Below are 51,848 nucleotides of genomic sequence, written 5' to 3'. Positions count from 1 at the left end.
TGTATTAATTTTGATAGTGTGATACTTGTCACTAAATATTGTTTGCTGTCTAATTTTTTATTACTACAATTAATATCTAATGGATTTAAGAATTAAAATTCTTTATTTATTTTCGTGCAAATAATTGCTATTTATAATTAGTGCGGACGTTATAGATATAGGAGAATTTTTATCTTGGTCTAATGGGGTAAAATTACATGCTCAATAGAATTGTTATTGTCGGTGGTGGCACTGGCGGTACTATTTTAGCTAATTTATTAGCAGCTAAATTGCATCGAGATATTCTTGATAATAAAGTTGAGTTAATACTTATTTCTGACTCTCCGGTTCACTACTATAAACCCGCTTTTATGTATGTCGCTTTTAATTTGTTTTATAAGCAAGAGTTGGAACGTTCACAACAAAGTTTATTGCGGCCAGAAGTCAATTTCATTGTCGATAAAGCGGAGGATTTCGATTTATCTAAAAGAGAAATATCATGTCGCAGTGGGAAAAAATATAATTATGATTTTTTAGTGTTTGCAACAGGGTGTATCCCTCGCCCGAATAGAATTGAAGGCCTGGCTGAAGCGGGCGATCATTTTTATCAATATGCGGCTTCCCGTCAATTGGCTGATAAATTAGCTAAAATAGAGAAAGGCCGTATTCTTATCACGGTCTCATTCCCGCAAACACCTAATGTACCCCATCAATGTGGCATTGCTCCGATAGAAACTACACTGATGTTGGATGACTATCTCCGCCGTCGTGGGGTGCGTAATGCCATTGAAATTGCTTATACCTATCCCACAGTTTCTCAGCTTTTGCGTAATTGCCTTTTTTTACAAAGGCCTACGGGAGAAGTTCTACCCAATATTTTTGCAGCTAAAGATATCAAACATCAGCGCGGTTTTACGCTGCAAAAAGTCGACCCCGATAAAAAGATTGCCTATTCCGCCGAGGGAGACGAGCAACCCTTTGATATATTGATGAGTACTCCGCCGATTACGGCTGTGGATGTTGTGCGTAACACCGGATTGAGTGAATGGGATAACGGGGAGGGTTGGTTACCGACTGACCATCAAACTCTGCAAGTCTATGGGCAGCCGGGGGTCTATGTTATTGGTGATACCGTTGACTTGCCGATTAGCAAAGCAGGCGGTTCCTGTCATAATCAAGCGCCTGTTATTGCTGACAATATTGTCTCTGAACTGCGCATCGGCTATCCCACCAGTTACTATGATGGAAAAGTACAAGCACTGGCCCAAATGGGGCTGAATGCGGGTATGCCACTGTGGTACGACTACCGTAATGATGTGATGCCAACACCACCGACCAAGATGGGGGGAATGCTGCGTAATGGTTTTAACCGTGGCTTATATTGGGCCACTGTCCGTGGTCTTATTTAATAAGGGAAAATATGAGCGAACATCAATCAGATGAAAATCATGTTGATAAAGCAATAGCGCCTGAGGTCGATTTCACGGAATTGCTCAATAAGTTACAGCCCTTATTAGCGGGAGGACGGTTCAATAATGTAGTAGATATGTTGTCATTATTCTCTGATGTGATTGATATTGCAGATAATGCTTTAGTTGAGAAACTTTCTGGCATATTCGAAGGTATTGTTTCTGTCGGTTGGGAAAGTGGCAATGCATTAAGAATGGCAAATACTGAGCTGAGACTTAATCAAGAAACTGTTAATTATCGTTCGTTGTACTCTTTATTTCGTGATCGTGACACGCTAGTCGGGATTACCTTATTATTACGGACGTTACAGATAATCGGTCAAAGAATTAATGCCACAAAAATACCGCCGCCATAAAGTCATAAAACTGTTTTTATGAGGACATATTAATATCGATGCAATCAGAAAGTCTTTTTCTACCCGAGCTATACATTATGGTGATAATCCGCCAGAGAATTTAGGCGCATTACCGCCACCGGTTTATATAAGCGCTACATTTCCAAGCGCTGAATATGGCGGGGCTTGTTTTGCCGGAACAGAAAAAGGTTATTTTTACTCAAGAATCAGTAACCCAACATTATATTTATTGGAGCGCCGTATTGCCATACTGGAAGGCGGCATGGCGGCGTGGGTCGCTTTTTTGAACGCGCTTCAGCTCATTTATCGTGCAGCCAACTTGGGCGACGGTGAAATATTAGCGCAGCATCCAGTCAGCATGATGCACTCCTCTTATACCCCCGAAGAGCGGCGTCAACATTTAATTAGCGATGGGTTAACCTGCTATTTTACAGATTAACCTATTGTTATCACTTGCTTATTTTGCCGAGAATAATCTGAATATCGCTTATAAGTCCCGCCTGAATCACATCTCTTGCACTGCTGCCGTGCAGATAACTTATCAGCCGTTATCCTTAATGATTACTTGAATGATTCAGCAACAATGCATAAAGGAAGATAACCAATGAAATTGAAATACTTACTGTTACCGGCGATGCTTTTCTCCAGCAGTTTATTGGCGGCAGATGTTACCGTCACATTGAATGAAGCTCTGCCAACTGGCAATGGAAAGGCGCTGGGTACTGTTACTGTGACCGAAACGCCTTATGGTTTACTGTTTACGCCAAATCTGACCGGGCTGGTTGCGGGTATTCATGGTTTCCATCTCCATGAGAATCCAAGTTGTGCTCCGGGGCAGAAAGACGGTAAAGCTGTTCCCGCATTGGCTGCGGGCGGCCATTTCGATCCGCAAAAAACCGGGACGCACCTTGGGCCTTATAGTGATAAAGGGCACTTGGGTGACTTGCCGGGGTTGGTGGTCAATGCCGATGGCACTGCGACTTACCAAGTATTGGCTCCACGTCTGAAATCGTTATCAGAGGTGAAACAGCATGCGCTAATGATTCATGCTGGTGGTGATAACTATGCCGACCATCCCATGCCTTTGGGGGGTGGTGGTGCGCGAATGGCTTGTGGTGTCATCGAGTAACGGCCTGATACAAACAAACTGGTAGCCTCGGTGTTGCCAGTTTGGTCGCAGCCAGGGAATCTGCGATAATCACGTATTGGTTTGAATGACGATAGAGATGCTAATGCAGTACCCGATTAATGAAATGTTCCAAACCTTGCAGGGCGAGGGTTACTTCACCGGCGTACCGGCGATTTTCGTGCGTTTGCAGGGTTGCCCAGTTGGTTGTAGCTGGTGCGACACCAAACATACCTGGGAAAAAGCGGCCGATCGGGAAGTCGATATGCAGCGCATCATGGTAAAAACGGCGGAAAGTGATGTTTGGGGAACGGCCAGTGAACAGCAGCTACTGGATATCTTCCGTCAACAAGGGTATACCGCTCGTCATGTGGTGATAACCGGCGGTGAACCGGCTATTTACGATTTGCTCCCTTTAACATCACAGTTGGAGCAAGCCGGTTACAGTTGTCAAATTGAAACCAGCGGTACTCATGAAGTGCAGTGTTCCGCCACCACGTGGGTGACGGTTTCGCCAAAAGTGAATATGCGTGGTGGCCTAAAAGTATTGCCACAGGCATTACAGCGCGCAGATGAAATTAAGCATCCGGTGGGGCGTTTACGGGATATCGAAGCACTAGAAGCACTGCTGGTAACATTGACGGATGACAAAAAGCGGATTATTGCTTTGCAGCCGATTAGTCAGAAAGAAGAAGCCACCAAGCTCTGTATTGAAACTTGTATCGCCAAGAATTGGCGGCTGTCGATGCAGACACATAAGTATTTAAATATCGCTTAATCCCCTTCGGCCTTGTCGCTGCAGCTGTGTTGCGGCGTTCATTTACCCGAATCACTGACTTATGTAAGCTCATCGGGGTTCATTTACTTGCGGCCTTGCTGTAACGCCAATGACTTTGGGGATCAATTTTATTCACCGCGATTTATTACCCGCGATAAACACAACCCGCCGAACAGGTCTCTTTTACCATGACGGCGCTGAGTTCTGGTAATTGCGGTTTAAGCTGTTGCCAAATCCAACAGGCCAGCACTTCACTGGTCGGATTCTCCAGACCGGGAATGTCATTCAGATAGTGATGATCCAAACGTTCCCAAATTGGCTTGAATGCAGCCTTGAGATCAGCAAAGTCCATCACCCAGCCGGAGTGAGCATCAACTTCACCTGTGACCTCAATACGGACCATAAATGAATGGCCGTGCAAACGACCGCATTTGTGGTCCTCTGGGACATGAGGCAACAAATGGGCGGCTTCAAACTGAAAATCTTTAAATAGGGTGGTGCTCATCATTCTGACCTTATTGACTCAAAAACCGCCGCATAGTACCCGAAAGCATGGATACTGGCTATGAATGCACGTAACTGTGTGCCCTATTGGCTTAGATGAACTTTGCTTGTCTTCACGTATTCCACTGATTTTTATACAGATATAATTAATTTGTGATGAGATGTCAGTGGGTGAAAATTTCCTAATAAGTTGAACACTTTAACTCATATCTATTACCTGAAAAACCACTTAGTCGTTTTGGTTATTTATTATTTCCATTGCTTCTTTAATTGTTATTATCGGGATGGTTAATCTTACAAACTATCAAGACTTTTGAGCGCAAACTGTTCGCACTAATAGCTGTCCGTGCCTACCGTGGCTAAGCATAAAGGAATTAGTACTGCAATGACGACTCAGGTTCCTCCTACTTCTTTACTCCCGTTATCGCCGGAGCAGTTGGCCCGCTTGCAAGCCGCGGTTGGTGAGTTTTCTCCCACCCAAATGGCCTGGTTATCTGGCTACTTCTGGGGCATGGTTAACCAACAACCTGGCGCGGTTATTGCTCCTGTTGTGGCCGCTCCAGCAACGGCGATTACCCTGATTTCTGCTTCCCAAACCGGCAATGCGCGGCGTTTGGCTGAACAGCTACGTGACGATCTTTTGGCCGCCAAGCTTAATGTCAATCTGGTTAATGCCGGTGATTATAAGTTTAAACAAATCGCGCAGGAACGTTTGCTGGTGATTGTTGCTTCCACCCAAGGTGAAGGCGAACCAGCCGAAGAGGCCGTGGCGCTGCATAAGTTCTTATTCTCTAAAAAAGCGCCTAAATTGCCAGAAACCGCCTTTGCGGTGTTTGGCTTAGGCGATACTTCCTATGAGCATTTTTGCCAGGCGGGTAAAGATTTCGACAACAAATTGGCTGAGTTGGGGGCGCAGCGGTTAGTTGAGAGAGTGGATGCTGATGTGGAATATCAAGAATCAGCACAACAGTGGCGACAGCAGGTTGTTGCGGCCTTGCAAGCCAGAGTGCCAGCCCAATCAACAGCGGCGGCGGCGGCCACAAAAAGTGGTGTGGTCGATGAAATTACCTCTAGCCCTTATAGCAAAACCGCGCCACTTACCGCGCAGTTATCGGTACAGCAAAAAGTGACGGGGCGTCATTCTGAAAAAGATGTGCGCCACATTGAAATTGATTTAGGGGACTCCGGGCTGCGCTATCAGCCGGGTGATGCTCTGGGGGTCTGGTTTGATAATGACCCTGCATTGGTCGACGAGTTGCTGGCGCTATTGTGGCTTAAAGGTGATGAGCCGGTCAGTATTGATGGGCAGAATATATTGGTGTCGCAAGCGCTGCGTAGCCATCTTGAACTGACGCAAAATACCACGGTGATTGTCGATAAATACGCCGCACTGTCCCGTGATGAGAAATTGATTGCTTTGCTGGCGGATAAACCGGCGCTGCAACACTATGCGAAGAACACTCCGATTGTGGATATGGTGCGTCAGGCCCCCTCTGATCTCAATGCCGATCAATTGGTTGCACTGTTGCGGCCACTAACTCCTCGCCTCTATTCCATTGCTTCCTCACAAGCTGAAACTGAGAATGAAGTGCATATTACCGTCGGTGTGGTGCGCTATGAGATTGATGGTCGTCCACGTACTGGCGGTGCTTCGGGGTATCTGGCGGATAGATTGGCGATGGATGACGATATTCGCATCTTTATCGAACATAACGATAACTTCCGTTTACCGGCTAACCCAGAAACGCCAGTGATAATGATTGGGCCGGGAACCGGCATCGCGCCGTTCCGCGCCTTTATGCAGCAGCGCGAAGCCGATGGAGCCACAGGCAAGAATTGGCTACTTTTCGGTAACCCACATTTCACTGAAGATTTTCTCTATCAGGTTGAATGGCAGCGCTATGTCAAAGACGGCTTACTGACCCGCATTGATCTGGCTTGGTCGCGCGATCAAGCCCATAAAATATATGTACAAGACAAACTGCGCGAACAAGGTGCAGAACTGTGGGACTGGATCCAACAAGGTGCCCACATTTACGTCTGTGGCGATGCCAACCGCATGGCGAAAGACGTTGAGCAAGTTTTACTGGACGTGGTGGCTCTGCACGGCGCGATGGATGCTGAGCAGGCTGATGAATATTTAAGTGAGCTGCGCCTGGCGCGCCGTTATCAGCGGGATGTGTACTGATGAATGAAAAACACCCAGGGCCATTAGTTATTGCTGGAAAACAGGTCGTGACTGGAAAGCTTTCTGACGGCGAGCGCATGAAGTCACAGAGCAATTTCCTTCGCGGGACTATTGCAGAGGACTTGAATGACGGGCTGACCGGCGGCTTCAACGGCGATAACTTCCTGCTGATCCGCTTCCACGGAATGTATCAGCAAGATGACCGCGATATCCGCGCCGAACGGACGGAACAGAAGCTTGAACCTCGTCATGCCATGATGCTGCGCTGCCGTTTGCCCGGAGGGATTATTACCCCGCAACAGTGGCTAGGAATTGATAAATTTGCTGCGGATAACACTTTATACGGCAGCATCCGTATCACTAACCGCCAGACATTCCAGTTTCATGGCATTCTGAAAGGAAATGTGAAACCAGCCCACCAGTTGCTCAATCAATTGGGCTTGGATGCATTGGCGACGGCAAACGATGTTAACCGTAACGTACTCTGCACCTCGAACCCGGTGGAGTCAGTGCTCCATCAGGAAGCCTACGAATGGGCGAAGAAGATTTCTGAACATTTGTTACCACGTACCCGTGCTTACGCTGAAATTTGGCTGGATGCAGAAAAAGTCGCGACCACGGATGAAGAACCGATCCTCGGTGCGACTTATTTGCCACGTAAGTTTAAAACTACAGTCGTCATTCCGCCGCAAAATGATGTCGATCTCCATGCTAATGACCTCAACTTTGTTGCGGTGGCGGAGAAAGGTAAATTGGTCGGTTTTAACGTGTTGGTTGGCGGTGGGCTATCCATTGCTCACGGTGATAAGAATACTTACCCACGTAAAGCCAGTGAATTCGGCTATATCCCGTTGCAACATACTTTGGCTATTGCAGAAGCGGTGGTGACCACCCAACGTGACTGGGGCAACCGCACTGATCGTAAGAATGCTAAAACCAAATATACGCTAGAGCGCGTCGGTGTTGATGTGTTTAAGGCCGAAGTTGAAAAGCGCGCGGGTGTGAGTTTCTCTGCCATCAAACCTTACCAATTTACTGGCCGCGGTGATCGTATTGGCTGGGTAAAGGGCATCGACAAAAAATGGCATTTGACCTTATTTATCGAAAATGGCCGTTTGCTGGATTACCCCGGCCGCAGTCTGAAAACCGGCGTGGCGGAAATTGCTAAAATCCATCAGGGCGATTTCCGTTTAACTGCCAATCAGAACCTCATTGTGGCGGGGGTACCGGAAAAAGACAAAGCGCGCATTGAAGCATTGGCCCGTGAACACGGCTTGATGGATGACAATGTCAGCCCGCAGCGTGAAAATTCGATGGCCTGTGTTTCGTTCCCAACTTGCCCATTGGCAATGGCGGAAGCTGAACGTTTCTTGCCGGAATTTGTCACCCGTATTGAAGGTATTTTGCAGCAACATGGTTTGCCTGATGAACATATTGTGATGCGCGTCACCGGCTGCCCGAATGGTTGCGGCCGTGCTTTGCTGGCTGAAGTTGGGCTGGTGGGGAAAGCTATGGGCCGCTATAACCTGCATCTGGGCGGCAACCGCGAAGGCACGCGGATACCGCGCATGTATCGTGAAAACATTACCGAAGATGAAATCCTGGCGATTACCGACCAGTTAGTCGGGCGTTGGGCTAAGGAACGCCATACTGATGAGGGTTTCGGCGATTTTGTTATTCGTGTCGGTGTTATTGCTCCGGTGATAGATTCAGCCCACGACTTTTATGATGTTCAGGAGGCGGTGTGAGTCAATTCAATCTCAATGAACTTAATGCGCTGCCGAAAGCGGAACAAGCCGCGGCATTGGCGCTGGTTAATGGGCAACTGGAGCATTTAACCGCGCAAGAGCGCGTCAGTTGGGCATTAGAAAATCTGCCCGGTGAGTTTGTGCTCTCTTCCAGTTTTGGTATTCAGGCGGCAGTTTGTTTGCATTTGGTGACGCGGCAGCTCCCTGATATCCCGGTGATCCTCACGGATACCGGCTATCTGTTCCCGGAAACTTATCAGTTTATTGATTCTCTCACTGAAAAACTTCAGCTTAATTTGCAAGTGTTTCGTGCCCCTCAAAACCCCGCCTGGCAAGAAGCTCGCTATGGCAAATTGTGGGAACAGGGTGTTGAGGGGATTGAGCGCTATAACGACCTGAATAAAGTTGAGCCGATGAACCGCGCACTGGAAACTTTAGGCGCTCAAACTTGGTTTGCGGGCCTGCGCCGTGAGCAATCGGGCAGCCGGGCAAAGTTACCGGTTCTGGCGATTGCACGCGGTGTTTTCAAATTGCTCCCTATTATTGATTGGGATAACCGCCAAGTTTATCAGTATTTGACCCAAAATGGTCTGAGTTACCATCCATTGTGGGAGCAGGGTTATTTATCTGTCGGCGATACCCATACAACCCGTAAATGGGAGCCGGGTATGAGTGAAGAAGAAACGCGCTTCTTTGGCCTAAAACGTGAATGCGGTCTGCATGAAAGCTGAATGTGACAGAGAGATAAAAGGGCGCTCATAGCGCCCTTATTTTTTGCGGCAAAAAATTATTTTTTAGCGCCAGCTAACGTTTGTATCAGCGGCAACAATATCTGCACCGTGTTATGTGTGCGTTTAGTGATGCGGCCGGGCAAGAACTTATCCAGATAATTTAAGTTATCCAGTTGGCTTTGATGGCGGGTGGTTCCTTGAGGGAAATGCTTGCTGATAGCCCGTTGCTGGCAGCCATCTTGATTTCCTAACGTGTAGTTACTGGCCTCAATGGATAACACCGCTATTCCGGCGGCATCAAAAGCATTTTTCTCTGCCTTACAGGGGGAGGTTACCAGGCCTTTTACTGTGGAGGCCGTAATACCATAGCGGCGAGCCAGTGTTAGCGCTTGATCCTTTGCAGTAATGGCAGCGGGCTGATTATTGGCATTAAAATAGAGACGATCGCCGGTGATCAGATTATCCAAATTGATCACCAACAGTGTATTAGTTTTCTCTGTTGGGCTCATTCGTTGCAGATAATTTTCTGTTCCTTGCGCACCAATTTCTTCAGCACTGAGCGCGACAAAACGTAAATCATAGCGCAGCGGCGTTTTTTTGAGGCGCTCCGCCAGTTCCAGCATTACCCCTACACCCGCCGCATTATCATCAACACCTTGCAGTGTTAAACCACCCAGATTTTTATCTAAATCTTCGTCGCTTTGTGGGGTGTAAGTATCAAAGTGCGCCATGATGATTATCTGTTTTTGATCATCCGCTTTGTTGGCCGCATCCTCTTTATCTGTTGATATATTTCGGGCAGCAATCACTGAAGTGGCACTGATATTTCGCCAGTTTTGTTTACCATTTTTACTGGTATAGAGATAACGGGTATTAAACCCCCGCAAATTACTCTGATAGCCCATCTGCTGAAAACGGTGATTAATATATTCAGCAGCCAGCAATTCCGCTGGGCTGCCCGCCATACGGCCCGGAAAGTAGGTGCTGATGTGGCGAACTTGTTGTTCAGCTATTTGACCGATGGCTGGCGATGTCGCTGCCTGAAGTGGCAGGACGGCAGTTAAACTCAGTGTAAATGTTAAACTCAGCGTAAAGAGTGCCCACTTTAGGCGACGGCGGGAAAACATACTGAAATATCCTTGTTAAAGTCAGAGCCACACCTACTGGCATGGACAACGCGGTATAGTATGAAACTCTCCGGGGAAATAGACAATTTGTATACTTCCTAAAGTGCGGATATTTATGTCACCAGATAAGAAAATTAGTCACAGTGATGATCAACCAGCATAGCTGGGAACCCTGTCATCACGCCTATATATCATTATGGAACTTGTAATTACTTTTAGTCATTTCATAAGGCCATAACCCCCCCCTATAGTCACCCTACGCTTATTATGTAATTGAAGGATGCTGTGGACTATCTACCTCTTTTTGCCGACTTGAAACGCCGCCCTGTATTGGTTGTTGGCGGCGGTGAAGTTGCTGCGCGAAAAATTGACTTACTCCACCGCGCGGGCGCACAGGTGCGGGTAGTGGCACAGACTCTCTCATCTGAACTTGAACAACAATCTCAGGATGGCCGCATTCACTGGCTGGCATTAGATTTCTTGCCCGAGCAGCTGGATGAGGTATTTCTGGTGATTGCGGCCACAGACGATACTGCGCTGAATGCAGCGGTTTTCGCGGCGGCAGACAAGCGGCATCTGCTGGCGAATGTGGTGGATGACCAACCTCGTTGCTCGTTTATCTTCCCGTCGATTGTCGACCGCTCTCCGCTGGTGGTGGCGATTTCCTCCGCCGGTCAGGCACCGGTTTTGGCGCGTATCTTGCGCGAGAAATTGGAAGCCTTATTGCCCAGCAGTTTAGGTGAGATGGCGGCTATCGCCGGGCGCTGGCGTGGCCGGGTTAAGCTACAAATCGCTTCAATGGGTGAGCGCCGCCGTTTTTGGGAAAATGCTTTCAGTGGCCGCTTTGCCAGTTTTGTCAGTCGTGGTCAGTTAGCCCAAGCTGAAGAGGAACTGCAATTGTCATTGGAAGGGCAGAGCATCTCTCAGGGGGAAGTTGCCTTGGTGGGGGCTGGCCCCGGTGATCCTGGTTTATTGACCTTGCGCGGTCTGCAAGTGATTCAACAGGCTGATGTGGTGCTGTTTGACCATTTGGTCAGCCCGGAAGTGCTGGATTTAGTGCGCCGTGATGCTGAACGGATTTGTGTTGGCAAACGCGCGGGGGCGCATTCGGTCACTCAGGAAGAAACCAATCAATTACTGGTCACATTGGCACAACGCGGGAAACGGGTGGTGCGGCTAAAAGGCGGCGATCCTTTTATCTTTGGTCGTGGCGGTGAAGAGCTACAAGTTGTGGCGCGTGCGGGCATACCCTTTCAGGTGGTGCCAGGGGTGACGGCGGCGAGCGGGGCGACAGCTTATGCTGGAATTCCTCTGACTCACCGTGACCATGCACAAAGTGTGACATTTATTACCGGGCATTGCCGCGCCGATGGCGATGATTTGGATTGGCAGGCGCTGGCCCGTGGTCATCAGACTTTGGCCATCTACATGGGCACGGTGAAAGCGGCTGAAATCAGTCGGCAATTAATCACCCATGGCCGAGCCAGCACTACGCCAGTGGCAGTGATTGGCCGGGGCACCCGTGCTGATCAGCAAGTTCTGACCGGCACACTGGCAGAGCTTGAATTACTCGCGCATCAGGCCCCGACACCAGCCCTGCTGGTCATCGGGGAAGTGGTGGATTTACACCACCAAATTGCCTGGTTTGGGCAACAACCGCAGACTGAACAGGCCATCAGCCCGTCAGTCGTGAATTTGGCATAAAGGATCTGTTATGGACGAAAAACGACTCACTCATTTGCGGCAATTGGAGGCGGAGAGTATCCATATCATCCGTGAAGTGGCCGCTGAATTCGGTAACCCGGTGATGCTCTATTCCATCGGCAAAGACTCTTCTGTGATGCTGCATTTGGCGCGTAAAGCATTTTTCCCCGGTCATTTACCTTTCCCGTTATTGCATGTGGATACCGGTTGGAAATTCCGTGAAATGTACGAATTCCGTGACCGCACCGCCAAGGCATTTGGCTGTGAATTATTGGTGCATCGTAACCCGGAAGGGGTGGCAATGGGCATTAACCCCTTTATCCACGGTAGCGCCAAACACACTGATATCATGAAAACCGAGGGGCTGAAGCAAGCGCTGAACAAATACGGTTTTGATGCCGCTTTCGGTGGCGCGCGGCGGGATGAAGAGAAATCCCGCGCCAAAGAGCGTATTTATTCGTTCCGTGACCGCTTCCATCGTTGGGATCCAAAAAACCAGCGCCCGGAGCTGTGGCACAACTATAACGGCCAGATTAACAAAGGCGAAAGTATCCGCGTCTTCCCGCTGTCCAACTGGACTGAGCTGGATATTTGGCAATATATCTTCCTGGAAAAAATCGACATTGTGCCGTTGTATCTGGCGAAGCCCCGCCCTGTGGTGGAGCGCGACGGGATGCTGCTGATGGTGGATGACGACCGCATTGACCTACAGCCGGGCGAAGTGATTACTCAGAAAATGGTGCGTTTCCGAACCTTGGGCTGTTGGCCACTGACCGGCGCGGTAGAGTCTGAGGCGGAAACCTTGCCCGCCATTATCGAAGAGATGCTTATCTCGACCACCAGTGAACGTCAGGGTCGAATGATCGACCGCGATCAATCCGGCTCCATGGAGCTTAAAAAGCGTCAGGGATATTTCTGAGGAGCGCCCGATGAGCACAAAATTTCAAGATCAATCTGTATTTCAAGACCAATTGAAAACAGAAAATCAGTCGATTTTAGAAAGTAACTCGATGATTTTAAACAATACTTCTATCGCCCAGCAAATTGCTAATGAAGGCGGGGTAGAAGCTTATCTGCATGCCCAGCAGCACAAAACCATGTTGCGCTTTCTGACTTGCGGCAGCGTGGATGATGGCAAAAGTACGTTAATTGGCCGTTTACTGCATGATACCCGCCAGATTTACGAAGATCAGCTCACTACGCTGCACACTGACAGCAAGCGTATTGGTACACAGGGTGAAAAACTGGATCTGGCTTTGTTGGTGGATGGTTTGCAGGCCGAACGTGAGCAGGGCATTACTATTGATGTAGCTTATCGTTACTTCTCCACTGAACAGCGCAAATTTATCATTGCTGATACCCCAGGGCATGAGCAATACACGCGCAATATGGCGACCGGCGCTTCGACCTGTGATTTGGCGATTTTGTTAATTGATGCCCGTAAAGGGGTATTGGACCAAACTCGCCGCCACAGCTTTATTGCCACGCTATTGGGTATCCGCCATTTGGTGGTGGCAGTGAATAAGATGGATTTGGTCGATTATCAGGAAAGTGTCTTCGAGCAGTTTAAAGAAGATTACCTGAGTTTTGCTCAGCAGTTACCCACTGATTTAGATATTAAATTTGTCCCGCTATCGGCGCTGGATGGCGACAATGTGGCCTCGCCAAGTGAGAAAATGAATTGGTATTCCGGCCCGACGCTGCTTGAAGTGCTGGAAAGTGTTGATGTGGTGAATGCCAGTCGCCAACAGCCGCTGCGTTTCCCGGTGCAATATGTAAACCGACCAAATCTGGATTTCCGAGGTTATGCTGGCACCTTATCTGCCGGTATCGTGCGGGTCGGGCAAAAAATAAAAGTGCTGCCCTCTGGTGTGGAATCCACCATTGCACGGATTGTCACTTTTGATGGCGATTTGGCCCAGGCAATGCCCGGTGAAGCCATTACATTGGTGCTGACAGATGAAGTCGATATTAGCCGTGGTGATTTATTGGTTGATACCAGTGAAACCCTAAAAACGGCGCAAAACGCGCTGGTGGATGTGGTGTGGATGGCGGAGCAACCACTGGTGGTCGGGCAAAGCTATGACATCAAGATTGCCGGGAAAAAGACCCGTGCGCGGGTTGAAAATATCCAATATCAGGTCGAAATCAACTCATTGACCCAGCGGGTAGTCGAAAGTTTGCCGCTGAATGGCATTGGTTTGGTTGAATTGGCGTTCGATGAGCCGCTGGTGCTGGACAGCTATCAGCGTAATCGCGATACCGGCGGCCTGATCTTTATTGACCGGCTGAGTAATGTCACTGTTGGCGCAGGGTTGATCCGTGAAACGCTGGAGTCGGTCTATCAGGAAAACAAAGAATTCAGTGAGTTTGAATTGGAATTGAATGCATTGGTTCGCCGCCACTTCCCACATTGGGGTGCGCGTGACCTGTTAGGGGGGAAATAACGTGCATGCTGATCAGGTGACGCCAGCCGACGAAAATATCGTCTGGCACCCCCATGCCGTGACCCGAGAAGATCGTGAACAACAGCACGGGCATCAAGGTGTGGTGCTGTGGTTTACCGGCTTATCGGGTTCCGGAAAATCTACTTTGGCGGGGGCATTGGAGCAGGCGCTGTTTGCCCGCGGTGTTAGCACTTACTTACTTGATGGCGACAATGTACGCCACGGTTTATGTCGTGATTTGGGCTTTTCTGATAGCGACCGGCGCGAGAATATCCGCCGGGTCGGGGAAGTGGCTAAATTAATGGTGGATGCCGGTCTGGTGGTGTTAACGGCGTTTATTTCCCCTCATCGGGCAGAACGCCAAATGGTGCGAGATATGTTGGCATCAGGCCAGTTTATTGAGGTGTTTGTGGACACGCCATTGGCGATTTGCGAAGCCCGCGACCCGAAAGGATTGTATAAAAAAGCCCGTGCCGGAGAGCTGAAAAATTTCACCGGTATCGACTCTGTTTATGAATTTCCTGAGCATCCTGATACTCGCTTGCAAGGTGAACAATTAGTAACAAATTTGATTGAACAATTGTTAGACGTGCTGCGTGGTCGAGCTATTATCAAATCCTAATATAGCTGCTGGCAAAACGTCCTGAGAGCGTGCCGGTAAACTGTGCCCACAGGATTTGTATGCAAAATATCACCCAAATTATTATCGACGAACAGCAGGAACGGGAGGAACCGTCATACTCCTTTCTTGGCGGTGTTACTGGCTTTGTCTTCTATTGGTTGGCGTTCGCGATTCCATTCTTTGTTTACGGCCCCAATACTGTCTTTTTCTTGCTCTACACCTGGCCGTTTTTTTTGGCTTTGATGCCCGTTTCAGTGCTGATCGGCATTACGCTGAGTATGCTATCGCGCGGTAATGTGCTTATCACTGTAGGTGGGTCTGGGATTGCAGTGGTGTGCTTATTCTGGATGTTATTTACATTCCTCACCGGCTGGTGAGGGCTAAATCAGCGGGCTGTTTGGTTTGCTCCAATGACAACCCGCTACAAGTTCAATCTGCTTATCCTTGCGCAGAAAGTACCTTGCTAAGAAATGCTTGGGTGCGCGGGTTGGTTGGGGCAGTAAATATCTCTTCCGGTTTACCCTCTTCCTGAATAACCCCTTGATCAATAAACAATACCCGATCGGCAACATCACGGGCAAAGCCCATTTCATGGGTCACTACCACCATGGTCATCCCCTCCAGAGCCAATGCTTTCATCACCGCCAGCACTTCGCCCACCAGTTCCGGATCGAGCGCGGAGGTTGGCTCGTCAAACAGCATGATTTTCGGCTCCATTGCCAAAGCTCTGGCAATCGCTACCCGCTGCTGTTGTCCACCCGAAAGACTGCTGGGGTAAGCATCAATTTTGTCCAGTAAACCGACTTTGCGCAGCAATAATTCAGCCCGTTCAATAGCTTGTGCGCGGGACAGTTTTTTGACATCCATGGGCGCCATGATCAGGTTTTCCAGCACCGTCATATGCGGAAACAGATTAAAGCGCTGGAACACCATGCCGACACTTTCGCGCATGCGGTTGAGATCGGTTTTGGGGTTATGGATCTCAAAACCATTCACGGTGATTTCACCACCGGACAAGGTTTCTAGCGCATTAATACAGCGCAAAAAGGTACTTTTTCCGGAGCCAGATGGGCCAATTATGCAGACGACTTCTTTTGGCTGAATTTCGCATGAAATCCCCCGCAGCACATGGGTTTCGCCAAATTGTTTTTGCAGGTTATGTACGTGAATCACTTTTACCGAACCTCGTTTCCATATGCCGGACTAACAGCGAAAGTATGAATGTAATAACCCAATAAACCACCGAAATGACCAGGTAGGGTTCCCAATAAGTGGCATAGGCCCCGGAAACAGTGCGCGCGGCATAGGCTAAGTCTGCCAGCCCGATGGCAGATGCCAACGACGAATCTTTTACAATAGCAATGGCGTTGTTGCCCAGTGGCGGCAGCATACGGCGGAAAGCCTGCGGTAGGATAACCTTGCGCATGGTTTTGCCGTAGCTCATACCCAGGGAGCGGGAGGCTTCCATCTGGCCGCGATCAATAGATTGAATACCCGCGCGGAAAATCTCAGAAACATAAGCTCCGGCGTTCAATGTGATAGCCACGATACAAGATAAAAACGCGCCGTAATCAGAACGTAGCATTCTGGCAAAATCAGAGGACATAATGCCATTGGTGACCAGAATGCCATCCCGAGGGTTGATAAACAGCGGCACCAAAGCAAAGTGCACCACCATTATCTGCACAAAGAGCGGTGTCCCGCGAATGGCGCTGATATAGATACGCACCGGCCATTGAACAAAGTAATACAGTATTGGCTTCCAGATACCATGAGGTGCTTGCGCTAATCGCCCCAGACCGAGTGTTAATCCCCAGGTCGTCCCTAAAATCACACAAATAATGGTGCACTTTATTGTCATCCAGGCACCGTCCATAAACAGTGGGGCGTATTCCTGAATGATTTCCCAACGAAATCCCGACATAAGCAATCCAAATACCTTTATTCATTGGCGCTACAGCATGGTGACTGCTGTAACGCCAATGACTTTGGGTCTAAAAAGTGTATTAAAAAATGTATTAAAAAAGTTATTTTGTAGGCAGCGTCGGAACCTGAGCATCAAACCATTTTTCATAAATTTTGGCATAAGTGCCGTCAGCCACGATTTTTTGCAGGCCGCTGTTGATTTTACTGCGTAATTCTTCGTTACCTTTCGCTACCGCGATGCCGAAGTATTGGCGCTCAAATTTATCATCAGCCACCAGTTCAAAAGCTTTTTCTGGGTGGGTTTTTAGGTAGAACTTGGCAACACCCACATCACCGACTGCGGCGGCGATACCATCTTCATATAACTCTTGCAGCATCAGCGGCGTATTATCAAAGCGCTTGATTGCGGTACTGTTTTTGCCCAGAACATCGGAAACTACGATATCCCCAGTGCTGGAATTCACGACGCCAACATTCAGGTTTTTCAATGCGGCAATAGAATCAACTTTAGAGCCTTTAGGAACCACAATGGTTTGTTCGGCCGGGAAGTAAGGGTCAGAGAAATCAACCATTTGCTTACGTTTATCAGTAATCGTGATACCGGAAATAATGATGTCGCGATCACCAGAACCTAAAGTGGCAAAAATACCTTCCCACGGTGTATTCACTAATTTGACCTGAAAACCTTCAGCTTTACCGATAGCTTTAATGATATCGATATCAAAACCTTCCAGTTGTTTTTGGCTGTTTTCATACTCAAATGGGCGATAGGTCCCCCCAGAGCCGACCACATAAGTGGGTTCAGCGGCAATAGCCGTACCCGCAGACAACACGGCTGCCAAGCAAGTCCCAACCAACATTAAACGTTTAAACATGTGAATCTCCCGGTTAAAAGGTAAAGATGAATGAAAGTATGATTTTTTATTTATGCAGTTTGAGTGCATAAAAATAAACTTTTATAACTGTAAACTCAACTATAATGGGGGTTATTTATTTATGGCGACATTAAATATGCATATTTAATTTGCTGACTGGCATAAGACAATGGAAAAAATACCTTTTCCAGTGTTTATCTCTGCGTGGTGTTGTTGTGTTATTAATCGACAATGGCGGGGGAAAGAATGCTGAAAATTAGCATTTAATGACATTTTGTCGAGTTACGTGGTATTTTTGCCGGAAATCGTCCTTAATCTGCGCCTTGTGGCCTATTTCCGTCACAGAGTGGAGTCCGACGAAAAGTTGTGGGATGATTATACCCGTCATACTTCAAGTTGCATGTGTGTTGGCTGTCTTCGTTCACCCCAGTCACTTACTTGTGTAAGCTCCTGAGGATTATGGGCCTCATTAGAGGCTCACCCTGCGGGCCAGCGCAGGCGCTGTTCAAATTGGTTTACAACCAATTTGTCGCTCAGTTGCTGCCTTCCTGCAACTCGAATTATTTACGGTATAGGCAGTTTTTCAGGGGGCGGGAATGGGAAAACTTACGCTACTATTGCTGATTTTACTTGGCTGGCTACAGTATTCATTGTGGTTGGGCAAGAATGGTGTTCATGATTTTGTTCGGGTTAAGGATGACGTGGCGCTCCAAGAGGGCAATAACGGCAAACTTAAAGCCCGAAATGATCAGCTATTTGCTGAAATCGATGATTTAAACGGTGGTCAAGAGGCTATCGAAGAACGCGCACGTAACGAGCTGGGTATGATTAAACCCGGCGAAAGTTTCTATCGTCTGGTTCCTGACCAATCCAGACGTAATGCGGGTATCCCTTCGACGCCAAATAACGCACAACAATAAATAATGAGTAATTTCGCAGTTTCCCTTTCTGACGTCGTTGCACCCGAAGCTATTACGCCTGAAATTATAGCCATAGTACCGGCGGCGGGTATTGGCAGCCGCATGCAAGCTGATTGCCCTAAGCAGTATTTAATTGTGGGGGGCAAGACAATCATTGAACACGCAATTGTTTCTTTGCTGAGTCACCCACGAATTCAGCGGGTTGTTGTTGTCATACATCCGCAAGACACGCAATTCTCAAGGTTATCTATCGCCGGAGATCCTCGCATCAGTATTGTTCACGGCGGTGACCAGCGAGCTGATTCTGTGATGGCGGGTTTGCAGCAAGCAGGGCAGGCCGAATGGGCGCTGGTTCATGATGCGGCTCGCCCGTGTTTGCACCAAAGCGACCTTGAAAAATTGCTGGCAATTATTGAACACAGCAAGGTCGGTGGTATTCTGGCAGCGCCGGTTCGTGACACCATGAAGCGCAGTGAACCAGGTGTGCAAGCCATTGCTCATACTGTTGATCGCCAAGCGCTGTGGCATGCGCTGACACCGCAACTTTTCCCGCTTGAGTTATTAAAAATGTGCTTATCCCGCGCCCTACAAGACGGCGCGCTGGTCACTGATGAAGCTTCAGCATTAGAGCATTGCGGTTATCATCCGATACTGATTTCAGGGCGTTCGGATAATATCAAAGTGACGCGCCCAGAGGATTTGGCGCTGGCAGAATTTTATTTAACCCAACGGCAGTCCCCAAATTCATTGGAGTGCAATTAATGCGAATTGGTCATGGTTTCGATGTTCATAAATTTGGTGAAAATGGCAGCGGCCCACTGATTATTGGTGGGGTGCGCATCCCTTACGAAAAGGGTTTAGTGGCGCATTCAGATGGCGATGTTGCATTACATGCTGCCACCGATGCATTACTGGGGGCCGCCGCATTAGGTGATATCGGCAAGTTATTCCCCGATACTGACCCGGCCTTTAAAGGTGCTGACAGCCGCGCTTTATTGCGTGAAGCATACCGCCGCATTCTGGCTAAGGGGTACAAACTGGGTAATCTGGATATTACGATTATCGCCCAAGCCCCTAAAATGGCCCCCCATATCCCGCAAATGCGCGTTCATTTGGCGGAAGACCTACAATGTCATATGGATGATATCAACGTAAAAGCCACCACCACTGAACAGCTTGGTTTTACTGGCCGTAGTGAGGGAATTGCGTGTGAAGCCGTGGCGCTATTAATTAAAGTTGAGCAGGTTTAAGGCATAACTGATGGATATGGAAAATCTAACCTGGCTGCACGGCAAACCCAAGGCAAGTGGCATTTTAAAAGCCAATCCAGAAGACTTTGTGGTGGTCGAAGATTTGGGATTTGAGCCGGACGGTGAAGGCGAGCATTTATTGGTTCGTATCCGCAAAAATGGCTGTAACACCCAATTTGTTGCGGATTATCTGGCGCGTTTCGCCAAGATCCACCCGCGGTTGGTGAGTTATGCCGGTTTGAAAGATCGTCACGCCGTCACCGAGCAATGGTTCTGTTTGCACTTACCAGGTAAAGAAGCGCCGGATCTTGCTACTTTCGAACTGGAAGGCTGTGAAGTGTTGGAGTCGGTGCGTCAGAAAAGAAAACTGCGTATTGGCTCACTGAAAGGCAATGCTTTTACTTTGGTGTTGCGCCACATAACTGATAATCAGGACGTCGAACAGCGATTGCAGCAGATTGCCGCTCATGGTGTGCCGAACTATTTTGGTAGCCAGCGCTTTGGCCGCGGAGGCAATAATCTGGTGCAGGCGCGTTTGTGGGCGAATAATGAAATTCGAGTAAAAGAGCGCAGTAAACGCAGCTTTTACTTATCCGCCAGCCGTAGCGCGATGTTCAACCTGATTAGCAGTAGCCGTTTAGCTCAACAGCAGGCGACGACTGTACTGGACGGTGATGCCTTGCAGCTATCAGGGCGCGGCAGTTGGTTTGTGGCCGGGGCTGATGAATTGGCCTTGTTACAGCAGCGGGTCGATGCGGGCGAATTGAATGTAACCGCTCCGTTGCCTGGCGATGGTGAGCTGGGTACTCAGGGCGCGGCATTAGCTTTCGAACAAGCATGTTTAGCTGATCAAACCGAGCTATTGGCACTGATTAAGCGCGAACGTGTCGAAGGTGCGCGCCGGGCTATCTTACTCAAACCGCAAAATATGCAGTGGAACTGGTGGGATGAGGTCACTTTGGAACTCAGTTTCTGGTTACCCGCCGGTAGTTTTGCCACCAGTGTGGTGCGGGAAATCATGAATCAGGATAATGCCGATGCTGCGGATATTGCTGAGTAACGATGACGGAATTACTGCGCCGGGCATACAGACGTTGGCAGCCGCATTGCGGGAGTTTGCGCTGGTACAAATCGTAGCGCCCGATCGTAATCGAAGCGGCTCCTCCAATGCCTTGACGCTAGATAGCGCTCTGCGTATTACCACCTTATCTAATGGCGACATTGCAGTGCAGCAAGGTACGCCGACCGATTGCGTCTATCTGGGGGTCAATGCATTAATGCGTCCCCGACCAGATATTGTGGTTTCCGGCATCAATGCTGGCCCTAATCTGGGGGACGATGTTATCTACTCCGGTACCGTGGCGGCAGCGATGGAAGGGCGACATTTGGGTTTCCCTGCTTTGGCTGTCTCACTTAATGGGCATCAGCACTATGCAACGGCGGCAGCAGTCACTTGTCGTATCTTGCGCGCGTTACAACATAAACCGTTGCATACGGGCAAAATACTGAATATTAATGTACCTGATTTACCCTTATCTCAAATTAAAGGGATTCGGGTAACACGTTGTGGTAGCCGCCATCCAGCAGAGCAGGTATTTTGTCAACAAGACCCGCGCGGGCAAGATCTCTACTGGATTGGGCCTCCGGGGGAGAAGTTTGATGTGGCGGAAGACACTGATTTTGCAGCGGTTGAACAAGGCTATGTGTCTATCACGCCGTTGCAGGTTGATTTAACAGCCTATGGGGCTCAAAACGTGGTTGAAAACTGGTTAGCCAATGCAGAGGTTGACGGGGAATGGTAAATAAGCGCATGCAAACATTGTTGATGCTGTTACGTCAGCAAGGTATTCGGGACGAGCGCTTGCTACAGGCGATCGAAGCAGTGCCGCGCGAGCGTTTTGTTGATGAGGCACTGGCCCATAAAGCCTACGAGAACACAGCCTTGCCTATAGGTTCTGGGCAAACTATTTCTCAGCCTTATATGGTGGCGCGCATGACGGAGTTGTTGCAATTGACACCCACTTCGCGCGTATTAGAGATAGGCACCGGTTCGGGTTATCAAACGGCTATTTTGGCGCATTTGGTCGAACATGTATGCTCAGTTGAACGAATCAAAGGGTTACAGTGGCAGGCAAAACGTCGCCTGAAACAGCTGGATCTGCATAATGTCTCTACTCGCCATGGTGATGGCTGGCTAGGTTGGGCATCACGCGGGCCATTTGATGCGATCATTGTGACCGCTGCTCCACCAGAAATACCGAATGCTTTACTTGAGCAATTGGATGAGGGTGGGATATTGGTCCTGCCTGTGGGAGAACAGGCTCAAACCTTGAAATATGTGCAGCGCCGTCATAATGAGTTCCAGGTTGAGACGGTAGAAGCCGTGCGTTTTGTTCCTTTAGTTAAAGGGGAATTGGCTTGAAAAAATATCATTATTTCAGTCTTAACCTTTGACTAAAGTCGAAGTACAGTTTTCTTGTGCTAAAGATTGGACAAAAATCAGTAACATAAATTTTATGGTATGGCAGCGGCGCTATTGATAGCATGCGCGCATCTATATTGGATATATCGCTTAATATTGCTGTCATGGGGGAAGCATGAGCACGGGAAGCCCAATGATTACATTACGCCGGGTAGCGGCATGTACGGTTATGAGTTTATGGTTGGTTGGTTGTAGCAATGATAATACAACATCCGCGCCAATCAGCAGTGTCGGTGGTGATCGCTCTGGTACCATGCTAAGTGGTTCGGACACCAATAGTTCTGGTGAGCGCATCGTTTATAACCGTAGTTACGACAATATCCCCAAAGGAAGCTACAGCGGTAATACCTATACCGTTAAGCGTGGTGACACGCTGTTTTATATTGCCTGGATAACGGGGAGTGACTTCCGTGATCTGGCGGCAAAAAACAATATTGCAGAGCCTTATAGCCTGAATGTGGGGCAATCTATTCAGTTGGGTAATGGTTCTAGTGGTGGAATGTTAGCCGCGACTGATGCCACATCGAGTGGAATAGCAAAACCGCCTGCAAATATTCAGAACACAACTACAACGGTTGATTCTCAATCAACTAGCGCGTATTCTGAAAACTCGGGTAAACAGAATGTTGGCAAAATGTTGCCAGCGTCAGGCGCTGTTGTCGCTACAACTGCACCTGTTATCGCGCCGAGCAGTCCAATCAGTGACCCTACCAGCAATGGTAGTCCAGTCAGTAACTGGAAATGGCCAACTGAAGGTAAAACGATCGATAGTTTCTCTGCTTCCGAAGGGGGAAATAAAGGGATTGATATCGCCGGTTCCCGTGGGCAACCTATCTTCGCTACAGCAAATGGGCGAGTTGTGTATGCTGGGAACGCACTGCGTGGTTACGGTAATCTTATTATCATCAAACACAATGATGATTACCTGAGCGCCTACGCTCATAACGATACAATGCTGGTCCGGGAACAAGAAGAAGTGAAGGCGGGTCAAAAAATAGCAACCATGGGTAGCACCGGAACCAGTTCAGTAAGATTGCACTTTGAAATTCGTTACAAGGGGAAATCCGTAAACCCGCTGCGTTACCTTCCGCAGCGATAGATTGGGCAGAATACGCTGTATTCTGCTCGCCGGATTCACGGGTAGGAGCAGCATATGAGCCAAAATACGCTGAAAGTTAACGAGTTGCATGAAGATGCTGATTTTGATGAAAACAGTACGGAAACTGAAATTTTCGACGAAAAAGCATCAGTAGAAGATGAACCTACTGAAAGCGAGTTAGCAGAAGATGAGCTGTTGGCGCAAGGTGTTACCCAGCGAGTGCTGGATGCAACGCAGCTCTATCTTGGTGAGATTGGTTATTCACCGTTATTGACCGCAGAAGAAGAGGTTTATTTTGCCCGGCGTGCATTGCGCGGAGATGTGCCTTCACGCCGGCGTATGATCGAAAGTAACTTGCGGTTGGTGGTGAAGATCGCCCGCCGTTACAGTAATCGCGGTTTAGCGCTGCTGGATTTGATTGAAGAGGGTAACCTTGGCTTAATCCGTGCAGTGGAAAAATTTGACCCTGAACGCGGTTTCCGTTTCTCCACTTATGCCACTTGGTGGATACGCCAGACGATTGAACGGGCAATAATGAACCAAACCCGTACTATCCGTTTGCCTATTCATATCGTTAAAGAATTAAACGTTTATTTGCGTACAGCGCGAGAGCTTTCCCATAAGTTGGATCATGAACCGAGTGCGGAAGAGATTGCTGAGCAACTCGACAGACCGGTCGACGATGTGAGCCGTATGTTACGCCTTAATGAACGTATCACTTCTGTTGATACACCTTTAGGCGGCGACTCAGAGAAAGCCTTATTAGATATTCTGTCTGACGAAAATGAAAACGGCCCAGAAGATACGACGCAAGACGACGATATGAAGCAAAGTATCGTTAAATGGCTGTTTGAATTGAATGCAAAACAGCGCGAAGTTTTGGCCCGTCGTTTTGGTCTGTTAGGGTATGAAGCTGCAACATTAGAAGATGTTGGTCGTGAGATTGGTTTAACACGTGAACGTGTGCGCCAGATTCAAGTTGAAGGTTTACGTCGTTTGCGGGAAATTCTGCAAGCACAGGGCCTGAGCATTGAAGCATTGTTCCGCGAATAAGCGCAGTTGAGAAAACATAAAAACGGTGAACTGATGTTCACCGTTTTTTTATGGCTAAAATTAATAGCTGGCGGGGTTACACCATGTTTTTCAGGCGATAAATCCATTCAAGTGCCTGACGTGGCGACAGTGAATCTGGGTCCAGGGCTTCTAATGCTTCCACCGCTGGCGGTACCTCTTCATTTAACAGTGTCAGTTGTGAACCATCAATCTTACTTGCTGCTGCATTATTCGATAACGATTCCAATTCTTTCAGTTTTTGCCGCGCGCGTTTAATTACATCTCGTGGCACACCGGCCAAGGCTGCAACGGCTAAACCATAACTTTTACTCGCCGCGCCATCTTGCACACTGTGCATAAAGGCGATGGTTTCACCATGTTCCAGTGCATCAAGATGAACATTGACCACGCCTTCCATTTTTTCCGGTAGGGTCGTCAGCTCAAAATAATGAGTCGCGAATAGGGTCATGGCTTTGATCCGGCTAGCCAGATTTTCCGCACAAGCCCAAGCCAGTGACAAACCATCATAGGTTGATGTACCGCGGCCAATTTCATCCATCAACACCAAACTTTGCTCGGTAGCGTTATGTAGAATATTGGCTGTTTCTGTCATTTCGACCATGAAGGTAGAACGGCCAGATGCCAAGTCATCAGCGGCACCGACACGGGTGAAGATACGATCAACCGGCCCAATGGTGGCTTGATCCGCCGGAACGTAACTCCCCATATGCGCCAGCAACACGATTAACGCCGTTTGGCGCATATAAGTACTTTTACCGCCCATATTGGGGCCAGTAATGATCAACATGCGCCGCTGCGGTGACAAGGTTAGCGGGTTAGAAATGAAAGGTTCGCTGAGTACCTGTTCCACCACTGGATGGCGGCCCCCGATAATCTTGATCCCCGGTTTGTCACTCAAAACAGGGCAGCTATAGTTGAGTGTTTCCGCTCTTTCGGCCAAGTTTGCCAAAACATCCAGTTCAGCCAGCGCATTGGCGCTGATTTGTAATTCGGGTAGATGCGGCAGCAGCAGGTCGAAAATCTCTTCGTACAAACCTTTTTCAATCGCCAGAGCTTTGCCTTTAGAGGTCAGAACTTTGTCTTCATACTCTTTCAGCTCAGGAATGATGTAGCGCTCGGCATTCTTCAGGGTTTGTCTGCGAACATAATGGATTGGCACCAGATGGCTTTGGCCCCGACTGACCTGAATGAAGTAGCCATGAACGCCATTAAAACCTACTTTTAGTGTATCCAGACCCAGTTTTTCGCGCTCACGGATTTCCAACCGGTCCAAATAATCGGTCGCACCATCAGCCAACGCCCGCCATTCATCTAATTCTGCATTGTATCCCGGCGCAATAACGCCACCATCACGCACTAATACTGGCGGTGCTTCAACAATCGCGCGTTCCAACAAGTTTTGTAATTCATCAAATTGACCGACTTGTGACAGCAAATTTTGTATATGGGGAACATCCAGCGGTTGTAATAGCCGATGAATTTCAGGTAGTTGCTGGAATGCATGGCGCATTCTTGCCAAATCTCTCGGACGTGCGGTTCGCAGTGCCAGGCGAGCCAAAATACGTTCTAAATCACCAACCTGACGCAACGGCGTTTGCAGTTCAGCGGTAATATCTTGCAAGCCGCCAATGGCTTGTTGGCGATCGGTCAACACCTTAGTGTCACGGATTGGCATATGCAGCCAGCGTTTCAGCATGCGGCTACCCATGGCAGTCACACTGCAATCAAGAATAGCGGCTAGTGTATTTTCCGTTCCGCCGGATAAATTCTGGGTCAGTTCGAGATTGCGGCGGGTCGCAGCATCCATAACAATGCCATCTTGCTGGCGTTCCATGGTCAAACCACGGATATGAGGCAGGGAAGTGCGCTGGGTATCTTTGACATATTGCAGCAGACAGCCCGCAGCTCGTAGTGCTTGATGGGATTGCTCAACCCCAAAACCAATTAAATCGCGGGTACCAAATTGCAGATTAAGCTGCTGTTTGGCTGTTTCCAGCTCAAACTCCCATAATGGGCGGCGGCGTAAGCCATGTCGATTTTCTATCAATGACATGGGCTCGAAATTTTCTGGATAAAGTAACTCTGCGGGATTGGTGCGTTGTAACTCGGCAGCCATAGTCTCAAGGTCTGCGGGTTCCGCAACTCTAAAGCGGCCTGAACTGATATCCAGTGTTGCATAACCAAACCCGCGCGCATCCTGCCAGATAGCTGCCAGCAAATTATCTTGCCGTTCTTGCAGCAAGGCTTCATCACTCACGGTGCCGGGGGTAACAATACGCACCACTTTGCGCTCAACTGGCCCTTTGCTGGTGGCCGGATCGCCGATTTGCTCGCAGATAGCGGCTGATTCACCCAATTGAACCAGTTTTGCCAGATAGTTCTCTATTGAATGATAGGGAACACCGGCCATAGGAATAGGTTCACCGGCGGAAGAGCCCCGTCTCGTCAGTGAGATATCCAATAACTGTGACGCGCGTTTGGCATCACTATAGAACAGTTCATAAAAATCGCCCATCCGATAAAACAACAAGATGTCAGGATGTTGGGCCTTGAGCCGATGATACTGCTGCATCATTGGGGTATGGGAATCTAGCTTATCAGTATTATTCATGCGGTTATGTTTTCTAGTTAAGTCCTTTTTCCAGCCGATATACTAGCCCAGCGGCCCGGAAACTGACATAGCTAAAAACTCGAGACGACTCGCAAACAAAGCAGATTAGCCTCTGAACTCGGGGCTATGCATTGATCTGTCAGCTTATTGGGTGGAGACTACCTGAATGCAGGATTTTGGGGGAACAGCGCGTGAGCTGTATCTCGCAGGTGGTTGGCCTGAGATAGGTCATTTTGATATTGGGTAATCATGATAAGGCTTTGATAAACATTCGGATCATTATGCAATTGGATGTATTGCTCGGCCCATACGCGGAATAGAGTCAGTAACGCGGGAGCAGGATTTTGGTTAAATTGCAGTAACAGATTGATGTGCCGAATGTATTGATACCTTTCCCACTGTATATAGGGGTTTATCCGCTTATCTAATGGCTGCATATCAACCACTCCACTCCACTCCTTTCACTCAGTATCCGGCCAGTTTTTGAACCTGTAACCATAAAGAACAGGGTGCATAATGCGGATAACACAATAATGCCTTGTAGCCAGCGCCGCCACTGAGGCGGGGGAGAGGCTATAGGTACCAACATATTTTCTGGTACCCAAACATAGTGGCCATGAGCAGCAAAACAATAAGCTTAACTTTTCGTGTAGGAAAAGTGGTTTTTATCGACGCAAGAAATAATAATTTCATTATTTTCAATATGTTGTTGTTTTATGCGCTGTGTTGACGATTAGAGGGTTAACTAATTATTTGGCGTATTGAGTAATAAACACTCAATAAGAGTAGTTTCATTTATTTTTCAGTCGGATGAGCAATAAACCAGCGTAGTGAGTTCATTACTTTGGTTTCTGACATTCTGGCTCTATTCTCATCAACTAACTTCATTAACACCAACCTTGCCGTATAAATATCCAGCTGTGCTTTATCGGCAAGTTCTCTTGTTTTTGGCCAATTGATAACTGGGGGAGGTGATTCAGTAAACTGTTCCTTTAGAACATTACATTTTTCTTCCAATATACCCATGACTTCTTCTTTACGTTGATCCTTAGGTTTCATTGATTAATTCCTCATGCAATTTATTTTATTAAGAATATCTTTTTTTTAACTTCTTATATTCTCACTATCTGGTTTGTATTTCATACATATCAGTAGGACGTTTCCTACAAATTAAAAGACTATTCATACAGACATTAGTATTCTCTCTTATTTATTTTATATTGTTTTTGAAATTCTTATTTTAACTTTAAGAATGGGTTGGCAGAAATTTAACAATCACACCCAAACAATGAGTCGGATAACTATTTTATTCAATTAAAACGGTTAGTTAAATATCTTTCTTTATATCTAAAGATATGACGGGGTGTTTAGTTAAATTATTCATTTATTTCAATAGCTTGCAATTAATAATATATATATAAAAACCTCGATTTACTTTGAAGATTACAAAGTAAAGGCAAGGTTTAAATGTATTGTTATTAAGCTTTTTCTGCTTTTTGCATTAAAATTATAAGGATTTAATATCGATTATAATTTGACTAATGGAATAAGCAATCATTAATTTTGAAAAAGTGACTTTTAGCGATCTAATGTGTCGATTTGCTCATTTTTGTAGTAGTATATGTCGATAGTGCAATGTTTTTCGATCAAAGTTATCGATATTATTGTTTTAAATTAGTTAATTAAGATAAACACTCTGAATTTTGAACTATTGAATTAAATAACTATCAACTTGAGCGCTATGTTTGTATTATCTGCGTCGAACAAAAAGGGCTCTATCGTTATTTAAATATTTTATTAAGGTGTAGGTGTTCTTCAATGTCTGCATTTTGACTTTATAGCTCTAAGCAGTTCGTGGTTTATCTTCTTGTATTTTTACAACAAGAAACTACATGAAAATTTATGTTTAAAACAACTTCGATGCGGTATTTACCTTGATTTTATTAAGGTAAATCAGCGGGCAAAACTTTAATTGTGTATAAAGGAATTATGTAATGAAAATGAATAAAACGATTTTGGCTGCAGCTTTGGTATTGGGTTTTGCTTCTGTGGCTAACGCTGCTGACCAGGGTCAAGGTACTGTAACTTTCAATGGTTCTATCATTGATGCACCTTGCTCAATCGCTGCAGGTTCAGATGCACAGACTGTTGAAATGGGCCAGATCTCTAACGTGGCACTGCAGAATGGCGGCAAATCATCTTCACATAATTTCCAAATCAAATTGGAAAGCTGTGACATCGCTACCCTGAAAACTGTAACTACCACTTTCGGCGGTGCAGAATCAGCAGCAGTAGCTGGCCTGTTGGGTATCACTGGCGTAGCTGAAGGCGCTGGTATCGCAATCGTTGATGGTACTGGTTTACCTATTAAACTGGGTACTGCGACTAAGCCGCAGACTCTGGTTGTTGGTAACAACACCCTGGCATTCTCTGCTTACCTGCAGGGCAGCACTGTAGCTGACGCTATCAAACCAGGCAGCTTCTCAAGCGTAGCTGACTTCACGCTGGCTTACCAATAAGCATCATTTTCTAATTCGACATGCGGATTTTTCCGCATGTCTTTTCTCTTGAAAAAGATACGTGCTGGATGAGTTAGGTGATTTATGTCCAAGTCATTTTTTTTGATAGTGCCTCCTTCCTTACTGATGGCGTCATTGCTGAGTCTTCCGGTAATGGCTGATCCCATAAAAACAGATTGGGGCCGCGTGAGTATGGAAGGAAGTATTACTGATACTGCTTGTGCTATAGATCCCGGAAGTTTGGAACAGACCATTGATATGGCGATTCTGCCTATCGGCCAGTTGGTTCAGAACGGCGTTGGAGATGACCATCCCTTTGCCATCCGTTTGCTAGATTGCACGATAGTTCACGCCGACCCTGACAAGTCGAACCGGCAGCATTTTGCCGTGACATTTGACGGTGCTGCGGACGGTAATAATTTTGCGGTTTACGGAGAAGCTGAAGGAGTAGCAATGCAAATTATTGATGATAAAGGCATTGCTTCAACTCCAGGGATAGCATCACCGGAAATAAATATCATCCCTGCTGATCTGAAACTCAATTATGCCCTGCGGTTAGTGGGCAATGGCAAGATGCTGCGTGCTGGAACTTATCATTCTAGCGTTCGTTTCAAATTGGATTATTACTGATTTCAATGAGTAAGGTGACATATCTCATGGTATCCGCTCGTTCCATTACCTCTGGTATTGCCTGTCGTGATTTATTGCGAATTCTGATCGCTGTTGCATTAAGTGGCAATGCGTATGGTGTGTTTGCTAGTGATGATATTCAGTTTAATACAGATGTGCTGGATACCAAGGATCGCGCTAATTTTGACCTAAGTCAGTTCTCCCAACGCGGTTATATCATGCCAGGGAGTTATAACTTATTGGTTAGTATGAATAAACAGGAACTCAGTGAGCAGCCAATTATATTCTACGCCTCTGAAACAGACCCTAAAAAAAGTGAAGCGTGTTTATCACCCCAGTTAATTGAGTTACTGGCATTAAAAGAAGATAGCTTTAAAAAGTTGGCGTGGTCGCGTGGTGGTGAATGTCTCGATATCAGCAGCTTACCCGGCTTGACCGTGGAAGGCGATTTAGCCACTTCCTCGTTGCACCTGAGTGTGCCGCAAGCCTGGCTGGAATATAGCGAACCTGACTGGGATCCTCCGTCTCGTTGGGAAGACGGTCTTCCCGGTGTGCTGTTTGACTACAACCTGTTAGGGCAGTTGAACCGCCAGCAAAAGAGCAATACCAGCAATAACACATTGAGCGGTAACGGAACCACCGGCGCTAACTTAGGTGCCTGGCGTCTGCGTGCAGATTGGCAGTCGCGTGTCGATCAGAATTCTGATGCCGAGTCTAATCGCAAATGGGATTGGAGCCGTTATTACGCCTATCGCGCTATTCCGAGTTTGGGCGCTAAGTTGACATTGGGTGAAGACTTTTTGAACTCTGCCATCTTTGATAGCTTCCGCTTCAGCGGTGCTAGCCTGGCGACAGATGACAATATGTTACCGCCGAATTTGCGTGGCTATGCACCTGAGATTACGGGTGTGGCCCGAACCAATGCGCGAGTCATTGTGAGTCAGCAAGGGCGTGTGTTGAGTGAAACACTGGTCGCTGCCGGTCCTTTCCGCATCCAGAACTTGAACAGTTTTGTTTCTGGGACGCTGGATGTACGAGTAGAAGAGCTTGATGGACAAGTTCAACAATTTCAGGTGAATACCGCCAGTATTCCTTACCTGACCCGCCCTGGAATGGTGCGCTACCGGGTGGCCGCAGGTAAGCCTTCGAGTATCGGGCATCAGTCTGAAGGGCCGGTATTTGGTTCCGGGGAATTCTCTTGGGGGATCAATAGCGGCTGGTCATTGTTTGGTGGTGGGATCAGTGGTGAAAACGAATATCAAGCGGCATCCATGGGGATTGGCCGTGATTTGATGGAATTTGGTGCAGTGTCGGTTGATATGACCCAATCATGGGCCACTTTACCCGAGAAAGGCACTTTGAGTGGTGGCTCTTATCGCGTCAACTATTCGAAAAACTTTCAGGAGACAGGCAGTCAGGTGACGTTTGCTGGCTATCGCTTCTCTGAACGTAATTTTATGACCATGACGGAATATCTCGACACACGTTATCGCGGTAATAGTGTGGGTGGCAATAAAGAGATGTACACCATCAGCTTCAACCAGCAATTTCAGGATCTGGGGCTGAGCGCGTATTTGAACTATAGCCATCAAACATATTGGGATCGCTCGGCGAATGACCGCTATAACCTGTCACTCTCGCGCTATTTCGATATTGGCAAAGTGAAAAACGTCAGTATGACATTCTCGGCTTTCCGCAACCGTTATAACGAAAGCAATGATGATGGGGTGTATCTGTCCTTGTCTATGCCGATTGGCAACAGTGCAACAATCAGTTATAGCGCGTCAGTCAATGGCCGTGAAAACAGTCAGCGAGTGGGGTATTCCGATCGCATAGATGCTCATAACAACTACCAGATCAATACTGGCGTAGCCCGTAGCGGCGCGTTGGTCAGCGGTAACTACAACCACATTGGTAGTAGCGCGGATATTAATGCCAACGCCAGTTATCAGGAAGGCCAATATTCTTCCGTCGGTTTAGGTATTCAGGGCGGGGCCACTATTACGGCTGAAGGTGGGGCTTTACATCGGGTGAATACTCTTGGTGGAACCCGATTGTTACTTGATACCCAAGGGGTATCCGGTGTTCCGGTGCAAGGGTATGGCTCATCAATACGCACCAACCGGTTTGGTAAAGCTGTGGTCGGTGATGTGAACAGTTATTACCGCAACCGGGCCAGTATAGATATTGATAACCTGGCGGATGATGTTGAGGCCAGAGGAACCGTAGCACAAGTCACACTGACTGAAGGCGCTATTGGTTATCGCCGCTTTAATGTGATTTCCGGCGAAAAAGCGATGGCCATGATACGCATGGCAGATGGTACATCACCGCCATTTGGGGCCACCGTATTAAATGAAAATCAGCAAGAGACCGGCATTGTTAACGACGACGGTTCCACTTATCTCAGTGGGATAAAAGCCGGTGAAACTATGTCAGTAAACTGGAATGGGAAGGCGCAATGTAGCATCACCTTACCGAAGGCACTTTCTCCGGCAATACTGGCGAATCTACTGCTGCCTTGCCAGCCGATAGCGGCGGGAAATAAGCCCCCGGCATCAGAGTAGAAAGCTTTGGTAACGGACCTGCGGATAACCGCGGGTTCCGGTAAGAGAAAACGTTCGGTGCCACCAGGTTCTGACAAAACTAATTCGAAGGAAAAAGTAATGAAATTGAATAACAAACTGCGTATCACCACGATTCTGGTGACGGCACTTATGGCTCAGCAAGCAACAGCAGCGATTGCACTGGATAGAACCCGGGCCATTCTTAATGGCGGCGATAAGTCCATCAGCTTGAATATCAGCAACCAGAATAAGGAACTGCCTTATCTGGCGCAGGGTTGGATTGAAGATGAGCAGGGTAACAAGATCAATTCACCATTGACGGTGGTTCCACCGGTTCAGCGGGTAGAACCCGGTGCGATGAGCCAGTTAAAAGTACAAACCTTGCCGGCAGTGAACCAGTTGGCGCAAGACCGGGAAACCTTGTTCTATTTTAACTTGCGCGAAATTCCACCGCGCTCGGACAAGCCCAATACTTTGCAAATTGCTTTGCAAACGCGCATCAAACTTTTCTACCGCCCAGTAGGTATCGTGCCCCAAAAGGCGGATATGTCGACACCTTGGCAGGAAAAGTTACAACTGACTCGTCAGGGCGATCGTTATCAGGTTAATAACCCGACCCCGTATTACATCACGCTGGTCGATGCCAGTGAGAGCAAAAACGGGAAAACAGCAGCGGGCTTCAAGCCACTCATGATTGCGCCAAAAGCGCAGGGTATGTTGGATGTCAGCGCTGCTGCATTGGGTAGCAAACCGGTGTTGACTTATGTCAATGATTTCGGTGGTCGGCCAAAATTGGTATTTGGCTGCACGGGTAGCACGTGTTCTGTGGTTGAAAGCATCAAGTAACGGCGTATTTCTGGGCGCTGCATAAGAAGACAGGGCGGATGTCAGGCTGAACAATGAATAAGGAATATGGGATGACTGTTGTTTTTAGGGGAATAGTTACCCGGCTGACTCCGATGGCCATGATGTCCATCATTAAGATGACAGCCATTGCAGGGACGGCAACCGCAGTGATGACATTATTGTTAAGCAGCTCTGCATGGGCGCTAAATAAGACTGCGACAGTCAATGTTTCGGTCACTATTTTCGCCGCACCGCCTTGTGAGATTAACAGCAACAACACGATTAACGTCAATTTCGGCGATACGGTTCTGACATCAAATGTTGATGGTGTCAACTACATACAGCCAGTGAGCTATACGTTGAACTGTACTGCGGCAGCAGCTAATGCGCTGAAAATAAGTATTAAGGGGAATGGTGCGACTTTTGATACCAGTCTCTTGAAAACAAGCAATTCAGCTTTGGGGATAAAATTGATACGTGATGGGCAGCCGTTTGCACTGAATACTGCATCCAACTTTACCTATCCGAATATTCCTGTATTGCAGGCGGTACCGATCAAACAAACAAATGCAACGTTGAGCACGGGATACTTTTCCGGCACAGCAACCCTGGTTGTGGAGTATCAATAATGAAAATGAATTCATTTATTTCGCGCTGTTCCGTTGCAGTGGTTCTGGCTCTTGGTAGTTCGTGGGCTTATGCGGACAACATGCTGTTCTCGGGGACATTAATTAACCCGCCGCCTTGCGTGATTAACAATACTGGCACCATCACTGTTGATTTTGGCAACGAGGTCATGACTTCGCGTGTTGATGGGGCTCAGTATATACAGCCGGTGACTTATACGTTGAGCTGCACTGGGGCCATATCCAATGCGCTGAAAATGACTATCAAAGGTAATGGTGCCGGTTTTGATGGCAATGTCTTAAAAACGAATAATTCAGATCTCGGGATTAAACTGGTACGCAATGATCAAGCATTAGCACTGAATACTGCGTTCACCTTTTCTTATCCGACGATTCCTGTATTGAAGGCTGTACCGGTCAAAAAAGTAGGTTCGACGTTGAATGCGGGAGCTTTTTACGGCACAGCGACGATGGTTGTGGAGTATCAGTAATGAAAAATAGATCACTGATATCGGGCTGTTCCATAGCGGCTGTACTGACATTGAGTAGCCCACTGGCGTATGCGGAAGACATGCTATTCACGGGAACATTAATTAATCCCGCCCCTTGTGTGATTAATGGGGGGAAAATTATAGATGTGCCTTTCGGGGAAAATCTGGGCGTAAATAAGATTGATGGCATCAATTACACCCAAACAGTGCCTTACAGCATAACCTGTGAAACGGTCAGTAGTAGTTTGGAATTGGGTCTAACGATCGTAAGTGCATCTGTTGCTACATTTGATCCCGCAGCGATACAAACTGATGTTAGGGATTTGGGTATCCGTATACTGAAAAATGGCGTTTCTTTTCCGCTGAATACCCGTGTTGCTTATGACAAAAATAACCCGCCGGTGCTGAAAGCCGTTCCTATTAAGGCCACGGGCGCAACATTAAGTGAAGGCAGTTTTGAGGCCACCGCTACATTATTAGTGGATTATCAATAGGATCAAATGATGACGAATTTAAATCTGCTGATGCGCCGTTGGCGAACTATTTTAAGTATTTTGATTCTGAATATTTTTTGGGCTATACCCGCATCGGCTGCTGATAATATGCGTTTTCATGGTGCACTAGTTGCCGAGCCTTGCACGATTCGCCCTGGTGATGAAGCTATTAGTTTGAATTTCGGTACAGTAGTTGACAAATATCTGTATTCGAATCAACGCACCTTAGGAAAACAATTCCAAATACACTTGGTTGATTGTGACATTAGTCTGGGTACAACGGCCAATATTAAGTTTACAGGTAATGATAACCTTAAATTACCCGGATTATTGTCCGTCGACGGTAATGATGTCGGAATAGGCATCGGCCTTGAAACATTGGCCGGGAAAGCTTTGCCCCTGAATACGTCGAGTGATGATATTGCACTTGATACAGGTAATAACATTATTACCTTGAAAGCTTATGTCCAGGGTGAGCCAGATGCAATAGCTCAACGCACGATTAAACGCGGTGAGTTCAGTGCAGTCGCAACATTTAATCTGCAATATTATTAATGGGTTCCCCCACTAATTTTATTTCAATAAGAATATTTCAATGCTGAAATTTATTATCAACAGCTTAAATGCCGATATGCGGATAGAGACAATGGAACTTAAACGAATGACACAGCCTAATATACGCTTAAGTAGTCAATATTTCTGGCTAATTGCTTGCGTGCTGTTTTTATTTCCACTTTATAGCCAGGCCAGTGCCTGGGTGTCGACCCAAACGCGGGTAGGGCAACAATACCAAGGGACATACTCTTGGCCGAGCGAAGAAATGCAGGGGACACTTTGTACTGCTGCATCTTGTTCTGTGGCGATATGTCACTACTCGACGGCGCCCGGTGCTGAAATATGTGGTAACCCATCCAATGCCTTGACGCGAGTTGTTGTTTCTCAGGGCGCGACGGCCGAGGTGATGAGAGCGGCCTTTGTGGCTAAAAATGGGGTGTCGGGGAGTTGGGGTACCGTGACAACTGACCCATTGCGTGCGGCTGGCAGTTGCTTTGGTGTGATGTATTGGCAAGGTTCGAATGATGGTAATACCAGTGGTAGAGTCATTCCTGGCTCTTATTGTGGCGCGGTTCCACCGACCCCAGAAACCTGTGAAATTACCGGTGATGTCTATATCAATTATGGTTCACTTAATCAGCAAAATGTTGATGGTGCAATAAAAAGTGAGCCATTAAATATCAAATGTACAGTCAATACATCCCTGAAATTAACTTTGGTGGGTTCCAGAAGTATCAATCTTGGACAAAACGGCAAGCTGACTTCAACATTAAAAATGTCAGGGCAAGATCTATACAATGGTGTCACGATAAACGCAACTGCTGGGCAGACACCTTTCCCGATTGAATCAACGCTTCATTCGGTGGGATTACCTGATGCGGGTACCTTTAGTGGTAGTGGAGTGGTTATTATGTCCTACCTCTAAATACAAAATTACATGTACTCATTGGCTGAGTACATGATTATTATGAATATAAAATAGCGCTTTAAAATCGCTATTTTTATATTCATAACTTGGGTGACTTTACTGTTGTTTTATTATGGCAGCGGGTTCCCGTGGCATTTATTTATATATGATTTAAAATTAAATAAATGTTATATTTCGGTTGTAATGTATTACGGTAATATAGTATAAATTCACTGCGTTAAATTAATGGGTTGTTAGCAATAAAACTTAAGATTAAAACGCATACTTCAATGGGCTATTAAATAATAGGCTATAAATTTTTATTTTCCTTTAAGGATTTTTCTCATGAAAAAAATGAACATGGCTGAAGCAAATACAATCGTTGGCGGTACTGGTGTAACTTGTAAAGATACTTACGAGTGGTTGTCAGGTAGTACTACTTTGACTTGCCAGGCTGTTACTACTTGTACTGACAAACACGGTAAAGTGACTAGCCGTACAGCTACAGCTAGCAACATTGCTAACTGCAAATAAGATATAAATTAAGTATTCTTTAATTATTATCGATATTTAATAGTATCCCAGGCAAGTGCGGGAGGGATTTCTGTACTTGCCTGATTTATTTCTTCAAATGTGTCATCGATGCTTAAATTCAAGAATTTTCGCATTAATTGAATGTTAGAAAGATTATTTCGTGGGCATAAATGTTATTTGATTCTGTTTATGTCTTACCTGAACTCTGATTGTGAATAGAACTGAATCTATGTCTACTGAAAAAAATATGTTTAGGAGTAAGGGATTTTTTATAGGCTATACACTGTTAGTTATCCTTATTTCTTCATTGATAACAACGGCCTATTTCCACTATTTCGTTCTTAATCAGGATGAACAGGAAACCCTATTCGCTGTCAGCAGCAGTGAAGTTGAAAACAGCCCAATCAAAGACGATAAAACGATTATCGAGATCTTCTCTTATGGCTGCCATTACTGCGCCATCAATGAAGAGAATGTGACCCAATTAGAAAACCGCATGCCAGAAGGGACGCGTTTTGTTCGCCTGCATATCAGCAGTGATAAGACCACCGGCTTGGGGCGTTTTGCACCTATTTTCGCGACTTTATCCGTCATGGGTATTGAACCGCAGCATCGCCAAAGCGCTTACAAAGCGGTGCTCGAAGACAACATCGACCTGAGTGATAACAGCCAACTCGAAACCTGGCTAAAAGCCAATGACATTGATGTTGCCAAATATCAGCAAGTGAGCCAGTCAGCTGAAGTGAAAGAGTTGCTAGCCTATATGACGGCGGTGACCGCGCATTACAAAGTTGACGCCACTCCGAGCTTTATTGTCGGTAAAAAATGGCTAGCGCTACAGGATCGTCAATTCCCAGCGTTCTCAGATCATCTCTTGTCATTACTCGAGCACGATAAGGCGCTGGAGAAATAATGAGACTGTTAGCCGTATGGAGCTATTTCGCCTGGAGAAACCAGCTCGATAAGCTGGCTTTTAGTGGGCGGTTCTTCGCCCGCTGGCAGGCCAAAGTGGCGGTCTGGTTGTTGCGGCACGGTGATTATCGTTTCTTACTGATGCTCGGCGCTTTGCGCCGGGCTTTAGGCTTGGTTTCACGGCATCAGAAGAATCTGGCGCGGGTGGCAGCAGCCAACAGTCAGTGTCTGTTGGAAAGCCAAAATCGCCCATCGGCGCAAAGTTTTATTCGCACGGCACAGCGCCGTCAGGTATTGGAGTTGGCCGCAACTTATGGTCAAAATCGGCGAATTTTAGCCCAATTAGCCGCCTGTACTCAGCAGTTAGACAGCCAGGTGAGAGCGCTACATGAGGCCGGTTCGCCGGTTATTCTCGCGCCGTTGCACATGGTTTCTGATGTGCTCGCGGGCATGGTGGGCGCGGCGGCTTATCCGGGGCAGGCCACCGTGGTGGTTTCAGCCAGTGCCGAGGCTTATCAAGAGCAGGCGCGGCAAATGGGTGGAGTGAATATTTCCTATTGTTCTATCCATGCAGACAGCCGTGCCATCGCCGGTAACTTGATGGACGCCATCATGGAAGCTGCCGAGCATAAGCGGAATATTATGATTTTTCCGGATATTACGCCGGATTACACCGTTAATAACCAGCCAGCAGAAACGGCAAAAATGCCCTGCCAGCTATTTAACCGCCCCGCTAATTTGCACAGCGGCATTATTCGCCTTGCCAGAGCACTGTCAGCGCAGGTGGTTTTTTATTATCTGTATTACGACAAAGAAATAAAAATTCATATTTATCCTGCGCTTAGTGCTCGGGAAGTGAAAAGTAAATTACCTGAATTGATTGAAACATCAATGACGCAGCATCCGCAAGATTGGCTGTTATGGCACTCACATTCATTATTTTTTATTAATGAATAATGTCACTTACGAAGAATAGTAGAAAATGGAAAAGATAATCCCAACGTTAGTTTTTCAAAGCGAAACCAATGAGTGTGGTTTGGCCTGTATTGCGATGCTGGCACAGACGCAAGGCATCAACGCACCGCTGGAAAGCTTACGGGAACGCTATCCTGCCTCTGCGCACGGCACGTCACTGGCCACGCTGTGTACTATTTTGTCGGAATTGGCAATACCGGCTTATCCGGTGGTGTTTGAGCATCAGGAGTTGTCGGCTTTACCGCTGCCAGCCATTTTGCACTATGGCGCAAACCATTATGTCTTGCTTGCCTACCGTAAAGGCAATTATGTCTGTGTCATGAACCCGGCTATTGGGCAGCAGTTATTGCCGATGGATGCATTAAAAGCAGAAATTAGCGGCTACGCATTGGTGCTTGATCCAGAAACACCCGCGGATCCTGAAGCGGCGAAGAAGATCGAACACAGCAAGCGGCTCAGTGCGCTTGATTGCATGAGTTTGAAAGAAACCGCCAGTGTTCGGGGTATTTACTGGCTGATGACGCTGGCATTTTTGATCTCCCTGACACTGTTTATTATGCCGACCATGGTCAGCAGCGCTATTAATGACGTGTTTTCTTCTGCGGGCGATAAAGATTTCCCTTATTTCTATTTCCTCTTGGCTTTTGTGGTGTCCACTTCACTCGCTTTTTGCGTGCGATACATCACCGAGCGTTATATCAAACACTTTGTAGTGCTTAACAGTGTTGCCGGTTTCTCCCGCTTACTAAGCCACTCGCTTAACTTCTTTGATAAGCGAGCGCCGGGTGACATCTTCAGCCGATTCTCGAACTGGCAGATGGCCGCAACCCAAAAAATAGAGCTGGATAACGGCCTGCGTACCGACTGGATAATCGGTGCCATCGCGCTGGCAGTGATGTGCTATATGAGCCCACTGTTGGCGATGGTGTCTGCTATCGGCGTTATGTTGATGGGGCTTATCAGTATTTGGGCCATCTATCGTGACCGCTATTACACTCAGCAGTTACAGGTGAAAAGTGCTGAGCAAAGTGATTTTATTCTGGAAACCATTCAAGGTTTTTCCACCATTAAATCTGCCGGTTTATCCAGCCAACGCCAAGGGATGTTTGCGGGCCTTGCGCTGTCATTGTTCACGGCGTTACAGAAAAAGAAAATCTACGATCAGGTTAAAAATAGCCTGTATCAGCTGATTGGCAGTCTGGAAATGGTGTTCTTTATGCTGCTGGCTTTGCCATTGTTGAAGCAGGGGACATTGAGCTTGGGCGAATTCTTTGCCTACAGTTTCGTGCGCGAGATTTTCACCTCGTACATCACCAAGATTTTCTATGCCATTTTGCAAAAAAACCAGTTGCACGTCATTGATATCCGCGCGCGTGACCTGTTCCCTGCCGGGCAGTCAACGCCGTCGGAGAAAAGTTCAGTTATCCCAGCAGCACCGCCAACATTTGCGCATAAGCTGGTTTATCAGAATATTCGTTTTGCCTACGACGCCAGCCAGCCGGTATTGCGCGATTTGTCGTTGTCACTGACACGCGGGCAAAGTGTGGCGATCATCGGTGAGTCCGGTGCCGGGAAAAGTACCTTGCTGAAAGTGATGGCGGGATTGATGCCGCCACAACAAGGGCAGGTATTGGTCGATGGCGAAGCTGTCGATTTCCAGCAGGCCCATGCGCTGTTTTTCCTGCAAAGTCAGGAAGACATTCTGTTTAATGCCTCGGTATTACAAAACATCACTTTGTTTGATGGGAATCTGGACACCAATAAACTTCAACGTATCGAACGTTCATTGCAAGGGCTGCAATTAACTTCAGTTATCAATAAGTTGCCCGGCGGCCTCAGTGCGCTGGTGCGCGAAAGTCACGCGGCACTCTCTTTAGGGCAACGTCAACGGTTGTTACTGGCTCGTGCCATGTACAGTGATTGCCCGGTATTAGTGCTGGATGAGCCTACCGCCAATCTGGACGAAGATACTGCCCAGCAGGTGATGCAGGCAGTGTTGGCCCATTGTCGTGAATATCAGAAAACATTGATAACCGTGACCCACAGTGAAAGTGTCTTGCCGCTGTTTGATAAGGTTGTCCGCTTGGATGACGGCCAGTTGGCGCATTTTACTCAGCCAGCGACATCAAGTCGCCTGACACCTGCGGCGGTTAACTGATGCGTATCAAGATGACGAACAAGAAACTGCGTTTATCGCTGGCATTACTGTTGCTGCTGATTATCGGCGGCGGGATTGCGCTGTCATTATCGGGCAATCAGCAGGATGCCCCGCAGCTCACCGAAACCATTGGGCGCGGTGATATTGAAAAGTACGTCATGGCGACCGGCAGTTTAAAACCGTCATTACAGGTTAATGTGGGCGCGCAGGTTAACGGGCAGTTAACCAAACTTTATGTCAAACAGGGCGACCGCGTGACCCGTGGCCAACTGTTGGCAGAGATTGACCCAACCTTGCAGCAGAATGAATTGCGCAAGTCAGAAGCCGAATTACAAAGTGCGCTGGCGCAAAAACAAGTGGCGCAAGCCCTGTTACGCCAATATCAGTTGGAGTTCCGCCGTCAGCAAACATTGGTAGCGGAAAACGCTGGCGTGAAAAGTGCGTTAGAGAAAGCGCAGGCGCAATACGAGAGCCAGCTGGCGCAATTACGCGTTAATGAAGCTTTGATTGAGCAAAGTCAGGTCGCGCGGGAAACGGCAAAGGCTAATTTAGCTTTTACGCGGATTATGGCGCCGATTGACGGCGAAGTATTGGGCATCGTCACCAAAGAGGGGCAAACCATTGTTTCCTCGCAGACGGCACCGACCATTCTGGTGCTGGCGAATGTCGATACCATGACAGTCAACACCCGTATTTCAGAAACCGACATTCTTAAAGTCAGTGTTGGCCAACCATTATGGTTCTATGTGGTGGCTGATCCCGAGCGCCGCTATGAGAGCCAGATGGGGGCTATCCAAGCGGCTTCTACCGACAGTTTGCGCGAAGACAGCGCTGTGCCACAGACTAACCAGCAACCCTCTGCGGTTTATTACAATGGCATATTCAATATCGCCAACAGTGAGCGGCTATTGCGCACCTCAATGACTGCGCAAGTATTCATTATTACTGCACAGGCAAAAAATGTGCTTCGGGTGCCACTGGCCGCTCTTGGTGAACAACAGGCGGATAAGCGCTATCGCGTTCTGGTAAGTAAAAATAGCAGCAGTAAAAACGGGGTGAGCAAAGATCCGCAGACCATGGTGCGTTGGGTGTTGCTCGGCTTGCGTAATGACCAATATGCCGAAGTGAAAGAGGGGCTGGAGCCGGGTGAACAGGTGGTGTTAATGGGGACGCCGTCGGGAGCTAACAATGCACATTAATGCTGTTCATACCGCGGATGCTACCCATGACCCTTTGATTCAACTCAAGGGGATTTATCGTCATTTTACTTCTGGCACAGAATCGGTGGCGGTGCTTAAGAATATTTCACTGTCAATTCACAGTGGTGAAATGGTGGCGATTATTGGTGCTTCCGGCTCGGGTAAATCGACGCTGATGAATATCATCGGCTGTCTGGATAAACCGACGCAGGGTGAGATGTCAATCCACAGCATCCCGACGCGGCAGGCCAGCAGTGAACAATTGGCGCAATTACGCAGCCAATATATTGGTTTTATTTTTCAGCGCTATCATCTGATGCCGTATCTGACGGCAATGGAGAATGTGGTGATCCCGGCACTTTATACCGCGATGACCACTGCCGAGCGTCAGGAGCGCGCCGCTTATTTGTTACGCCGTCTGGGGCTGGGCCAGCATTTGTTGCACAAACCGGCGCAGTTGTCGGGTGGGCAACAGCAGCGGGTGAGTATTGCCCGTGCGCTGATGAATGGTGCCGGTATTATTCTGGCCGATGAGCCGACTGGCGCACTCGACAGTGCCAGCGGGCAGGAACTGATGGGCATTTTGCACGGCCTGCACCAATCCGGTCACACTATTATTATCGTGACTCATGACCGCAATATCGCCAATCAAGCGCAGCGTATCATTGAGATTAGTGACGGTGAAATTATTGCGGATCGCAATAATGAGGCCATCGGCACAACGGCCATCCACGCCGCATTGCCCAGCCCGGTTGCCACTGGCCGCCCACATTGGTGGCTGAGTGTGAGAGAAGCTATCAAGATGGCGTGGCGGGCACTACTTGGTCACCGAATTCGTGCCTTTTTATCCATGCTTGGCATCATTATCGGTATTTCCTCGGTGGTTTCTTCCATGGCGGTTGGGGAAGGCGCACGTCAGGAAATCCTCAGTGAAATCAGCCAGCTGGGTATCAGTAATATGGAAATTCGGCCAGGACTCGGTTGGGATAAACCGCGCCCTGATTTCGAGCGCGCCCTCAGTGTGGCGGATGTCGAGTTACTCAGCAGCCAGCCCTATGTCGAGAACCTATCGCCAGTGGTCAGTAAAATGGTGACGGCGATCCACGGGGACAAACAGGTGGCTATCATGCTATCCGGTGTCGGCCAGGGATTTTTCAAGGCGAGCGGGCTGAATATTATCGCCGGCGATAGCCTGACTCAACACCATGTTAATGCCCGCGAGCCGGTGGTCATTTTGCAACCTGAGCTGCGCGATACCCTGTTTGCTGCCGGGCAAAATCCAATTGGCGAAATTGTCCAATTGGACGGCATTCCATTGCGGGTGATTGGTGTTGCCAAGCGCGCTGGTTCGTCCTATGGCGGATTATTGGCGGCCTGGATGCCCTATACCTCTCTGACTGAACGTATTTCGGGTGATATTCCGCTGGAATCTATTGCTGTGCAGATTGGTGAAAACTACAGCCTGAATGAAGTGCAGCGCGATATTGAAAAGGTGCTGGACCGGGCCCATGGTCAGCGGGACTTTTTCATCCTGAGTAATGACCAGATGAGTAAAGCCATTCAGAAAACTTCTGACTCGATGACGTTGCTGATCACCTCGATTGCTGCGATTTCACTGCTAGTGGGCGGTGTGGGCGTGATGAATATCATGTTGGTGTCGGTGACCGAGCGCACCCATGAAATCGGTATTCGCCTGTCGGTAGGTGCCCGCCCGAGCGACATCATGACTCAGTTCCTGATTGAGGCAGTGGTGATTTGTACTCTCGGTGGCCTGATTGGCATTATAGGCTCCGCATTGGCAGGGGTGGTTTTTTCGTGGGTGACTCAAGAGTTCACCATGATTTTCACCTGGCCACCGTTAGTGATGGCATGCAGTTTCTCTGCACTTATCGGGTTAGGTTTTGGCTTTTTCCCGGCGCGCAATGCCGCTCGTTTGCACCCCACTGAGGCATTGGCACGAGAATGAAAAGATTGATTAACGCCATGTTATTTAAAAGCTTAGTGCTAATGATCAGCTTGGCACTCGCGGGCTGTGGCGCATTACTGAAAAGCGACTATCAGCGCCCGATGGTGTCCATTCCCGACGAATGGCGGATTAAAGACAGTGGCGGCAGCTACCTGCATCACAGTGTGCACTGGTGGGAGAATTTCGACGATCCACAATTATCAGAAAGCATCAGCCGCATGTTGGTCAGTAATAATGACCTGGCAACAGCGGGCTTGAAGTTACAGCAAGCGCGTTTGACGGCCGGGCTGACCAATACCAATATGACCCCGAATGTCACTTTGACCGGCGCGGGCAGCAATACCCGATCTCTGAATGAGAATACTGAGCCGCGCGAAAGTTATAGCACCTCGTTTGGCTTGAGTTACGAGCTGGATTTATGGGGTAAATTGGCCCGCGCCCGTGAGCAATCCGCCTGGTTGGTCAATGCGACAGAACAGGATCGACAGGTCACCGCCCTGTTATTGATTGGAACCACCGCCGATCTCTATTGGCAGATTGCGAAATTTAATCAGCAGTTAGATTACCAACAGACGGCACTGGCTATCTCGCAAGACACCCTCAAGATTGTGCGCTCGCGCTTGGCGGCGGGGGATGCCAGTGAAATCGAGTTGTTGCAGGCGCAACAAGCTTTGCTGGATAGGCAAAATCAGTATCAAAATCTCGAACAGCAGCGCGAAGTTGCGCGTAACGCCATGGCTTTGCTGTTTAACCGCGCCCCTAATTATCGTCAAGCGGAGCGTAAGTCATTGGATTTACAGCAACAGGTGCCGATTGCCGCCAGTTTACCGCTAGAAGTTATTGCCCAGCGTCCGGATGTACAGGCGGCCGAGTGGCGCTTGCGCGCCGCCTTAGCTGGGTCTGATGTGGCAAAACTGAATTTCTACCCGACACTTTCGCTGGGCGCCACATTGGATGCCGGTAGCTCGGTATTTTCACAATGGTTTAGCAATCCGAGCCGGACACTCAGTGTCAACAGCGCGCTGCCTTTCTTGCAGTGGAACACGGTGCAGCTCACCATCGACCAGTCAAAGGTGGACGTGAAATTAGCCGCGGTCGATTTCCGCACTAAAGTCTACAGCGCACTGAAAGATGTTGATGACGCAATGATAGGGCGGCTGAGTTATCAGCAGCAAAAACAGAATCAGTGGCAGAACCTGCAACTTAGCCAGCGTCGGCTCAGCCTGACGAACAGCCAATATCAAGCAGGTGCCGTTTCATTTCAGACCTTACTGGATGCGCAGGATGCCCTGCTGACCAGTGAAACCAGTTTGCTCGAACTTCAATATAACTATTTGAATGCCACCATGAAATTGTGGTTAGCATTAGGTGGCGGTGTTGATAACAGCAGGGACAGTAAAGGAATTAAATCATGACGAATACAGTTAAACAGCGCCGGGTTGTTGTCACCGGTTACGGCTCGGTAACTCCTCTGGGCATGACCGCGCAGCAAAGCTGGGCCGCGATTATGGATAACAAATTGGGTTATCGCTATTACGATAAATCCGAGCAGGGTATCAAATCGCGCTTTTTTGGCCTGTTGGATGCAGAACCCAATTTGAAATCAGTCCCTGCCGCGATACGCCGCCGCTTGCCGCGTTATGCCCGGTTGGCACTGGCTGCTGCCCGCGAAGCTATGGAGATGGCGTTCGCTGAGAAATCTGTCGCAGATTATTATGATTTGCTCGATTGCGGCACTATTATCGGCAGCGGTTGGGCTGGGCAGGATGAAACCCACGATAACTATGAAGGCTATCTGGAAACCGGGCTGGGCACGCCGTTCGGCTGTTTCTTATCGATGCCGAATGCCGGCACAGCCGCATGCAGTTTGTACTGGGGATTACGCGGCTATCAGAACTCCCCGATTGCTGCCTGTGCCACTGGCACCATTGCTATTGGCGATGCATTTGAAATTATCCGCAGCGGGCGAGCATCCATGATGTTGGCTGGAGCGGGTGAATCTCTGCGCAGTGATGCGGCAGTATGGAATATCGATATTTTAGGCGCATTGGCGCGCGAGCAAGAAGATGCCAGCAAAGCCAGTTGCCCATTCAGTTTGGACCGAAACGGCTTTGTATTATCCGAAGGCGCGGCGGTGCTATGTTTGGAAGAGCGGGAAGCGGCGATTGCTCGTGGTGCCAACATTCTCGGCGAAATTAAAGGTTACGGTAACTATTCCGATGCATTTGATTTCACCGCACCGGCTGAAGATCGGGTTGCACGGGTGAAAACTATTCAGCACGCCTTACAGCAAGCGGGTTTGAGCGCCGATGAGATTGATTACGTGAACTTGCACGGCACCTCGACTCAGCTTAATGACCTGAATGAAACCCAATCCATTAAACAGGCCTTTGGCGCTGCGGCTTATACTACGCCACTGTCCAGCACCAAATCCTATTCCGGCCATTTGATTGCGGCGGCGGGCAGCTTTGAATCCATTATTTGTCTGCAAGCGTTGGCGCATCAGATAATGCCCGCGACTTGTAATCTGAAAAATGCTGACCCGCAATGTGACCTTGATTACATCAGCGAAGGGCATCGGCCAAAAGTTTTGCGCAACACGCTAAACCTGAGTTTCGGCTTTGGTGGCGCGAATGCCGCATTGGTTATCGGGTTGGATTAAGCATGACTGTTAACACGACGTTTAACTCGATTTTTAACTACAACTATAACTATAACCTCAGTGATGCGGAGCGTTGGGCGGAGTTTTCCGGCGATTACAACCCGATCCATTTTGATCTGCAACATGCACAGCATTTGGGGCAGGAACAACTGACTGTCCACGGGATGCGCGCCATGCTGGATATCAAGTATCAGCTCAGCACGGCGTTATTGCCGATATTGCCGCCAGTGGAGTTTCTACGTTTTAACGCCCGCTTACGTCAACCGGTACAGTGCCATATGCCGTATCAGCTACAAGTCAGTCAAATGCCAGAGCAGGTGAGTGGCAATCTGATTGATATTAGCAGCGGTGAGAATTGCTTTAACGGCAAGCTGCGCAGTGCGCCCGCACTGGTACAAACTGACAACGAACAGTGGGCATCTTTGTCTGCGGACGAGGTTTTCCAGTCAAGCCAGCAATTCCTGGGTGACGCATCACAACCGGCTGAATGCTGGGGATTTTTTGATGCCCTGCTATTTAAATTGCTGGTTGCCGCGCCGCAAACACTGGCCACCGCCAAACAGGTATTACCGGGGATTGAGGCGGAAACTTTGATTGATGTTTTCAAGTATGTGCCGGTTATCCAAACTCACCATGATGTGCATTTCAGTGCAGATTTACTGCGCATCAATAACCCGAATCTATTTGTCCGCAGTGCATTGCACTACGCCATCGAGCCGACACTGATTGTCGGCAACCCGACTGATGGCTGGGTATTGCGCGCGGCTATTGCGGCCCGTTCCGACTTAGGGCCATTAATTACCACAGCTGTAACATTGAAAACGTGGCCGTTAGCCGCGCATTAAAAAAGGATAAGATCATGGAAAAGTATCAACACGTTTATGACACTGTATGTGAAATGTTGTGTGACGCCAAAGACTTAGAGATGTCTGCATTATCACCTGAAATGCCACTGCATCAGTTAAAACTCGACAGTCTGGATTATGTCGAATTGATGGTGCTGGCAAAGCGCGAATTCGGCGCGACGCTGAATGCTGAAATGTTTATGGAAAATCCGGACATGACTTTAGGAGAGCTTTGCCAGAAGTTGGCCGAGCAAAAGAAATAATATTATGAGCAAGCAATGGGTGTTAATTACCGGCGGCAGCCGTGGTATTGGTCGCGCTTTGGTCGAAGAACTGGCTAAAGAGTGGAATGTGGTGTTTACCTGGCGCAATGGTGAGCAACAGAGCCGCGATGTTATCGACAGCTGTGAAGGGTTGCCCGGTAAGGTGACCAGCTATCGCTGTGACGGCAGCAATGAAGCGGATGTCGATGCACTTGCGCCGCAATTGTTAGAGAAGTATGGCCCACCCGGCGCGGTAATTCATAATGCCGGTATTACCGGTGACAGCTTACATATTCAGCAGAATGGTGATAACTGGCGCAATGTGCTGGATACTAATCTTAATGCGGTTTTCTACTGGAATAAGCATGTTTTGCCAGCAATGATGATGCAGGGCGAAGGTGCCGTGTTGCTGATGTCCTCAGTGACCGCGATAAAAGGCAATATCGGCCAGAGCGCTTATGGTGCCAGTAAAGCGGCGATGATTGGCCTTGGCCGCTCACTGGCGCTTGAGATGGGCCGCTTTAATATTCGAGTTAACTGCCTATTGCCGGGGGTGATCGACAGCGATATGACGCGCGACATGCCTGCCGATGCCTTAAAAGGATTGCGTAAACAAATACCTTTACGGCGTTTGGGAAGTGCGCAGGAAGTTGCTCGTGTCAGTGCTTTTATGGTCGGTAATGATAGCCGCTATATGACTGGCCAGACCTTGGTGTTGGATGGTGGGTTAACGGCGTGATGAAAGTTGCCATGGATGGCAATGTCATCAAAGTCATAGGCTATTGCCAGCCCATATGCGCTGGCAATCAAAAGTCGCTACTCGGATATATTCCATTTATGCGCTAATGTGGATTTTGTCTCACCTGCCAGCCACTGATTGACTTCTTTCAATAATGGCTGATTATCTTTCGCCATCATATACACTTTGTAGCTGCCGGTGCCGGGTAATATTTCCGGTGTTGCGACACAAAATACGCCAGGCTCTTTGCTCTGGTAATAATCCCCTTCGATTAAGTCAGTAAACATAATATCCGCACTTTGATCTCGGACTCCCTGCAAATTAGCCACGTTATCTTGGGTTCGGATGATTTGGGCTTGCTTGATATTGGCATCGACAAACGATTGATTGGTACCACCTGGATTGACAATAACTTTCACCGCTTCGCGATCAATCGCCGCCAATGTGGGGAATTTTTTGGATTGCTGGCAATTAGCTAAGGCAATTTTGCCGTTCTTCACCACCGGGCTGGATAATGAGAATTGCGCTGCGCGGCCGGGTGTTTCTGTGACGCCACCCATCGCGATATCAAACTTGTCTGCCGCTAAATCTTCAGAAAGTGTTGGCCAACTACTTGGTACAAAATTGACTTTAAGCTTCAGACTTTCGCCCAGGGATTTTGCCATATCAATATCGTAACCAATCAATTCCCCCTGTTTATTATGAAAGGCCAAAGGGGCGTAGTCACCGGGAACACCAATCCGTAATTCCCCACTTTGTTTTATTTCTTGCCAATTTTTCGCTAAAAGCGGTTGGCTGCTAATTAATGCTACGACCATAATTCCCAGAGGTAATTTCTTCATTTTATTCCTGCTTTTTTATAAAATTCAAAATGAGAATAACGTGATGTCTTATTTTTAATCAATGATTTTATGAGTGAAACATCCGTAGTTTATCGACACTACGGATGTTTTTCTGGATTGGCCGTTTTTTGATATTAATCACGACTATTGATGTGGAATATATTCCCCAGTTAGGCTTTCAAGGAAGGCGACGATATCTTTGACGTCTTGCGGTGGCAGGCTAGTCCCCACTTGATATTTCAACATCATTTCAACAGCCTGATTTAAATCTTCGGCTTGTGCATCGTGGAAATAAGGTGCTGTCAAAGCAATGTTCCGCAGGCCCGGTGTTTTAAAACGGTGCATATCACGGGGATCTTTAGTGACATTAAAACGTCCTTGGTCATCGGTTGTCAGCTCTTTTGAGCGATCTGCAAAGTAATTATTTTTTAATCCCATGAGGTCATAGGACTGCCCACCAATATTTTTACCCACGTGGCAAGTGTCACATTTATTTTGCTGGAATAAAGCTAGGCCGTTTTTTTGGCTGGCAGTCAGAGCATTAACATCGCCTTTCAAATAGCGATCAAAAGGACTATTCGGCGTGGTCAGCGTTTTCTCAAACTCAGCAATAGCATCAGTAATAGTGTGCTCGGAATAGCCTTGCGGATAAACTTGAACAAACTCCTGTGTTAATTGTGCATCCTGTTGCAGTTTATTAATAATGTCAGCCCACGAGGCTGATGCCATTTCCACCGGATTCAATGGTGGCCCACCAGCCTGTTGCTGTAAATCAACGGCGCGACCATCCCAGAATTGATTCACATTGAACACGGCATTGAAGACTGTTGGCGCATTTATTCCGCCTTTCTGACCATCAACGCCGGTTGAGGTCGCCAAATTATCGACCCCACCTTTAGAGAGCAGGTGGCAACTGGCGCAGGAGACGGTGTTATCGCTGGACAACCGTGGATCGTGGAAGAGGCGGGAACCCAATGCCACTTTTTGACTATCGATGGGCAAGGCATCTGGCAGCGGTTGTAATGTCAGATGTTGCATGTCGCTGCTGCTGGTGGAGGGGAAATGTTCCGCCCGCTGTGCTTTCACCCAATCAAGAATCTGATTTCTTTCTTCAACATTGAGACCTGAAGCCCAGTGTAAAACAGCAAAACGCTGTGGTGGCATTTGTTCGCGAGCAATGGCCGATTCGATTTTTGCTAAATCAGCCTCCGGTACTGCGTGATTTTCTTTAATCGCCAATAAGGTCGGTTCCAGTGAGAAATATTGGCTACCTTGTTGAATATCGTAATCCATTAATTGTTTCACGCCTGGGATCGCAGCATAAAAAGGCAGAGATGCACTGCTGGTATGGCAATAATCGCAACCCTTTTGATAAAACAGATTGCTGATTTGTTGGTTAGTTATTTTTGTATTGCTTGCCGAGGGGGATGTATCCTGAGATCGTTTTTTTTCCCCGTTGATTAATGTGTTACTGCGTGCGTTATCCGTCATGTAGATATAACCTGCTACGCCCAGATAACCTGCAATTACTAATATACCTCCGCCAATTAGCCATTTTCTTATCACAGCAGCACTCCTTTGTTGTGTGGAAAGCGGTATTCGCTTTCACATTTATGTATTTACCCTGCTAATAACCTTATTTATTTAATGGGATTATCTCTGGGTTGTGCTGAGGGATGGTTGACTTTTATCAAGCTACTGGAGCAGCTTTGCCTATGGAATAAGAGAGCTGCTGGTAATTACTGAGCAAACGCCGAGTTATTGGCGCGGCACCGCACAGTACGGTTTTATGGAATGGCCGCATATTCCGGCGTTATTACAAGGCATTACTGATATGGATTGTCAGTTTGAACTGGATGATGTGGCTTATTTTTCAGGTCATAAAACCATTGTGGGCCGTGAGGATGGCAGGTGATTACCCGCATTGGAACGGAGCAGCTTTGCTTTCATGGTCAGAAATTTCATTCATGTGACCAATTATTATCATCTGCCGAGTGATAAAGGGGTGGAGATCTGTCGCCGGGTTGCTATTTAGTTGATAATAAAGTGGCTCGCCAATAAAAAACCGCCAGCGGAAACATGATCCACTGGCGGCTTGGTTT

50 protein-coding genes and 2 pseudogenes are annotated in these 51,848 nt (G+C 47.8%); 42 read left to right on the top strand and 10 right to left on the bottom strand.

What is annotated here, in order from left to right:
• The first annotated feature begins 197 nt into the window (after nt 1-197).
• The 5 genes and pseudogenes from OVO64_RS17790 to queE all read left to right on the top strand — a co-directional run bounded on the left by OVO64_RS17790 (nt 198) and on the right by queE (nt 3,708).
• Nucleotides 198-1,388 carry an NAD(P)/FAD-dependent oxidoreductase gene (locus tag OVO64_RS17790; protein WP_145509432.1) on the top strand — a complete coding sequence of 397 codons (1,191 nt, stop codon included), beginning with the start codon at nt 198-200 and terminating at the stop codon, nt 1,386-1,388.
• An 11-nt stretch (nt 1,389-1,399) separates the two neighbouring features.
• Entirely contained in the window at nt 1,400-1,804 is a 405-nt protein-coding gene (locus OVO64_RS17785; protein ID WP_080723397.1) for a hypothetical protein, read from the top strand.
• A 34-nt stretch (nt 1,805-1,838) separates the two neighbouring features.
• Nucleotides 1,839-2,108 (top strand): annotated as a pseudogene (locus OVO64_RS20570) (PLP-dependent transferase); the annotation flags it as partial.
• Nucleotides 2,109-2,408: 300 nt separating this feature from the next.
• On the top strand, nt 2,409-2,933 hold the full coding sequence (sodC, locus tag OVO64_RS17775; RefSeq protein ID WP_038636149.1) for a superoxide dismutase family protein: 525 nt from the start codon (nt 2,409-2,411) through the stop codon (nt 2,931-2,933).
• 103 nt (nt 2,934-3,036) lie between these two features.
• A complete protein-coding gene (queE, locus tag OVO64_RS17770) occupies nt 3,037-3,708 on the top strand; it encodes a 7-carboxy-7-deazaguanine synthase QueE (RefSeq protein ID WP_038636146.1) in 672 nt (223 codons plus the stop codon).
• A 145-nt stretch (nt 3,709-3,853) separates the two neighbouring features.
• Here queE and queD read toward each other — a convergent pair whose 3' ends face one another.
• Nucleotides 3,854-4,213, bottom strand: a complete 360-nt coding sequence (gene queD, locus OVO64_RS17765) for a 6-carboxytetrahydropterin synthase QueD (RefSeq protein ID WP_038636143.1) — start codon at nt 4,211-4,213, stop codon at nt 3,854-3,856.
• 384 nt (nt 4,214-4,597) lie between these two features.
• Here queD and cysJ point away from each other — a divergent pair, with 384 nt between their 5' ends.
• Genes cysJ through OVO64_RS17750 form a run of 3 tightly spaced genes read left to right on the top strand, consistent with a single transcriptional unit; the run spans nt 4,598 to nt 8,879 of the window.
• Complete coding sequence (gene cysJ / locus OVO64_RS17760) at nt 4,598-6,400, top strand: NADPH-dependent assimilatory sulfite reductase flavoprotein subunit (protein WP_038636140.1); 1,803 nt, start codon at nt 4,598-4,600, stop codon at nt 6,398-6,400.
• On the top strand, nt 6,400-8,148 hold the full coding sequence (cysI, locus tag OVO64_RS17755) for an assimilatory sulfite reductase (NADPH) hemoprotein subunit (RefSeq protein WP_038636138.1): 1,749 nt from the start codon (nt 6,400-6,402) through the stop codon (nt 8,146-8,148). Before cysJ ends, cysI begins: the two co-directional genes overlap by 1 nt.
• Nucleotides 8,145-8,879 (top strand): phosphoadenylyl-sulfate reductase, encoded by a 735-nt coding sequence (locus OVO64_RS17750; RefSeq protein WP_038636136.1) that lies wholly within the window; start codon nt 8,145-8,147, stop codon nt 8,877-8,879. The genes cysI and OVO64_RS17750 overlap by 4 nt, the downstream gene beginning before the upstream one ends.
• A 56-nt stretch (nt 8,880-8,935) precedes the next feature.
• Here the strand turns inward: OVO64_RS17750 and OVO64_RS17745 are convergent, their stop codons facing one another.
• The gene (locus tag OVO64_RS17745; RefSeq protein WP_050292263.1) at nt 8,936-10,006 is read right to left on the bottom strand and encodes an aminopeptidase; all 1,071 of its coding nucleotides are present in this window, start codon (nt 10,004-10,006) and stop codon (nt 8,936-8,938) included.
• Between the two features lie 285 nt (nt 10,007-10,291).
• Here OVO64_RS17745 and cysG point away from each other — a divergent pair, with 285 nt between their 5' ends.
• The 5 genes from cysG to OVO64_RS17720 are packed head-to-tail and all read left to right on the top strand — an operon-like array spanning nt 10,292 to nt 15,156.
• Complete coding sequence (gene cysG, locus OVO64_RS17740) at nt 10,292-11,710, top strand: siroheme synthase CysG (protein WP_050292261.1); 1,419 nt, start codon at nt 10,292-10,294, stop codon at nt 11,708-11,710.
• Nucleotides 11,711-11,720: 10 nt separating this feature from the next.
• Nucleotides 11,721-12,629 carry a sulfate adenylyltransferase subunit CysD gene (gene cysD / locus OVO64_RS17735; RefSeq protein WP_038636128.1) on the top strand — a complete coding sequence of 303 codons (909 nt, stop codon included), beginning with the start codon at nt 11,721-11,723 and terminating at the stop codon, nt 12,627-12,629.
• Between the two features lie 10 nt (nt 12,630-12,639).
• A complete protein-coding gene (cysN, locus tag OVO64_RS17730) occupies nt 12,640-14,157 on the top strand; it encodes a sulfate adenylyltransferase subunit CysN (protein WP_186377389.1) in 1,518 nt (505 codons plus the stop codon).
• Nucleotide 14,158: 1 nt separating this feature from the next.
• The gene (gene cysC, locus OVO64_RS17725) at nt 14,159-14,779 is read left to right on the top strand and encodes an adenylyl-sulfate kinase (RefSeq protein WP_120011128.1); all 621 of its coding nucleotides are present in this window, start codon (nt 14,159-14,161) and stop codon (nt 14,777-14,779) included.
• A 59-nt stretch (nt 14,780-14,838) separates the two neighbouring features.
• Nucleotides 14,839-15,156 (top strand): DUF3561 family protein, encoded by a 318-nt coding sequence (locus OVO64_RS17720; RefSeq protein WP_038636120.1) that lies wholly within the window; start codon nt 14,839-14,841, stop codon nt 15,154-15,156.
• Nucleotides 15,157-15,217: 61 nt separating this feature from the next.
• Here OVO64_RS17720 and OVO64_RS17715 read toward each other — a convergent pair whose 3' ends face one another.
• The 3 genes from OVO64_RS17715 to OVO64_RS17705 form a co-directional block, all read right to left on the bottom strand.
• Nucleotides 15,218-15,952, bottom strand: a complete 735-nt coding sequence (locus tag OVO64_RS17715) for an amino acid ABC transporter ATP-binding protein (RefSeq protein ID WP_038636117.1) — start codon at nt 15,950-15,952, stop codon at nt 15,218-15,220.
• Nucleotides 15,936-16,703, bottom strand: a complete 768-nt coding sequence (locus OVO64_RS17710; RefSeq protein WP_004389104.1) for an amino acid ABC transporter permease — start codon at nt 16,701-16,703, stop codon at nt 15,936-15,938. Before OVO64_RS17710 ends, OVO64_RS17715 begins: the two co-directional genes overlap by 17 nt.
• Before the next feature lie 103 nt (nt 16,704-16,806).
• The gene (locus OVO64_RS17705) at nt 16,807-17,580 is read right to left on the bottom strand and encodes a basic amino acid ABC transporter substrate-binding protein (protein WP_038636115.1); all 774 of its coding nucleotides are present in this window, start codon (nt 17,578-17,580) and stop codon (nt 16,807-16,809) included.
• A gap of 596 nt (nt 17,581-18,176) precedes the next feature.
• On the opposite strand from OVO64_RS17705, the gene ftsB reads away from it, so the two are divergent.
• The 8 genes from ftsB to rpoS all read left to right on the top strand — a co-directional run bounded on the left by ftsB (nt 18,177) and on the right by rpoS (nt 24,384).
• A complete protein-coding gene (ftsB, locus tag OVO64_RS17700) occupies nt 18,177-18,500 on the top strand; it encodes a cell division protein FtsB (protein ID WP_038636113.1) in 324 nt (107 codons plus the stop codon).
• Nucleotides 18,501-18,503: 3 nt separating this feature from the next.
• Nucleotides 18,504-19,262 (top strand): 2-C-methyl-D-erythritol 4-phosphate cytidylyltransferase, encoded by a 759-nt coding sequence (ispD, locus tag OVO64_RS17695; RefSeq protein WP_145586451.1) that lies wholly within the window; start codon nt 18,504-18,506, stop codon nt 19,260-19,262.
• Complete coding sequence (gene ispF, locus OVO64_RS17690) at nt 19,262-19,750, top strand: 2-C-methyl-D-erythritol 2,4-cyclodiphosphate synthase (protein WP_145586449.1); 489 nt, start codon at nt 19,262-19,264, stop codon at nt 19,748-19,750. The genes ispD and ispF overlap by 1 nt, the downstream gene beginning before the upstream one ends.
• A gap of 10 nt (nt 19,751-19,760) precedes the next feature.
• On the top strand, nt 19,761-20,810 hold the full coding sequence (gene truD / locus OVO64_RS17685; RefSeq protein ID WP_120011129.1) for a tRNA pseudouridine(13) synthase TruD: 1,050 nt from the start codon (nt 19,761-19,763) through the stop codon (nt 20,808-20,810).
• Entirely contained in the window at nt 20,788-21,552 is a 765-nt protein-coding gene (gene surE / locus OVO64_RS17680) for a 5'/3'-nucleotidase SurE (RefSeq protein ID WP_042562601.1), read from the top strand. The genes truD and surE overlap by 23 nt, the downstream gene beginning before the upstream one ends.
• Entirely contained in the window at nt 21,546-22,172 is a 627-nt protein-coding gene (locus OVO64_RS17675; RefSeq protein WP_038635969.1) for a protein-L-isoaspartate(D-aspartate) O-methyltransferase, read from the top strand. Before surE ends, OVO64_RS17675 begins: the two co-directional genes overlap by 7 nt.
• 193 nt (nt 22,173-22,365) lie before the next feature.
• Entirely contained in the window at nt 22,366-23,331 is a 966-nt protein-coding gene (gene nlpD / locus OVO64_RS17670; RefSeq protein WP_038635967.1) for a murein hydrolase activator NlpD, read from the top strand.
• 54 nt (nt 23,332-23,385) lie between these two features.
• Complete coding sequence (gene rpoS, locus OVO64_RS17665; RefSeq protein WP_038635964.1) at nt 23,386-24,384, top strand: RNA polymerase sigma factor RpoS; 999 nt, start codon at nt 23,386-23,388, stop codon at nt 24,382-24,384.
• A 76-nt stretch (nt 24,385-24,460) separates the two neighbouring features.
• Here rpoS and mutS read toward each other — a convergent pair whose 3' ends face one another.
• The 3 genes and pseudogenes from mutS to OVO64_RS17650 form a co-directional block, all read right to left on the bottom strand.
• On the bottom strand, nt 24,461-27,016 hold the full coding sequence (gene mutS, locus OVO64_RS17660; RefSeq protein WP_145509430.1) for a DNA mismatch repair protein MutS: 2,556 nt from the start codon (nt 27,014-27,016) through the stop codon (nt 24,461-24,463).
• Nucleotides 27,017-27,174: 158 nt separating this feature from the next.
• Nucleotides 27,175-27,617 (bottom strand): annotated as a pseudogene (locus OVO64_RS20665) (hypothetical protein); the annotation flags it as partial.
• Between the two features lie 194 nt (nt 27,618-27,811).
• On the bottom strand, nt 27,812-28,075 hold the full coding sequence (locus OVO64_RS17650; RefSeq protein WP_145509429.1) for a faeA-like family protein: 264 nt from the start codon (nt 28,073-28,075) through the stop codon (nt 27,812-27,814).
• A gap of 935 nt (nt 28,076-29,010) precedes the next feature.
• On the opposite strand from OVO64_RS17650, the gene OVO64_RS17645 reads away from it, so the two are divergent.
• From OVO64_RS17645 to OVO64_RS17550, 20 genes are all read left to right on the top strand, one after another.
• Nucleotides 29,011-29,535 (top strand): fimbrial protein, encoded by a 525-nt coding sequence (locus OVO64_RS17645; RefSeq protein ID WP_145509551.1) that lies wholly within the window; start codon nt 29,011-29,013, stop codon nt 29,533-29,535.
• Between the two features lie 126 nt (nt 29,536-29,661).
• Nucleotides 29,662-30,165, top strand: a complete 504-nt coding sequence (locus OVO64_RS17640) for a fimbrial protein (RefSeq protein WP_186368246.1) — start codon at nt 29,662-29,664, stop codon at nt 30,163-30,165.
• Nucleotides 30,166-30,191: 26 nt separating this feature from the next.
• The gene (locus tag OVO64_RS17635; RefSeq protein ID WP_267248921.1) at nt 30,192-32,732 is read left to right on the top strand and encodes an outer membrane usher protein; all 2,541 of its coding nucleotides are present in this window, start codon (nt 30,192-30,194) and stop codon (nt 32,730-32,732) included.
• Between the two features lie 99 nt (nt 32,733-32,831).
• The gene (locus tag OVO64_RS17630; RefSeq protein ID WP_004389123.1) at nt 32,832-33,578 is read left to right on the top strand and encodes a fimbria/pilus periplasmic chaperone; all 747 of its coding nucleotides are present in this window, start codon (nt 32,832-32,834) and stop codon (nt 33,576-33,578) included.
• Nucleotides 33,579-33,649: 71 nt separating this feature from the next.
• Nucleotides 33,650-34,207: a fimbrial protein gene (locus OVO64_RS17625; RefSeq protein ID WP_032819195.1), complete on the top strand. Its 558-nt coding sequence runs from the start codon at nt 33,650-33,652 to the stop codon at nt 34,205-34,207.
• Nucleotides 34,207-34,695, top strand: coding sequence for a fimbrial protein (locus OVO64_RS17620; RefSeq protein WP_050413786.1), 489 nt, complete (start codon nt 34,207-34,209; stop codon nt 34,693-34,695). The genes OVO64_RS17625 and OVO64_RS17620 overlap by 1 nt, the downstream gene beginning before the upstream one ends.
• Nucleotides 34,695-35,189 carry a fimbrial protein gene (locus OVO64_RS17615; RefSeq protein ID WP_004389125.1) on the top strand — a complete coding sequence of 165 codons (495 nt, stop codon included), beginning with the start codon at nt 34,695-34,697 and terminating at the stop codon, nt 35,187-35,189. The genes OVO64_RS17620 and OVO64_RS17615 overlap by 1 nt, the downstream gene beginning before the upstream one ends.
• A 9-nt stretch (nt 35,190-35,198) precedes the next feature.
• The gene (locus OVO64_RS17610; RefSeq protein ID WP_145509552.1) at nt 35,199-35,744 is read left to right on the top strand and encodes a fimbrial protein; all 546 of its coding nucleotides are present in this window, start codon (nt 35,199-35,201) and stop codon (nt 35,742-35,744) included.
• 91 nt (nt 35,745-35,835) lie between these two features.
• Entirely contained in the window at nt 35,836-36,669 is an 834-nt protein-coding gene (locus OVO64_RS17605) for a hypothetical protein (protein ID WP_050413787.1), read from the top strand.
• A gap of 327 nt (nt 36,670-36,996) precedes the next feature.
• A complete protein-coding gene (locus OVO64_RS17600; RefSeq protein WP_032819197.1) occupies nt 36,997-37,185 on the top strand; it encodes a DUF4762 family protein in 189 nt (62 codons plus the stop codon).
• A 229-nt stretch (nt 37,186-37,414) separates the two neighbouring features.
• Complete coding sequence (locus OVO64_RS17595; protein ID WP_267248920.1) at nt 37,415-38,098, top strand: DsbA family protein; 684 nt, start codon at nt 37,415-37,417, stop codon at nt 38,096-38,098.
• Nucleotides 38,098-39,054: a hypothetical protein gene (locus OVO64_RS17590; protein WP_004389128.1), complete on the top strand. Its 957-nt coding sequence runs from the start codon at nt 38,098-38,100 to the stop codon at nt 39,052-39,054. The genes OVO64_RS17595 and OVO64_RS17590 overlap by 1 nt, the downstream gene beginning before the upstream one ends.
• Before the next feature lie 25 nt (nt 39,055-39,079).
• Nucleotides 39,080-41,230: a peptidase domain-containing ABC transporter gene (locus OVO64_RS17585; RefSeq protein ID WP_267248919.1), complete on the top strand. Its 2,151-nt coding sequence runs from the start codon at nt 39,080-39,082 to the stop codon at nt 41,228-41,230.
• The gene (locus tag OVO64_RS17580) at nt 41,230-42,429 is read left to right on the top strand and encodes an efflux RND transporter periplasmic adaptor subunit (RefSeq protein WP_145586440.1); all 1,200 of its coding nucleotides are present in this window, start codon (nt 41,230-41,232) and stop codon (nt 42,427-42,429) included. The genes OVO64_RS17585 and OVO64_RS17580 overlap by 1 nt, the downstream gene beginning before the upstream one ends.
• Nucleotides 42,419-44,395 carry a MacB family efflux pump subunit gene (locus OVO64_RS17575; protein ID WP_032819201.1) on the top strand — a complete coding sequence of 659 codons (1,977 nt, stop codon included), beginning with the start codon at nt 42,419-42,421 and terminating at the stop codon, nt 44,393-44,395. The genes OVO64_RS17580 and OVO64_RS17575 overlap by 11 nt, the downstream gene beginning before the upstream one ends.
• A complete protein-coding gene (locus tag OVO64_RS17570) occupies nt 44,392-45,810 on the top strand; it encodes an efflux transporter outer membrane subunit (protein ID WP_227744190.1) in 1,419 nt (472 codons plus the stop codon). Before OVO64_RS17575 ends, OVO64_RS17570 begins: the two co-directional genes overlap by 4 nt.
• Nucleotides 45,807-47,057 carry a beta-ketoacyl-[acyl-carrier-protein] synthase family protein gene (locus OVO64_RS17565; protein ID WP_267248918.1) on the top strand — a complete coding sequence of 417 codons (1,251 nt, stop codon included), beginning with the start codon at nt 45,807-45,809 and terminating at the stop codon, nt 47,055-47,057. Before OVO64_RS17570 ends, OVO64_RS17565 begins: the two co-directional genes overlap by 4 nt.
• A gap of 2 nt (nt 47,058-47,059) precedes the next feature.
• Nucleotides 47,060-47,902 carry a MaoC family dehydratase gene (locus OVO64_RS17560; protein WP_038635913.1) on the top strand — a complete coding sequence of 281 codons (843 nt, stop codon included), beginning with the start codon at nt 47,060-47,062 and terminating at the stop codon, nt 47,900-47,902.
• Between the two features lie 14 nt (nt 47,903-47,916).
• Nucleotides 47,917-48,165 carry an acyl carrier protein gene (locus OVO64_RS17555; RefSeq protein ID WP_038635910.1) on the top strand — a complete coding sequence of 83 codons (249 nt, stop codon included), beginning with the start codon at nt 47,917-47,919 and terminating at the stop codon, nt 48,163-48,165.
• Nucleotides 48,166-48,169: 4 nt separating this feature from the next.
• Entirely contained in the window at nt 48,170-48,904 is a 735-nt protein-coding gene (locus tag OVO64_RS17550) for an SDR family NAD(P)-dependent oxidoreductase (protein ID WP_038635906.1), read from the top strand.
• 77 nt (nt 48,905-48,981) lie between these two features.
• Here the strand turns inward: OVO64_RS17550 and OVO64_RS17545 are convergent, their stop codons facing one another.
• Together OVO64_RS17545 and OVO64_RS17540 are read right to left on the bottom strand one after the other, a co-directional pair.
• Nucleotides 48,982-49,746 (bottom strand): transporter substrate-binding domain-containing protein, encoded by a 765-nt coding sequence (locus OVO64_RS17545; protein WP_038635902.1) that lies wholly within the window; start codon nt 49,744-49,746, stop codon nt 48,982-48,984.
• Between the two features lie 144 nt (nt 49,747-49,890).
• Entirely contained in the window at nt 49,891-51,312 is a 1,422-nt protein-coding gene (locus tag OVO64_RS17540; protein ID WP_038635899.1) for a cytochrome c peroxidase, read from the bottom strand.
• A gap of 154 nt (nt 51,313-51,466) precedes the next feature.
• Here OVO64_RS17540 and OVO64_RS20660 point away from each other — a divergent pair, with 154 nt between their 5' ends.
• Nucleotides 51,467-51,661 carry a KUP/HAK/KT family potassium transporter gene (locus OVO64_RS20660; RefSeq protein ID WP_416371397.1) on the top strand — a complete coding sequence of 65 codons (195 nt, stop codon included), beginning with the start codon at nt 51,467-51,469 and terminating at the stop codon, nt 51,659-51,661.
• Nucleotides 51,662-51,848 lie beyond the last annotated feature (187 nt).

The organism is Yersinia sp. Marseille-Q5920, from assembly GCF_946902935.1.
In the GTDB taxonomy this organism is placed as follows: domain Bacteria; phylum Pseudomonadota; class Gammaproteobacteria; order Enterobacterales; family Enterobacteriaceae; genus Yersinia; species Yersinia rochesterensis.
The sequence above is the reverse complement of the archived record's forward strand: the minus strand, read 5'-3'. Positions and strand labels throughout refer to the sequence as shown.

Excerpts from the sequence above, each read along its gene's own strand:
- OVO64_RS17635 (WP_267248921.1), top strand. The coding sequence starts at position 30,192 with ATGGTATCCGCTCGTTCCATTACCTCTGGTATTGCCTGTCGTGATTTA.
- ftsB (WP_038636113.1), top strand. The coding sequence starts at position 18,177 with ATGGGAAAACTTACGCTACTATTGCTGATTTTACTTGGCTGGCTACAG.
- OVO64_RS17710 (WP_004389104.1), bottom strand. The coding sequence starts at position 16,703 with ATGTCGGGATTTCGTTGGGAAATCATTCAGGAATACGCCCCACTGTTT.
- OVO64_RS17565 (WP_267248918.1), top strand. The coding sequence starts at position 45,807 with ATGACGAATACAGTTAAACAGCGCCGGGTTGTTGTCACCGGTTACGGC.
- OVO64_RS17785 (WP_080723397.1), top strand. The coding sequence starts at position 1,400 with ATGAGCGAACATCAATCAGATGAAAATCATGTTGATAAAGCAATAGCG.
- OVO64_RS17705 (WP_038636115.1), bottom strand. The coding sequence starts at position 17,580 with ATGTTTAAACGTTTAATGTTGGTTGGGACTTGCTTGGCAGCCGTGTTG.
- cysI (WP_038636138.1), top strand. The coding sequence starts at position 6,400 with ATGAATGAAAAACACCCAGGGCCATTAGTTATTGCTGGAAAACAGGTC.
- OVO64_RS17610 (WP_145509552.1), top strand. The coding sequence starts at position 35,199 with ATGACGAATTTAAATCTGCTGATGCGCCGTTGGCGAACTATTTTAAGT.
- OVO64_RS17580 (WP_145586440.1), top strand. The coding sequence starts at position 41,230 with ATGCGTATCAAGATGACGAACAAGAAACTGCGTTTATCGCTGGCATTA.
- OVO64_RS17585 (WP_267248919.1), top strand. The coding sequence starts at position 39,080 with ATGGAAAAGATAATCCCAACGTTAGTTTTTCAAAGCGAAACCAATGAG.
- OVO64_RS17640 (WP_186368246.1), top strand. The coding sequence starts at position 29,662 with ATGGCGTCATTGCTGAGTCTTCCGGTAATGGCTGATCCCATAAAAACA.
- OVO64_RS17720 (WP_038636120.1), top strand. The coding sequence starts at position 14,839 with ATGCAAAATATCACCCAAATTATTATCGACGAACAGCAGGAACGGGAG.
- nlpD (WP_038635967.1), top strand. The coding sequence starts at position 22,366 with ATGATTACATTACGCCGGGTAGCGGCATGTACGGTTATGAGTTTATGG.
- OVO64_RS17615 (WP_004389125.1), top strand. The coding sequence starts at position 34,695 with ATGAAAAATAGATCACTGATATCGGGCTGTTCCATAGCGGCTGTACTG.
- rpoS (WP_038635964.1), top strand. The coding sequence starts at position 23,386 with ATGAGCCAAAATACGCTGAAAGTTAACGAGTTGCATGAAGATGCTGAT.
- OVO64_RS17550 (WP_038635906.1), top strand. The coding sequence starts at position 48,170 with ATGAGCAAGCAATGGGTGTTAATTACCGGCGGCAGCCGTGGTATTGGT.
- OVO64_RS17630 (WP_004389123.1), top strand. The coding sequence starts at position 32,832 with ATGAAATTGAATAACAAACTGCGTATCACCACGATTCTGGTGACGGCA.
- OVO64_RS17620 (WP_050413786.1), top strand. The coding sequence starts at position 34,207 with ATGAAAATGAATTCATTTATTTCGCGCTGTTCCGTTGCAGTGGTTCTG.
- cysD (WP_038636128.1), top strand. The coding sequence starts at position 11,721 with ATGGACGAAAAACGACTCACTCATTTGCGGCAATTGGAGGCGGAGAGT.
- queE (WP_038636146.1), top strand. The coding sequence starts at position 3,037 with ATGCAGTACCCGATTAATGAAATGTTCCAAACCTTGCAGGGCGAGGGT.
- OVO64_RS17545 (WP_038635902.1), bottom strand. The coding sequence starts at position 49,746 with ATGAAGAAATTACCTCTGGGAATTATGGTCGTAGCATTAATTAGCAGC.
- OVO64_RS17790 (WP_145509432.1), top strand. The coding sequence starts at position 198 with ATGCTCAATAGAATTGTTATTGTCGGTGGTGGCACTGGCGGTACTATT.
- OVO64_RS17570 (WP_227744190.1), top strand. The coding sequence starts at position 44,392 with ATGAAAAGATTGATTAACGCCATGTTATTTAAAAGCTTAGTGCTAATG.
- OVO64_RS17625 (WP_032819195.1), top strand. The coding sequence starts at position 33,650 with ATGACTGTTGTTTTTAGGGGAATAGTTACCCGGCTGACTCCGATGGCC.
- OVO64_RS17595 (WP_267248920.1), top strand. The coding sequence starts at position 37,415 with ATGTCTACTGAAAAAAATATGTTTAGGAGTAAGGGATTTTTTATAGGC.
- OVO64_RS17745 (WP_050292263.1), bottom strand. The coding sequence starts at position 10,006 with ATGTTTTCCCGCCGTCGCCTAAAGTGGGCACTCTTTACGCTGAGTTTA.
- queD (WP_038636143.1), bottom strand. The coding sequence starts at position 4,213 with ATGAGCACCACCCTATTTAAAGATTTTCAGTTTGAAGCCGCCCATTTG.
- cysJ (WP_038636140.1), top strand. The coding sequence starts at position 4,598 with ATGACGACTCAGGTTCCTCCTACTTCTTTACTCCCGTTATCGCCGGAG.
- OVO64_RS17605 (WP_050413787.1), top strand. The coding sequence starts at position 35,836 with ATGGAACTTAAACGAATGACACAGCCTAATATACGCTTAAGTAGTCAA.
- cysN (WP_186377389.1), top strand. The coding sequence starts at position 12,640 with ATGAGCACAAAATTTCAAGATCAATCTGTATTTCAAGACCAATTGAAA.
- OVO64_RS17555 (WP_038635910.1), top strand. The coding sequence starts at position 47,917 with ATGGAAAAGTATCAACACGTTTATGACACTGTATGTGAAATGTTGTGT.
- OVO64_RS17560 (WP_038635913.1), top strand. The coding sequence starts at position 47,060 with ATGACTGTTAACACGACGTTTAACTCGATTTTTAACTACAACTATAAC.
- truD (WP_120011129.1), top strand. The coding sequence starts at position 19,761 with ATGGATATGGAAAATCTAACCTGGCTGCACGGCAAACCCAAGGCAAGT.
- OVO64_RS17645 (WP_145509551.1), top strand. The coding sequence starts at position 29,011 with ATGAAAATGAATAAAACGATTTTGGCTGCAGCTTTGGTATTGGGTTTT.
- OVO64_RS17600 (WP_032819197.1), top strand. The coding sequence starts at position 36,997 with ATGAAAAAAATGAACATGGCTGAAGCAAATACAATCGTTGGCGGTACT.
- mutS (WP_145509430.1), bottom strand. The coding sequence starts at position 27,016 with ATGAATAATACTGATAAGCTAGATTCCCATACCCCAATGATGCAGCAG.
- surE (WP_042562601.1), top strand. The coding sequence starts at position 20,788 with ATGCTGCGGATATTGCTGAGTAACGATGACGGAATTACTGCGCCGGGC.
- OVO64_RS17575 (WP_032819201.1), top strand. The coding sequence starts at position 42,419 with ATGCACATTAATGCTGTTCATACCGCGGATGCTACCCATGACCCTTTG.
- sodC (WP_038636149.1), top strand. The coding sequence starts at position 2,409 with ATGAAATTGAAATACTTACTGTTACCGGCGATGCTTTTCTCCAGCAGT.
- OVO64_RS17590 (WP_004389128.1), top strand. The coding sequence starts at position 38,098 with ATGAGACTGTTAGCCGTATGGAGCTATTTCGCCTGGAGAAACCAGCTC.
- OVO64_RS17675 (WP_038635969.1), top strand. The coding sequence starts at position 21,546 with ATGGTAAATAAGCGCATGCAAACATTGTTGATGCTGTTACGTCAGCAA.
- ispF (WP_145586449.1), top strand. The coding sequence starts at position 19,262 with ATGCGAATTGGTCATGGTTTCGATGTTCATAAATTTGGTGAAAATGGC.
- OVO64_RS17650 (WP_145509429.1), bottom strand. The coding sequence starts at position 28,075 with ATGAAACCTAAGGATCAACGTAAAGAAGAAGTCATGGGTATATTGGAA.
- ispD (WP_145586451.1), top strand. The coding sequence starts at position 18,504 with ATGAGTAATTTCGCAGTTTCCCTTTCTGACGTCGTTGCACCCGAAGCT.